Here is a 54,530-nt window from a genome sequence, read left to right as displayed (position 1 = left end):
ACATCGCTGGGATTACTTATTCGGTCCGTCTCCTCGAGGAATACATTTTTCGCGGAGTGTGCGTCGTGTGCGATCGCCCTTTCGAGAACAGGGTTCGGCACGTCCGCACGTGCTCGCGCACGTGCGGTGCGAGAGCGAGCGCCGTCTCCGAGCCGGTTCCCAACTCAGTCTGCCTTGACTGCGGCGTAGAGTGCAGCGGCGGATTGCGTTGTATGGCCTGCCGCAACAGCAATGGCTCATTTCAGGCTCGGTTGCGCACCCTCGGGGTGCTCGGAAACAAACACATTCCCTCCCAGTATCTGCGCGCGAGTGAATCACAGCGGCGCGCTCTTCTCGCCGGATTGCTCGATACCGACGGCACTGTTACAGCAAATGGTTGTGTCCAGTTTGCTGTCACGCATGAACGGCTTGCGCGTGACTTCCGCGAGCTTGCGTTGAGTCTCGGGTACCGCACGGGCTGGTGGGAAAAGCCCGTGAAAGGCCGCAGCGTGGCCTCATCGACCTGCTTCGTCATTACTTTCTCGACTGAAGACACGGTGTTTGGCCTTACCCGGAAGCAGATCCTCCACAAGGAGCGGGACTGCCGGTCTACTCCGAAACGGACTCAGCGGTTCATCACGTCCGTGGAGCCGATTGGGTCGGTTCCGGTCCGGTGCATACAGGTGGCCAACGCTGAACACCTGTATCTGGCAGGCAGGTCCTTCATACCAACACACAACTCGACGTTCGCCCTCGACTGGGCGCGATCGGCCGCCATCAAGCACAACATGACCACCGTTTTCTTCTCCCTGGAAATGGGCCGGAACGAAATTGCTATGCGCCTGTTGTCCGCGGAGGCCACTATCGGCCTGCAGGACCTGCGTAAGGGAACCGTCAAGGACGAGCAGTGGGGGAAGATCGCCACGACGATGGGCCGCATGAATGATGCCCCGCTCTTCATCGACGACAGCCCCAACATGTCCCTGATGGAGATCCGCGCGAAGTGCCGCCGGCTGAAGCAGCGGCACGATCTGAAGCTCGTTGTCCTTGATTACCTGCAGCTGATGTCCTCCGGAAAACGGGTGGAGTCCCGTCAGCAGGAAGTCTCGGAGTTCTCGCGGGCGCTGAAGCTGCTGGCCAAGGAGCTCAACGTCCCCGTTGTCGCCCTGTCGCAGCTCAACCGTGGGTCCGAGCAGCGCACAGACAAGCGCCCGATGGTCTCGGACCTTCGCGAATCGGGTTGTCTCACCGCCGATACCCGGGTGCTTCGCTCGGACACCGGAGCGGAAACCACCATGGGTGAGCTCTTCCGCTCTGGGGCTCGGGATGTGCCGGTCTGGTCGCTGGACGACAGCCTGCGATATGTCGAACGCCACCTGACCCACGTTTTTTCAACGGGAGTCAAAGAGGTCTATCGCCTCACTCTCGCCTCAGGAAAGACCATTCGAGCCACGTCGAACCACCCGTTCTTCACCTATGACGGGTGGCGTGCCCTCGGGCACTTGAAAGTCGGGGACCGACTTGGTGTGCCCCGACACGTCAACGGCCCGTCAGAGCGAACCCATTGGGATGACTCCCAAGTCATTCTTCTGGCCCAAAGCGTGAAGAAGTTCGTGCCGGAGGAAGTTTTTGCGCTACCTAAAGCCCAGATCTCTCTGTTCCTGAAACACCTGTGGGCAACGGATGGTTCCGTGACGGTAAACCGTGCCGGCACGGGCGGCCGCATCTACTGCGCCTCGACTTCCCGCCGCCTGGTCGACGACGTCGCGCGTCTCCTTCTCCGCTTCGGAATCAGTGCACGCGTGAAAACGGCCACCCCGAAGGCCAACTACCGCCCGGGTTACACCCTTGACGTTTCCGGCGGGGATGATCAGCGGCGATTCCTCCAGGAGATCGGTGTTCACGGTGCCCGCTCGGCAGCATGCGGGCGTCTGCTCGAGCTCATCCGTGACAAGGCGGCCAACACCAACGTCGATACCGTTCCACTCCAGGTCTGGGATGACGTGAAATCCATTCTGGCCGAGAAGGATATGACACACCGTCAGTTCCAGGCAGCTCTTGGAACCCAATACTGTGGGTCAACGCTCTACAAGGCGGCTCCCTCCCGGCAGCGGCTGGCTCGCGTTGCCGCGGTCCTGGATTCAGCGGAGCTCGACGTCATGGCCGTCAATGACCTTCTCTGGGACAGCGTTGTCAGCATCGAACCGGACGGCGAGGAAGAGGTATTCGACGCAACAGTGCTCGGAAACCACAACTTCGTCGCCAACGGAATCGCCGTACACAACTCAATCGAACAGGATGCCGATATGGTTATCCTCCTTCACCGGGATGACGTCTATGACAAGGAGTCACCGCGGGCCGGCGAGGCCGACGTCATCGTCGCGAAGCACCGTAACGGTCCCACTAAGACCCTCGTGGTCGGGTTCCAGGGCCACTACTCGCGCTTCAACAACATGGCGGCTGACACCGGCGGGTTCTAGCAGCCGGGCAACCGGTCAGGGCAGCCGGTCGGGTTTCAGCCGATGCGGCTCGCCCGCCCGCACCGGGTCAAGCTCCACCGGGCTCACCAACACACCAGGACCCCGGTGCAGAACCCCGGACGTCAGCGCCTGACACCGCACCCCACCTCGGCCGCGCATGGCCGCATGCGCTCCGGGAGCGAGCATCCGGTCCATCCACGCGCACGGATGCGCCGCCCGCCCGCCCTTCAGAGTCACCCGGCCGTCGCCGGATTCAACCGTGAACTCCTCACCGACGAGCGGCGGCAGGTGGGCACCCCGGAGGATGACATTGCGCCGGGTCAGCATTGGATCGAAAGCGGCGGCGCCAAGCTCGGCGGCTATCGCCTCCAAGGCCTCCACGGAGAACACCGTCACGGCAGCGTCCATGTGGGCCGCTTTCCCGAAGAACCTGTCCCCGACAATCCCCTTACCCGCAACCACCTCAGCCTCTGCGGCATCCACTGTCGCTACTTCCGCTGCTCCATCCCGTGCCCGGCCGAAATAGGCGTGCTGCGGGGACACGAGCAGGTGCAGGATCTCAACGTCATACCGGAACTCGGGCATGAAGCCACGCTACTCCGCCGAGCATGGAGGAAACGCCCCGTGAGGTGCGGCGCGAATTCCTGTGGTGGACACGGGCAAGGTCAGGAATGATGGTTCCCGTGAGCCCGCAGCATCCTGACGCACCAAGCAAAACCGACGACGACGGCGGGAAGAACGAACGTGAGGACGCCGCCGCTGCGCTCACCGCCGTTCTCACGAACCTTTCAGAACAGTTTGTGTCCTGGGACCAGGCAGTCCGGCGGACGCGTCCCGACGCGGTGCACCAGCTGCGGGTCACCTGCCGGTCGCTGCGGGCAGCCCTGAAGGCGGCGTCGCCCCTTCTCGATTCCGGCCGTGCCGATGAGTTGGCCCTTCGGCTCAGGAACCTGGCGCGGGTGCTCGGTGCAGCGCGCGACGCAGAGATCACCGCCGAGCTGCTGCCTGCCCGGGTCGAAACGCTCGGGCAGCCCATTGACGGTGAAACCGTGGAACTGCTGCAACGCAGGGCGGATGACGAGGCGACCACCGCGGCCGCCCGTGCAAAGCAACACCTGAAGACGAAGGAACACCTGAAGCTGGTCACGGATGTCCAGGCCTTTGCCCGGCAGCCGCCCTTCACCGAAAAGGTAGAGGGCAAGTCTTCCCGCTGGCTTGCCAATCGAACGGTCAAGCGCAGCCTCCGCAAGGCCGCACGCGTCGCCGTCGACGCCCCGACCGCCGACGTTCCAAAAGAGCATGCCCCGACCGTTGACGCTCCAACCGGGGTCGCCTCAACCGAGGCCGCCTCGACCGCCGGCGCCGATAACCGGGACAGGGGAGAAGCGATCCTCGAGCATGCCCACGAGGTGCGCAAGGCCGTCAAACAGGTGCGCTATGTGCGTTCGGCGCTGAAGGCAGCCGGTGTGCGCCCGGGTAAGAAGCGTCGCAGGGCCGCCGCGGAGGCCAAGCGATACCAACAGGAGCTCGGGGAGGTCATGGACGCCGTCGTCCTGCGTACATGGCTGGCCCGCGCCGCCCAGGACCTCTCGGGCACCGCGCACGGCTACTCCATCGGGCTCCTGCTCGGCGCGGAAACCGTCCGGGTCAACGAGGGCATTGGACGGTGTGAACAGCTGATCGAGGAGCTTCCGCACCGGTTGCGGGGAAATCAGCCGCCCGCTACGGACTGAATGATCATCACCTCGGAGCCCGGCGATACCGGCGTGGCAAGGCCGTCCGCCCGGCGCACGTCCTCACCGTCCACATAGACATTCACGTAGCGTCGCAGTGCCCCGGTCTCGTCCCGGATCCGGCGCGCGAAGATGGGCCGCCCGTCCGCCACCGTATCCAGGACCGCGGAGACCGGCGCGGGAGCTTCCAGCGGAACCTCTACGGCGGAGCGGTCCCCGACCAGCGGCCGCAGCAGGGTCGGAATGAGAACGGTGACGGGACTCATGGCGAGGCAACGGGCGCTGCAGTACCGACGACGACGGCGGCACGCACGCAGAGCACGTCCGGAAGGTGCGATGCCACTTCAGTGAAGTTTTCACCCTCGTCGGCGCTGGCATAGACGGAACCACCCCGGGTCCCGAAATAGACGCCCACCGGATCAGCGGTGTCCACACCGGCGGCATCGCGCAGTACGGCGTTGTATTCGGTGGGCGGCAGTCCCTTGTCCAGCCGTGTCCAGGTGGCACCGGCGTCGTCGGTGCGGTGGACTGCCAGCCGGGCATCCGGCGGGATCCGCTCGCCGTCCGCCTTCAGGGGGACAACCCAGGCGGTTCCGCTGCGGCGGGGATGCGAGAGCATCACAAAACCAAAGTCCGCCGGCAACCCGTCGGCGATTGATTCCCAGGTCTCGGCGCCGTCATCGGACCGGTAGACGCCGTGGTGGTTCTGCGCGTAGAGGCGCTGGGGGTTCACGGAGTCGCGGGCGATCTTGTGGACGCACTGGCCAAACTCGGGGTTCGGGTCCGGCATGAAATAGGCGGAGATTCCCTTGTTCCTTGGCTCCCAGGATTGCCCGCCATCCGTGGAGCGGTAGACGCCGCCGGTGCTCATGGCAACGTGGACGGTGTCATCGGCAGGGCTGGGAAGCACGCTGTGCGCAGCTGCCCCGCCGAAGCCTGCGCCCCACTCGGAGCGGTGCGGGTGATCCCACAGGCCGCGGTTGAGTTCGAAGTGCTCGCCGCCGTCGGTCGATTTCCAGACCGAGATCGGCTCACAGCCCGCCCACACCACTCCCGGGCGTTCCTCGGAATCCGGCTGCAGCTGCCAGATCCTGCCCAGTGCGGTCTCGTCGGATTCCGCGAACTTGATGGCGCCCTGCTCGGGTTCGGACCAGGTGGCGCCCAGATCGTCGGAGTAGACGACGGTGGGGCCCCAGTGCCAATCCATCATGCCCACGAGGATGCGGGTCCGCCCGCCGCGGGTATCGATCCCCACGCTCGGGATCTCCGTCATGAGGTGGTGGGGCTGCGACAGTGACCAGTTGTGCCGGTCCGTGCTGGTTGCGAGCCACAGGCCCTTCTTGGTTCCAATGGCGAGGAGGGTGGTTTCCATGGGTGCTCGATTCTTCGAAGCGGAATACGCGGGCCGCCCTGGACACACCAACATCAGGCGCACCGCATGTAGACACTGTAAACAATGGCACAGCGGCCGGAGGCTGTACAGGGGTTTTGTGGAAGGCCTTTCCAGGCGGGAAACGCCGGGCCAGTACGCTTGCTTTCATGGCCGTGTACATCGACCCGCCGCTCTGGCCCGCGCATGGCACGGTCTTCTCCCACCTGATTTCGGACACCTCCCTGACCGAGCTCCATGCCTTCGCGGCCGGGGCCGGCATCACCGAACGCGCGTTCGACGTTGACCACTACGACGTTCCCGCGCGGCGGTACCACGAGCTGGTCCGGCTAGGAGCCCGGGAGGTCGACTGCGGCACGCTCGTCCGCCTGCTCATCGCCAGCGGGCTGCGGGTACCCGCGAAGCGGAGGCCGGAGCGAATCCGGAAGTCCCTGCTGCAGCGCTGGAAAAATACTCTCCCCCACGCCCCCGGGCTCGGCCGCGACCTGCTCGACCGGTGGTCCGAGCCGCACCGCCGCTATCACACCGCAGAACACCTGCTGGAGGTGCTGGAGGCGCTGGACCTCCTGTTCACTGAAAATGACGACGCCGGAACCTGCCAGTACGTCAGCCTCGCCGCCTGGTTCCACGATGCGGTCTATGCCGGCCGGGCCGGCGAGGACGAGGAAGCCTCGGCTGCACTCGCCGAATCCGCGCTCACGCCCTTTCTTGACCACCCAGCTGAAGTCCGGCGCCTGGTGCTGCTGACCGCATCGCATACCCCCGGCCGGGGTGACCGGGCGGGGGAGTTGCTGTGCGACGCGGACCTGGCCGTACTGGGCCGCCCGCCCGGTGCGTACCGGCGGTACGTTGCGGCTGTGCGGGAGGAGTACGCCCACGTATCGGACGCCGACTTCGCCCGGGGCAGGTCCGCCGTCGTCGAGCGCTTGCTGAACCTGGACCCGCTCTACCGCACAGCCGAGGGCAGGAGTCTGTGGGCGGCCACCGCTCAACAGAACCTTGAAGGTGAGCTGGCCTCGCTGCGCTGAATTCCGTAGGGCCACAGAGGCACCGGTGGCACACTTGTTTACAGTGTTCACATAAGTCTGGTCGGTAAGGAGGCTCTGGTGGCGCACCGCAAGCGCAGCACCTACCGCCACGGCGACCTCCGGCGGGCCCTCGTGTCCGCTGGAACCGACCTTGCCCGCGAAGGCGGTCCCTCCGCCGTCGTGCTTCGCGAAGTCACCCGCCGGGCCGGCGTGACACCGAACGCCGCCTACCGGCACTTCGAGGACAAGAAGGCGCTGCTGCACGCGGTGTCGCTGGCGGCGCAGGCCGAGCTGGCCCGTTCAATCGAGGCAGAGCAGGCAGCCATTCCTCCCCATGACGACGCCGGCTCGGTTGCCAGGGCGCGCCTGCGCGCGGTCGGCGCCGGTTACCTGCGCTTCGCGCAGACCCAGCCAGGCCTGTTCCGCACCGCGTTCGTGGGACATACGGATCTTCGTGATGCGGCCACCGCCGAATCCGCAGGCCAGAGCGGCCTGACTCCGTTCCAGCTGTTGTCTGCGGCATTGGACGGGCTGGTTGAGTCCGGTGTCCTTCCCGCGGAGCGGCGTCCGGGAGCGGAGTTTCTCGCGTGGTCGTCGGTGCATGGGCTGGCGATGCTGGAGATCGACGGACCGCTGCGGAGCCTGGACAGTCAGCAGCGGGCCTTTGCGGCCGGGCGGCTGCTGGAGATGGTCGAGAAGGGACTGTGACTTTTCAGTCCTCGCGTTGCCCTGCACCGCGAACCCGGGCACGGTGGCGCAACACCTGGCCCCGCGCGAAGAGAGCGATGGCTGCCAAAATCAGCACAGCACCGATGGCGAGCAGTACACCGGAGCCAGGAGGGACGGCCGCACCGCGTGCTGCTGCACCCGCGAAATCGGAGATCCCCTGCGGGATGAAGAGGGTGCTGAGGAACATCAGGATACCGCCGGCGATGAAATGCTTTACCTCAGTTTTCATGGACGTCCCTCTGTAGCGAAAGCGAGTATCAAGCCTAGCAATTCGTTGGGATGGACAGCGCCTCCGGATCGTCAGCGGCGGCGTCTAAGCTGGGTCCCGTGACCACCACCGTTCCTGACCGGCGGCAGCTCGGGCGCTCCATTCTCCGGCTTGCCGTGCCGGCCTTCGGCGCGCTGATCGCCGAGCCGCTGTTCCTCCTGGCGGATTCGGCAATTGTCGGCCATCTCGGCGTCAATGAACTCGCCGGCCTGGGCCTGGCATCCACGGTGCTTCAGACCGCCGTCGGACTGATGGTTTTCCTTGCCTATTCCACTACGCCGGCGGTTGCCCGCTTCCTCGGCGCCGGGCGCCTGCAGGATGCGCTGGCAGCGGGGCGCGACGGCGTGGGGCTGGCTCTGCTGCTCGGGGTTGTGCTGTCGGTGGCCGGCTGGATCTTCGCGCCGGCGCTGGCGGCCGGGATGGGTGCGGAGGGTCAGGTACATCAGTTCGCCGTTGACTACCTCCGGTTCTCCATGCCGGGGCTCACGGCCATGCTCGTTGTCCTCGCGGCAACCGGCGTGCTGCGGGGGCTGCAGGACACCCGCACACCCTTGGTGGTGGCGGCGGCCGGCTTCGGAGCCAACATTGTCCTCAACTATCTGCTCGTGTACGGCGCCGGCCTTTCGGTGGCCGGGTCCGCGCTGGGAACCAGCATTGCGCAGTGGGGAATGGCTGCTGTCTACCTGGCCATCATCTACCGTTCCTCACGCAGCAACGCGGTGGCCCTCCGCCCCACCTGGCGGGGAATCCGCGCAACAGCGCGCGTAGGCTCCTGGCTGATGCTGCGGACCGCCAGCCTCCGCTTCGCGATCCTCGCGACGGTACTGGTCGCGACCTCGCAGGGGGCGGTGTCCCTCGCAGCCCACCAGCTGGTGATGACCGTCTTCACCTTCCTCGCCTTTGCGCTGGACGCGCTGGCCATCGCCGCGCAGGCCCTCATCGGCAAGGAGCTCGGGGCGGGAAACCGGGCGCTCGCGCATGCGCTGACCCGCACCATGATCCGCTGGGGCGTAGCCTTCGGAGTGCTCACCGGCGTCCTGTTGGCGGCCGCCGCGCCGTTCCTCGACTGGATCTTCACCTCGGATCAGGCGGTGCAGGCCGCGTTCACCGCCGGTCTCTGGGTGCTCGCCGCCGCGCAGCCGGTCTGCGGTTACGTGTTTGTGCTCGACGGCGTTCTCATCGGCGCGGGCGACGCGCGGTATCTGGCGATTGCCGGCGTCGTCAACCTTGTTCTCTATCTTCCGCTGCTGGTCCTGGTGTCCACCGCCGGCCTGACCGGGCTGGCGGGCATCGTCTGGCTGTGGGCGGCGTTCGGCGGCGGATACATGGCGGCACGCGGGCTGACCCTCGGCTGGAGGGTCCGGAATGATCGCTGGATGGTGACCGGTGTGGCAGCGGACTAAACTTGCACCGTCCACCAGGCCAATAGAAAGGCAAACCATGGGCGCCGAAGCGGCAGGAACGCCTGCGTTGCCCGGGCTCTGGCGCGCGTTTTTCCTGCATGCCGCCGTGGCCGGCTGTTTTGGGTTGCTGACCGTCTTCTGGCCGGAGCCTTCGGTCCATGTGATGTCTGTCGCCGGCGGGTTGTACTTTCTGGGACTCGCTGCAGCGGTGCATCTCACGGAGCAGAGCCTGCGCAGCCAGGACGCAGTGCCCGCCTGGCTGACACGCACAGCGCCTGTATTCCTGGCGATCGTCGGGCTGCTGAACCTGTGGATCCATACCGACGGTGTGTTCGCGCAGACCGGTGCGCTGGCGCTGGTCCTGATGGGCGTGGTGTACCTGCTTGTCTGGGCCCGCAACCGCGGCGCGCATGTCGCAGCGCGGGACTTCCTCCTGACCGGGAGCGTAGCCGCGTTGACCGGTGTCCTGTTGCCGCTCTTCCAGGATCTTGGAGCGCACGCCCTGCTGGGTGTGGCCGGGGGCGGCGCGGTGATCACCGCCGTCGTACTTGCGCTCGCGGCGCTCAGTTACCGCCATGATGCGGTCGCCACGCACGGTCCGGCCGCCCGTACCAAACCCGTAAACTAGGTTTCTACTATCCGTAGAAAAAATTGAGGAGAAGGAACCGTGTCCAGTCAGGTCAAGGGCGTGAAGGGTCCCCTCATCTTCTCTGCCGTTCTTGCGGCGATTGCCGGTGCCGCAACCATGGTTTTCGCCACGGGGGGCGGCACCCGTGAGCTCCGGATCGACCTCGGACTCACCGCTGCAGGCATCGCTTTCATTGCCTCGCTGGTGATCAGCGCTCTGCTGCTGATGACCGAGAAACCCAACGCCGAACACCTCGGGAAGGGAACCGGCGTCAACCGCTCGTCGGCGAAGATGAAGCGCGGCGCGGCAAACCTGGATGAGCACGGCAACCCCCGCGGCACCGGCCAGGGGACTCCCAGCGAAGACCCCCGCTAAGAGAAGGAGAGCGCCATGGCTGTACCTGAAATCAATGTGCTTGCCGTCATCATCGCCACACTCTCCACCATGCTGGTCGGCACCGTCTGGTACACGCCCCGGGTATTCGGGAACTACTGGATGCGCACCGCGAAGGTGAACCCCAGCGGCGAGGCGAAGGACGCGCTCAAGCCGATCCTCATCACCCTGGTGGTCAGCTTCATCAGCGCCTGGGTGCTGGCGGGAAGCGCCGCGATCGCCCAGGAATTCTACGGCGGCAACTTCCTGGTCAACACCCTCGTCACGGCCGTCATCCTGTGGGCGGGGTTCACGGCCTCCCGGTTTGTCACCCATGACGCATTTGAGGGCCGGCCTGCCGGGCTCACCGTACTCAACAGCGCCCACGAGCTTGTCACCTTTGTTGTCATGGCACTCGTCATCGGTCTCTTCGGCATCAGCGGCGCATAGGCCGCGGCATATTCCGCCGAATCCGGCGCCCTGTGCGGCAGGAGTAGCGTAGGAAGCGGGGCCACCACACAGGTGGGAGACGACAGAAAGCAAGGGGGCGCCATGTCGGTGGATGCAACAGGCTCATCGGCCGCGGACGGCGCTGCCGGCCGCCCCTCGTGGACCATTCTGACCAATCATGGGCACGTGCTGCTGGCAGTGGCCGCGGATCCCAACCTTCTCGTGGAAGAAATTGCGCAGCGTGTAGGCATCACGCGGCGGGCCACGCTCCATATCCTGAAGGACCTTGAGCAAGCCGGTTATATCCACCGCTTCAAGGATGGACGCAGGAACCGGTATGTGGTGGAGGGGAACCGGCCCTTCAGGCACCCTGCCGAATCACACCACGACGTCGGTTCCCTCCTGAAGATCTTCATTGACGAGGACCGGGAGGCCGGCGGTCCGGACACCGCCGCCGGTCGCTAGCATGGACCCATGGCGCCCAACGTAAACATCACCGGCGACAGCGAGGCCGATCAGCTGCTGTCCACGAACCCCCTCGCTCTCCTGATAGGCATGCTGCTTGACCAGCAGGTTGCCATGGAAACGGCTTTTGCCGGACCGGCCAAAATCAGGGAGCGCCTGGGCAGCCTTGACGCTGGCGCCATCGCAGACCACGACGCCGACAGCTTCGTGGAGCTGTGCCGCACCCCTCCGGCGGTGCACCGCTATCCCGGGAACATGGCCGGGCGCACACAGGCGCTGTGCCGCACCGTGGTGGACGAGTGGGACGGCGATGCCTCAGCCATCTGGACACGGGACAGCCCTGATGGCCCTGAGGTGCTTCGACGCCTGAAGGCTCTTCCAGGCTTCGGCGAGCAGAAGGCCAAAATCTTCCTTGCTCTCCTCGGCAAGCGGTACGGCTTCAGCGGACCGGGCTGGCGCGAATCCGCCGGGTCCTACGGGGAGGAAGGCAGTTACCGGTCCGTCGCGGACATCGTTGACCCGGAGTCCCTCGCGAAGGTGCGGGACACCAAGCGTGCAGCGAAGGCCGCCGCGAAGCAGAAGGCCTGAACCCCCCGCGGCCTCGACCGGGCGTCTGCAACGGCGCCCGCCGTAGGGATCCCGCAGCAGCTGGGATGTAATGAGCATAAGCCGTGTTGACCTATAACGAACCCAGGGTCTAACGTCATGACCATAGACCTACTTTGGTTATGACGTCACGAGGAGATCCATGAGAAGCGGAACCGTTACGGGCCTGTGGTTCGCCCTGCTGTCGGCGGCCTCGTTCGGCGTCTCCGGACCCTTCGCGAAGTCGCTGCTGGAGATCGGCTGGAGCCCGGGTGCCGCCGTCGGCGTCAGGATCGGCGGGGCCGCGCTGGTGCTGGCGGTGCCGGTGATCATCGGGCTCCGCGGCCGCTGGGGCACTCTCCGGCGGAACGGCCTGACGCTGATCATCTATGGAGCCACCGCCATTGCGCTGTGCCAGTTCTTCTACTTCAGCGCCGTGCAGCGGATGTCTGTCGGTGTCTCCCTGCTGCTGGAGTACCTCGCGCCCGTGCTCATTGTGGGATGGCTGTGGGTGCGCTCGCGCCGTGCACCGAGCAGGCTGACGGTCAGCGGCTCAGCGGCCGCCATGCTGGGACTGCTCCTGGTCCTCGACCTCACCGGTGACCAACGCCTGGATCCCGTAGGCGTGCTGTTCGGGCTGGGGGCCGCCGTCTGCCTCGCAGTGTTCTTCGTCATGTCGGCAAAGGCCGACGACGACCTGCCGCCGCTGATCATGGCCGGCGGCGGGATGATGGTCGGCGCCCTCACCATCCTGGTTCTCGGACTCGTAGGGGTGATGCCCTTCGCTTTCACATTCCAGGATGTGACGCTCGCCGGGCGGCAGGCCCACTGGCTTGTACCAGTGCTGGTGCTCGTCATCATCGCTACCGTGCTCGCGTACTTCACGGGCATCCTCGCCGCACGCGGCCTCGGCTCGAAGGTGGCGTCCTTCGTAGGACTCACCGAAGTCATGTTCGCGGTCCTCGCCTCCTGGCTGATCCTCCGGGAGCTTCCCTCAGCCATCCAGCTGCTCGGTGGAGCACTCATCGTCGGAGGAGTGATCCTCGTGCGTATCGACGAACTGCGCCGGATGCCGGACGCCGCGGATCCCCTTGACCAGCCGAACGTCGTCGAGCCCGTTCCCACCACCGGAGCCGGCTGACGCGCTGAAGAGTCTGGACACCGCTCCGCACTAACCGACAGACTGAGGATCAGAGCACTCCCACATCCACCCGGGGAGAGGTCCAGTGGAGCACCTCAGCAGGTTCGCAGCCGAACTCCTGAAGTCGCTGGGCAATCTGGTGCCCATTGTGGCCGTGGTGGTCATCTTCCAGGTGTTCGTGTTCCGGGCGGTGCCGGACAATCCCCTCGCACTCCTGGGAGGGCTGGCGATTGTCGCCGTCGGCATTGCGCTGTTCCTGCACGGGCTGGACCTGAGCATCTTTCCGGTGGGCAAGAACCTGGCCAACCAGTTTGTCCGCCGCGGGTCGCTGGGACTGCTGCTGCCTTTCGGTTTTGCCATCGGGTTTGCCGCCAGCATCGCCGAGCCGGCGGTCATTGCGGTCGCCGAACAGGCGCAGCTGGTCAGTGCGGGGCGGATCAACGCGGTTGTGCTCCGCTTTGTCATCGCCGTATCGGTGGGACTGGTGCTTGTGGTGGGAGTACTGCGCGTCCTGCGTGGCTGGGCGATCCACAAGCTCCTGATCGCCGGTTACGCCGCGGCCCTTGGACTGACGTTCATTGCGCCGCCGGAGATAGTCGGCCTGGCGTATGACTCCGGAGGGGTGACCACCAACATTGTGAGCGTCCCCCTCATTGCCGCGATCGGGCTCGGGCTGGCCAACTCCCTCCGCGGGCGCAGCGTGCTGATCGAGCAGGGGGCCCCGGCGCTCATCCTGCTGTTCGCGGTCCTGATCGGTTTCGCGGTCACCATGGCGGAGCCCGCCCTGCTTGCCATCGGCGAACAGGCGGAGGAAGCGGCGCCCGGCCGGGTCAACGCGTTCGCCGTCCGGATGATTGTGGCGTGCGGGGTTGCCCTCGGGATCGGGTTTGGAACCTACCGGATCCTGGTGGGCGGGCCGTTCCACTACTTCATCATGGCCGCGTACGCCGTTGCTCTTCTGCTGGTGTTTCTGGCGCCGAAATACGTTATTCCGCTGGCGTTTGACCTGGGTGGAGTGACGACGTCGGAGGTCACCGTGCCGCTGGTCACTGCCCTGGGCATTGGGCTGGCTACGGCAGTGGAGGGCCGCAACGAACTGATCGACGGATTCGGATTGATTGCCTACGCTTCCATCTTCCCTGTGATCGCCGTCATGGTGTATGCCATGGTGATGGAGCAATTTCCCCGCCTGCGGAAGGAAAAGCCATGAAGTTCACCGCGATTGTTGTCATTGCGCCCGATGACCTGGAAGACAAGGTGATCAGGCACGCCCAGAAGGCCGGGGCCTCGGGGATGACCATCCTGCACGGCAAGGGAATCGGGGGTGAAACCAGGACAACCTTCTTCGGCCTGACCTTTGAGGGGACCCAATCGGTGCTGCTGATGGTGGTCGGGAGCCACCTGACGGCCCGCATCCTGAAGGAGCTCCACGGCATTCTGGTCCGCGGCACAGACTCCCTTGGCCTTGCGTTCGCCATTCCCATTGAGCACCTGACTGGGATTGACCTGCGCCAGGTCGTCAAGTTCGAAGAGCGGCTCCGTCACGATGACAGCTGAAACCGACCGCGCAGTTACGAGGAGGAACGATGCTTACCGTTAACGACGTCATGGTCCCCGAGGTGGTGACCGTTTCGCCTTACAGCACCCTGCGCGAGGCGCTCACCGCCATGAAGGAGCGCCAGGTGAAGAGTCTGGTGGTCGAGCGGCAGCACGCGCACGACGCCTACGGGATGCTGAGCTACCGTGAGCTCCTGCAGACGGTGGTCGCCGAGGAGGGGGACGTTGACCTCCTGAACGTCTACGACGCCGCCACCATCCCCTCCATCACCGTCAACAAGGATCTTTCCGTGCGGCAGGCCGCCGCGCTGATGAGCCGGTATCAGCTCAGCCGCCTGGTGGTGGTGGAGGGGAACCAGCTGGTGGGCCTGCTCGCGATGAATGACATCCTGGCCCGGCTCATGGAGGACCTCACGTAGCCGAGGAGTACCTGCCGAGGCTGCTTGCCGGACCCTACTTGCCGAACCGGCGCAGCCGCAGCGAGTTCGCGACCACCAGCACCGAGCTCGCCGCCATGGCCGCACCAGCGATCATCGGGTTCAGCAGGCCGAGTGCGGCAACGGGGATGCCGATCGTGTTGTAGAAGAACGCCCAGAACAGGTTGGCCTTGATGGTGCCGAGCGTCTTCCGGGACAGTTCGATCGCCTGGGCTACCTGCTCGAGGCTGTTGCCCATCACGGTGAGGTCAGCGGCTTCGATGGCGACGTCGGTGCCCGACCCCATCGCGATGCCGAGGTCCGCTTGGGCCAGCGCTGCGGCGTCATTCACGCCGTCCCCGGCCATCGCCACCGTGGCGCCGCCGGACTGGAGCCGCTTCACGGCGTCGACCTTGCCCTCGGGGAGGACGTCGGCCATGACATCCTCCGGGGCGATGCCCACTTCCGCCGCGATCTTCCGCGCAACGGCGGCGTTGTCGCCGGTGAGCAGCATCGGCCGCAGTCCCAACTCCTTCAGGCGGGCAATGGCGGCAGCCGAGGATTCCTTCACGGTGTCCTGCAGGCTGACCAGCCCAGCGACCTCCCCGTTCACGGCGACCCAGATGGCGGTGGAACCGGCCTCCTGTGCCGCGCTGAGAGCCGAGCGGTGCGCATCGGTGATGACGACGTCGTTCTCCTCCAGCCAGCCGGCACGTCCTGCGAGCACCGTGGAACCCTCCACCGTGCCGCGCACACCGCCGCCGGCGGAGCTTGTGAAGTCGCTGACCCGGGGGTGCCCGGGGCTCGCCGCGGCGATCGCCTGGGCGATCGGGTGCTCACTGGCGGACTCGACGGCGGCAGCAAGGGCCAGCACCTCGTCCCGGCCGTGTGAGCCGAGGACAACGACGTCCGTCACCGCCAGCTTCCCGCTGGTCACGGTGCCGGTCTTGTCCAGGACGATGGTGTCGACCGTCCGGGTATCTTCCAGCACCTGCGGGCCGCGGATCAGGATGCCCAGCTGGGCGCCCCGCCCGGTGCCGGTGAGTAGGGCCGTGGGTGTCGCAAGTCCCAGTGCGCACGGGCAGGCGATGACCAGCACCGCGACGGCGGCGGTGAACGCGGCCTGCACGTCCCCGCTGAACACGATCCACGCCACGAACGTGAGCACGGCGATCACGAGGACCACGGGGACAAACACGGCGCTGATGCGGTCAGCCAGCCGCGCGATCGGCGCTTTGCCGCTCTGCGCCTGGCTGACCAGCCGGCCCATCTGCGCAAGCGTTGTCTCGCTACCCACGCGGGTTGCGCGGACGATCAGGCGTCCGGAGGTGTTGATGGTGGCTCCCGTGACCGTGCTGTCCGGACCCACCTCCACCGGAAGGGATTCACCGGTGATGAGGGAGGTGTCCACCGCGCTGCGCCCGTCCACAACAAAACCGTCGGTGGCGATCTTCTCGCCCGGGCGAACCACGAACTCGTCACCATGGACCAACGACGACGCCGGCACCTTCACTTCAACGCGCTCACCATTGCGCTCGCGGAGCACCGTGGCATCCTTCGCGCCGAGGTTGAGGAGGGACTTCAGCGCGTCACCGGCCCGCTGTTTGGCGTTGGCTTCCAGGTAGCGGCCCAGCAGCAGGAAGGTCACCACGACGGCGGCAACCTCGAAGTAGAGCGCGTGGGCGCTCATGTCCATGCCGACGTGCGCTGTCACCATCGGGTCGGCGAGGAGCTGGCCGAGCGAGAAGAGGTACGCGGCGGTGACGCCGATGGACACCAGGGTGTCCATCGTGGAGGAGTAGTGCCGGGCGTTGATCGCCGCGGCCTTGTGGAAGGACCACGCTGACCACGTGACTACCGGTGTGCTCAGTGCCAGAACCACCCAGCCCCAGTGAGGGAACTGCAGCGCGGGGATCATGGAAATGAGGAACACCGGCACGGTGAGGACGGCGGCTGTGATGAGCCGCGGGCGCAGCTGCGTGGCCGTTCCGCCGTGGGACATGTGTTCGTGTCCACCGGCTTCCAGCCCGTCCGCGGCGGGTTCGCCGTCGGAGGAAGGCCCCGGCGCGTGCTGCGGCTTCTTCAGCTGCGCGGTGTAGCCCGTGGCGTTCACCGTGTTCACGATGTCCTCGTCGGAGATGTGCGCCGGAGCCGTCACTACCGCTGATTCCAGCGGCAGGTTCACACTCGCCTCCACGCCGTCGAGCTTGCCGAGCTTGCGCTCCACCCGTCCCACGCAGGAAGCGCAGGTCATGCCCTGGATATCCAGTTCAACGGTTCTGGTGGTGGCGGCTGCCTCGGCAACATCCGGTTCGGTGGTCATGATGGTCCTTTCAGGCCGGCTGGTGCCGGCGTTGTGTTACGCGTCGTTGGAGACGACCACGTAGCCGGCTTCGGCGACTGCCTCGCCGATCTGCCCGGGGTCGATGTCACCCTCGGAGGTGACCGTTGCGGTGGAGATGCCGCCCTTGTTCAGGTCCACGGTGACGTTCTGGACGCCGTCGATCGCCGAGATCTCCTCGGTGACGGAATCAACGCAGTGGCCGCAGGTCATTCCGGAAATGCTGACGGTGGTGGTGCTCATGATTGTTCTCCTTGTGTGGGGTGTATCAGCGCAGCAGCCGGCTGATCGCCGCTGAGGCTTCCTGCACTTTTTCATTGACTGCCCGGGGGTCACCGGACGCCTGGGATTCGTTCGCAGCACCGACAACACAGTGCGCAATGTGCTCCTCGAGGAGCCCGATGCTAACGGCGTGCAGGGCCTTGTTGACCGCGGAGACCTGGGTGAGGACGTCGATACAGTACTTGTCCTCCTCAACCATCCGCGCGATTCCGCGCACCTGCCCTTCGATGCGCTTGAGCCGACGGAGGTAGGCCTCCTTGTCTGCCGTGTAGCCGTGTTCTGCCTCAGTGGTTGTCTGCGTCATGGTTCCTCCCGGGTTGCTGTTCCAATCTATACCCATGGGGGGTATGGGTCAAGTACCCCCGAGGGGTATGTGTTGGGAACGTTCAGCCGGGTGCCCTACGTTAGATACCGAGACACGAAAGGCAAATCCTCATGACCCTCAACCTTGAGGCGTGGCAGAAACGCGTCCTCCTCATCCTCGGTGTCGTCGCGGTGGCCGGCCTGTTCGCCCTTGCGTTCACTGCGGGGAGGGTGGCGGCGACTCCGCAGAGTCCTGGAAATGACAGTCCCGACGCAGGCTTTGCACGGGACATGCAGGTCCACCATTCCCAGGCCGTTGAGATGTCACGCATCATCCGTGAACAAACGGACGACGTCGTCCTGCGCACCATCGCGTATGACATCGCCATGACCCAACAGCACCAGATCGGCCAGATGTACGCCTGGCTTCAGGACTGGGGGCTGCCGCAGAGCTCGGATGCCGAGCGCATGGCATGGATGGCCGGAAGCGGGCACGCACACGAGGGTGGCGGCACCGTCCCCGCCGACGGCCTCATGCCGGGCATGGCCACGCCCGGGGAAATGCAGGCTCTTTCCGAGGCAACCGGTGAGGACGCAGAGAGGCTCTTCCTTGAGCTCATGATCGAACACCACAAGGCGGGGGTGGACATGGCCGAGGCCGGCGTGGAACTGGCGGCCGAGTCTGAAGTGCGTGAGCTCGCGCGGAAGATGGCGGCATCCCAGGAGCTGGAAATCACCGCCATGGAAGACCTCCTGGCGCAGTTGTAGGTGCATTGCCCGGTAAGTTAGAAACCGAACCCCCTGAGAGAACAGAAGGAATCAGCGCGTTGAACAAGAAGCGAGCCCAGGAGAACGCCGACCGCCAGGCGCGGCTGGCAGCCATCCAGTCCCAGCAGCGGGCCGGTGAGCGCAAGCGGAACACCCTGATTTTCGGCGGAATCGCGCTGGTCATTGTGGCAATCATCGTGGCTGTGACCATCGTGATCGTGCAGCAGGTCCAGGAGAACAACCGGATCGACGAACTCGCGTCCGCGGACATCGAGGGGGTAGAGACCTTCGAGGACCTGGCCGCCAATCACGTTGACGCGCCCGTGGAGTATGAGCAGACTCCTCCGGTGGGCGGCGATCACAGCCCCATCTGGACCAACTGCGGTGTCTATACCGAACCGCTGCCCAATGAGAACACGGTCCACTCGATGGAGCACGGCGCCGTCTGGATCACCTACCAGGCTGATCTGCCGCAGGCCGAGATTGACGCTCTGACCGAACTCGTGGGAGACCGAGCGTACGTGGTCATGAGTCCGTTCGAGGGCCTCGAGTCCCCGATTGTTGCTTCCGCCTGGGGTATTCAACTCAGCCTTGACTCCGCTGACGATGAGCGGCTGCAGGCCTTCCTTGCCAAGTACGTGGAGGGTGAGCAGACGCCGGAGCCGGGAGCGCCCTGCACCGGAGGCATCGACCCGACGGCCTGACCCCCTCCCGTTGAATCGGCAGGACACGCCGCTTATCCCCCGGGGTAAGCGGCGTGTCCTGCTCAATGGACGTTTTAGTTAGAGGGCAGCCGGGCGGCGCAGGCTCCAGTACGCCAGTGCCGCAGCGGCGATCATGAGCCCGGCCCCGATGCCGGAGGTGACAACCACACCGCTGTCGAACGCGTGGAACGCGGAGTCCAGAAGCTGGGAACCGCTGTCGGCGGGCAACCGGGACGCAACGTTGATTGCGCCGCCCAGCGTTTCCCGCGCCGTCGTGCCTTGCTCCGGGCTGAGCCCGGCGGGCAGGGCGAGGTGCTTCTGGTAGGAGGCAAGCAGGATACTCCCCAGGAGCGCCGTGCCGAAGACGGATCCCACCTCATAGGCAGTCTCGGAAATGGCCGATGCCGCGCCCGCCTTGGCCGCAGGGACGCTGGACAGGATGAGGTCGTTGGACACCGTCTCGGACGCACCCACCCCCGCCCCCAGCAGGACGAACGCCGCAAGCAGGGCCCCGATGGACCCGCCCTGGCTGGTCAACGCAACAAACGCGTAGGCGCCGGCCGAGAGCAGCAGCGCAGCGGGCACCACCACATGCGGCGGAACCCGGCGCACCAGCGGGACCACCGCCAGCCCGGCAGCAATCGTCATGAGCAGGCCGGGCACCAGCACCACGCCGGCCTCCAGCGGACTGAGCCCCAGCACCAGCTGCAGGTGCTGGGAGACAAAGTACAGAAAGCCGACCAGAGAAAAAATCGCCAGCAGATTCACCAGTACGGCACCGGTGAACGGCCGCACCGTGAAAAGCCGCATATCGAGCATCGGGTTTTCCCGCGACAGCTGCCGCCGGGTGAAGAGCACCCCCGCGACAATACCGATGACGACGGCGGCAGCGGACACTGCGGCAGGCCCGCCTTTCGCGAAGGTCTTGATCGCAAAAACTATGGGCAGCATGGTGCCCACGGACAGGACAATGCCCGGATAATCCACGCGGCCCGGAAACGGGTCCGCGGATTCGGGGACCAGCAGCGGCGTGACCGCGAGGAGAACCAGCAGGACGGGGACAGCGAGCAGGAAGACCGATCCCCACCAGAAGTGTTCCAGGAGTGCCCCGCCCACCAGCGGACCGAGCGCGGCACCGGCCGAGAACCCGGCAGCCCAGACCGCCACGGCAAGGCGGCGCTGATCGCGGTCGGTGAAAATATTCCGGATCAGCGACAGGGTTGAGGGCATCAGCATGGCGCCGAACACGCCCAGACCCACGCGGGCTGCCACGAGGAGCTCGGCAGAAGGCGCAAAAGCGGCGGCCACGGAGAATGCGGCGAAGCCGGTGGCACCGATCATGAGCATCCTGCGCCGGCCGAACCGGTCACCGAAACTGCCCATCGCTACCAGCAGGCCGGCCAGGACCAGCGGGTAGCTGTCGATGATCCACAGCAGCGTGGTGCCGCTGGTGTTGAAGGCCAGGGAGATCTCCGGCATGGCGAAACTGAGCACCGTGTTGTCCACTGCGACCAGCAGTACGGGCAGCATGAGAGCCGCCAGGGCCCACCACTCGCGGCGGCCGGCGCGGGATGCGGCGGTCGGCAGGGAGGTCCTGGTGCAGATCGGGCTGTACTGGGTCATGGAAACTAAAGTATACCGTCCAGCCGGTATAGTAAAGCCAGTGCGCGTCAGTATGATGAACGTCATGGCCAGTGCCCGCGAACGGATCCTCGACAGTTTTGAAAGCATCCTCATCAGGGATGGTGAGCGGAGTGCCACGATGGAATCAGTCGCTGCGGCGGCGGACGTTTCCAAGGGCGGCCTGCTCTACCACTTCCGTTCCAAGGAGGCGCTGGTTGACGGCCTGGCGGAACGCCTGGAGGCCCTCTCCGCGCGGGACCGCGAGCTGATGGCCGCGGACCCGGAGGGGCCCGCACGGTACTACGTACGCACTTCCATGTATGAAAACAGCCCGCTGGACCGGGCGCTTGTTGCGATGGCCCGATTGGCGCAGCAGGGCCACCCAAAAGCGCAGGCCACCTTCGTCCTCATTCAGGAGCAGTGGCTGGGTGCCCTTGAAGCGGAGCTCGGGAGCCGGGCGGTGGCGCGCGCCGTCAAGCTCCTGGGGGACGGGTTGTATTACGACGCCGCGTTCTTCGCCGGAGCGGGATCCGAGCGCCAGAGCAGCGACGAGCTGCAGGACCTCCTCGCCATCGTGGACCTTATTGTGCGTGAGGGTGCGCGGGCTACCGGCTAACGCTTCCATATCAATGTGCCGTCATGCCGCAACGATCGTGTGCCCGGGTCTAGGGTTTCGGTATGCAATGGGGCTCCTGGAGGGCAGCGGTCATCCTGGGCTGCACTTTCTTTCTCACGGCTTGTGAGCCGGTGGGCGGCGGCCAAGCCTGCGCCTCGTGGGTCAGGTATGAGACGCCGCAGGATATGTACAACGAAGCCGGACTTGTGCTCGTCGGGGAGGTCACCGGGCGGGACGGGGAAGTCGAGGTTCCGCCGGGCGGTCCAACTGCAACGGCTCGCGCCTACAGCTTCGACGTTGAGGATGTCCTGAAGTCGACCCCCGACCGCGACATTGCGCCTGGTGACACTGTCCGGATCGCTGCCATGGCCGACGGCTGCTCTCCCGACGTCGAATTCGACGACGGGGACCAGCTGGAGGTCGATGGGCGGGTCATTTTCTTCGGCAGGGAGCAGCACGGTACCTGGATGACCCTCACTCCATTTCAGGGAGTGCTTGCCTTCCCCGATGGATCACAGTTGCCGTTCGAGGCCACTGCGTCTCCCTGGAAAAGCCACCGCGGGTCTACGATGCTCCCATGGCTGAGCGGCAGTGGTCCGGGCATGTGTTCATCGGGATGAGCGTCGATGGCATGATTGCCCGGGCTGACGATGGTCTGGACTGGCTGACAGGCGATGCTGCGGCAGGGGCGGACCCTCCGGAGGATATGGGCTTCGATGACTTCATGGCCTCGGTGGATCACCTGGTGATGGGCAGAAGCACCTACGACGTCGTCCGGGCGATGGGCGAGTGGTTCTACGGTGACACCCCGGTGTTCGTGCTGAGCAGTACGCTGCAGGCGGATGACCCGCGCATCCGGATTGCCTCCTCATTCGAGGACGTCTGCGCCATGCTTGACGACGACGGCGCCCGCAGCGTGTACGTCGACGGCGGCAGAACGGTACGCACCTTCCTTGCGGCCGGCCGGATCCGGACACTCACCCTGACCCGGGTGCCCATTCTGATCGGTGAGGGCAAGCCGCTGTTCGGTGCCCTCCCGGCAGATATCCGTTTGCAGCTCGATGACGTAAAGACTTTCACGGGCGGCGCGGTGCAGACCCGCTACACCGTCCTCTAGCTATCCCGGCCAAAACCCTTGACGCGGGTATCGGGAGAGGAATAATCTACAACCAAATGGTTGTAGATCAGCTTTCGGAATCCGAAGTGGACCGGTTGTTCCACGCTCTCGCGGACAGCACGCGGCGCAGCATCGTTGTCCGCGCCATCAGCGGGGAGCATTCGGTGTCCTCCCTGGCTGCTTCCTACGCCATGAGTTTCGCGGCGGTGCAAAAGCATGTAGCGGTGCTGGAGCAGGCATCGCTCGTCACCAAGGAGAAGCGCGGAAGGGAGCAGATCGTGCGGGCCAACCGGGAAACGGTCAGGAAAGCGCGGCAGCTTCTTGACGAGTACGAGAAGATCTGGCGGCAGCGTGCCGACCGGATCGCGGACATCCTCGCCGAGGATTCCGAGGACTGAAAACCGAGATCAGGAAGGCAGCACGATGGCTGTAATCAGGACCGAAAAGGACCCGGAGGCACTAAGCCTCACGGTCATCGCGGAGTTTGACGCCGGCGTCGAACGCGTGTGGCAGATCTGGGAGGATCCGCGCCAGCTCGAGCGCTGGTGGGGTCCGCCCACATGGCCGGCCACATTCGACACGCATGAATTCCGTGAAGGCGGTTCGGCCGGGTACTACATGACGGGACCGGACGGCGAGAAGAGCCGCGGCTGGTGGAAGTTCACCTCCATCGACGCGCCCCATCGCCTGGAGTTCGACGACGGGTTCGCCGACGAGAGTGGAGGGCACGTGGAGGCGATGGGGGAGACCCACGCCGTCGTCACCCTGGAGGAGGCCGGAGACGGCAGGACGCGGATGACCGTCGTATCCCGGTTCGAGAGTGCCGAACAACTCCAGCAGATGCTCGAGATGGGCATGGAGGAAGGGCTGAAGCAGGCAATGGGTCAGATCGACGGGATCCTGGCGGAGCGGGCGAGCGTCTGACCGCCCATTTCCCGCAAGGACGGGAAAGGCCCCCGGCATATCCGTCAGGACACGCCGGGGGCCTCGTCTCAGATGAGGTCACATCTGGGGTCAGGCTTTCACCGCCAGCACGTTGCAGCGCGCACCGAGCAGGATCGACTGGGCCGTTGAGCCCATGATCAACTTGCCCACCGGCGTCCGGTGGCGCAGCCCGATGACAATCAGCTCCGCGGAGTTGCGTTCCGCGGCGTCGAGGACATCCTCGGCAGCGGTGTCCCTGGAGGTTCCGTGATGGACCGTGAAGTCCACCCCGGTGCCCTGCAGTGTTTCCTGCAGGCGGGACATATCGTCGTCGTCGGCGTAGGCCGGGTCCACCAGACGGTCCGCACGGGTGGTGTTGACCACCACGAGTGACGCTCCGCGCCGGTGGGCCTCATCGACCGCGGCCTTCGCCGCGGCGTCGCCCAGCGCGTTGGGCACGTAGCCCAGTACAACAGCACTCACGTTCAGCCTTCTTTCCGGTCAGCAACGGCCAGGGGTGCTTCTTCGACAACCTCTGACTCCATGGCCTGCTGGCGCTTCTTCAGCCAGAAGGAGAGGACGAAGATGACGATGAGGATCACGTAGATCGTCGCGGCGATCGGTGTGCTCACCAGGGCCACCGGGTCGCCCTGGGAAATGGCGAGCGAGCGGCGCAGCTGGTCCTCGAAGATCGGCCCGAGGATGAGCCCCACCACCATCGGCGCAATCGGGTAACCGTAGCGGCGCATGAAGAACCCGAGCACGCCCACCACCAGCAGAACGAAGACGTCCACGGGGGTGAAGTTCACCGAGAACGCACCCATGGCGGCGAAGACCAGGATCCCGGAGTACAGGTAGGGGCGCGGGATCTGCAGGATCTTCACCCAGATACCCACGAGGGGCAGGTTCAGGACGAGCAGCATCAGGTTGCCGACGTACAGGCTGGCGATGAGCGCCCACACCAACGCACCCTCGACCTCGAACAGCAGGGGTCCGGGCTGGATGTTGTAGCGCTGGAACGCGACGAGCATCATCGCTGCGGTGGCCGTCGTCGGGATACCGAGGGTCAGCAGTGGGACCAGGACGCCGGCTGCGGCCGCATTGTTGGCCGATTCGGGGCCTGCGACGCCTTCGATGGCGCCCTTGCCAAACTGCTTCTTCCGCTCACCCTTGGCGAGTTTCCGCTCCGAGGCGTAGGACAGGAAGGTTGCGACGTCGGCGCCGCCGGCGGGGATGGTGCCCACCGGGAAGCCGATGAAGGTTCCGCGGAGCCAGGGCTTCCAGGAACGCTTCCAGTCCTCCTTGCGCATCCAGCTGGTCCAGCGGCCGGCCACGGGGATCACCTTGACAGGGCCGTGGCGCAGTCGGGATGCAACGTAGAGCGCCTCACCCACCGCGAACAGGGCCACCGCAACCAGCACGACGTCGATACCGTCCGCCAGGAACGGATTGCCGAAGGTGTACCGCTGCTGGGCGGTGAGCGCGTCGACGCCGATCAGCGCGATGAACAGACCCAGCGCGAGCGAGGCCAGCCCGCGCAGCACCGACGCTCCGAGCAGGGCGCCGACGGTCAGGAACGCAACGATCATCAGCGCCACGTATTCCGTGGGCCCGATCTGCACCGCGAACTCGGCAACAAAGGGGGCAACGAAGCTCAGCAGCACGGTGGCCACGGTACCGGCGATGAACGAGCCGATCGCCGCCGTCGCAAGCGCAGCTGCGCCCCGGCCGGCCTTCGCCATCTTGTTGCCCTCAAGGGCGGTGACAATGGAGGCGGATTCACCGGGGGTGTTCAGGAGGATCGAGGTTGTGGAGCCGCCGTACATGCCGCCGTAGTAGATGCCCGCGAAGACGATGATCGCCGCCGTCGGGTCGAGGCTGTACGTGATCGGCATCAGCAGCGCCACGGTCATGGCGGGGCCGATGCCGGGCAGCACTCCCACCGCGGTGCCCACCAGTACGCCGCCGAGGGCGTACAGCAGGTACATGGGCTGCATCGCAACGCTGAAACCTTCGAGCAGAGCCAGGAAGTTATCCATTGAAGATCTCCACCCCTTCCAGGAGGAACCCAGGCGGCAGCGAGACTCCGAGGAGCCCGGCGAACACGAATTGGAGGATCAGGGCGAGCACGACGGCGATGATCGCGTTCCGCCACCACGGCTTGGCACCGAGGGACCAGGCGGAACCGAAGAACAGGACGGCGGCCGCCACCGGCCAGCCGAGGGGAACAATGAGCGCGATGTGGATTGCGAGGAAACCCACGAGCTTGCCGACGGTCAGCCAGTCGGTCTTCACGCTAGGGTCAATGTCCTCGCCCTCCTCGGCTGCTCCGGTGTGCCCGCGCAGCAGCTGGATGAGGAGTCCGATGCCGATGGCCACCATGATGCCCGAGACGAGGAAGGGGAACACGCGTGGGCCCACGACGCCCGCTGAGGGCGGGATGGGGATCCCGGCTCCGGCGACGAATCCGACGACGCCGATGCACACGATCATTCCCGCAAAGATCATTTCTCCGAGGGGCCGGGCGGGAGCGGCAGTACCGCTCCCGCCCGGCGCCCCGTTGATTGAGGAGCTCATCGCCGTTACAGCAGACCGATCTCGGTCAGCGTGGTCTTGACGGCGGCGATGTCTTCCTGCAGGAAGGCATCGAATTCCTCGCCGGCAAGGAAGGCATCCGACCAGGCATTGGTTTCGAGGGTGGTCTTCCAGGACTCCGTCTCGGCCATTTCGGTCACAAGCTCGGTGAGCTCGGCGGCCTTGGCCTCGTCGATGTTGCCCGGTGCAACAACACCGCGCCAGTTGGTGAGCACCAGGTCGATGCCCTCGTCGGTCAGGGTCGGTACGTCGGGCAGCTGCGCGGCGGGTTCCTCGCCGGAGACGGCCAGAGCGCGTACCTTGCCGGCCTTCACCTGTTCGGCGTACTCACCGACGCCGGAGATTCCTGCGGACACCTTGTTGCCGAGCAGCGCTGCGAGGGACTCGCCGCCGCCGGAGTAGGGGATGTAGTTGAGGCTTTCGGGGCTGATGCCGGCTTCCTTGAGCATCTGGCCGGCGAGGATGTGGTCCGCACCGCCGGCGGAGCCGCCGGTGATGGAGACGCCCTGGCCCTCGGACTCGATCGCGGAGAGCAGGTCATCGATGGTCTGGTACGGCGAATCCGCCGGTACGACGACGATGAGCGGCTCTTCGGTGAGCCGTGCAATCGGGGTGGTGTCCTCGATGCGGTTCTCGGCGGCGTTGGTCTCCACGGCACCGACCATCACGTAGCCCATGACCATGAGGGTGTCGGGGTTCTGTTCGGTGGCGAGCTGGGCGAGGCCGTTGGTGCCGCCGGCGCCGCCGACGTTGACCACGGACGCGTTGCCCACGAGATCGTTCTCCTGGAGGTCCTTCTGCATGGCGCGGCCGGTCTGGTCCCAGCCGCCGCCCGGGTCGGCGGGGACGATGATGTTGAGCCGGTCGATCCCGGCTTCCGCTTCGTTTCCGCCGGATGTGCTTCCGCCGCCGCAGGCGGACAGGGCGAAGACAGATGCGACGCCGATGGCACCGACAGCCGACAAGCGCTTCATTGTGCTTTCGAGCTTCATGGGGTTTTCCTTCCTTGAGTGTGATGCGCCTCACCACACGTTCCGGTCCAGCGTAGGAAGGGAAAATCCCGGTGGGAACCATACGGTCACAACGTGCGTAGTGGTCTTTATGGTCATGCACCGAAGCCCTGCTCCTACACCCGATCGTGCGAGAATAAAAGGATGATCCGGACAATGTCGCTTAGATCACAGCTGTTCTTCTTACAGCTCCTGATCGTGCTGGTCATTGTCCTGGTGGCAGGTACCGTCGCCGTCCGGATGCAGGAGCAGCAGATCCGGGATGCGTACCAGAGCCGCATGGTCGGCGTAGCCCGGTCGGTCGCCCAGCTGCCGTCCGTCGTGGACGCGTTCGACGACGAAGATCCCAGCGCTGTCATCCAGCCCATCGCCGAGCTCACCAGGCAGGCCACCGGCGTTACGTACGTGGTGGTCACCGACGAGACCGGCATCCGCTACTCGCACCCCAACCCGGACCTGATCGGCCGGATGGTGTCCACCGATCCCTCGGTGCCGCTGTCAGGGGAGACGTTCGTCGGAACCCAGACGGGAACCCTGGGCGAGTCGTGGCGGGTGAAGGTGCCGATCTGGAGTGCGGACGGCTCCATCATCGGCACGGCGTCGGTGGGGACACTGGAGTCCACGCTGGCTGCCGACCTGCAGGAAGACCTGCCCGTACTCCTCGCCTGGCTGGTTGCGGCGGCCCTTGCCGGTACCGCCGGTTCCATCTGGATTTCGAGGCTGATCTGGCGGCGCATCTACCGGCTGGAACCGGAGGAGATCGCCGCGCTGCTCGAGACCCGCGACGCAATGCTTCACGGCATCGGCGAAGGCGTGGTGGCCATCGACGAGCGCGGCCGTGTTGCCGTTCTCAATGATGAGGCCAAGCGGCTGCTCGACCTCAGCGACGAGGTCAAGGGGCAACCTGCAACGGCTGTTCTGGAACCGTCGCTGGCGCGGATGTTCGGTTCCGCGGGAGACGCCGATGAGACGGTCCTTGTCGGCGAACGGGTGCTTCTCGCCCGCTCAAGTGACGCCGTCGTCGACGGCCGGCGGGTAGGCAGTGTGCTGGTCCTGCGCGACCGTACGGAACTGCACCAGCTGCTGCTTGACCTCGACGGCGCCCGGGACGTCACCCAGGCCCTCCGGAGCCAGGCGCACGAGTTTGCGAACAAGATGCACGTCATCTCGGGCCTGCTGGAACTGGGCCAGACCGCCAAGGCCGTCGATTTCATCTCCCGGTCCGGGCACGGCGGTTCCGTTGTGTCCGGGGACGTTTCCCCCGGCGTGACCGATCCGGACACCGCGAGCCTCCTGATGGCGAAAACCACCATCTGCGCGGAGAAGGGGATCAGCCTGATCGTCGATGAGTCGTCCACCTTCGAGGCGGACGGAACCACGGATCCGGTCACGGTGCTGGGAAACCTGGTGGACAACGCCGTGGACGCCGTGGGCTCCAACGGGACCATCCATGTGCAGCTGACCTCGGATGCGTCCGGATGTTCCATTGCGGTCTCCGATGACGGCCCGGGAATCCCCGAGGATGTGCGCGAGAGGGTATTCACCTCGGGGTTCTCGACCAAGGATGCGGCAGGCGGCGGGTCCCGCGGATTCGGCCTTGCGCTGGTGCAGCGGGTCGCGGAGCGCCGTTCCGGATCGGTCACGGTCAGCGAGTCCGTGCTGGGCGGTGCGCATATCGAGGTAACGCTGGGTCCAGCCCCGGCGCCGTCGTCATCAGGGCGGTCCGCGCTGGCAGCCCATTCCGCTGGCGCAGGCGGGGTGCTGACTCCGTGAACCTGATCCGAACGCTGGTCGTCGACGACGATCAGGAGATCGCGGGTGTCCACTCCGGGTTCCTGCTTGCGCACGGAGGGTTCGCCGTCGTCGGCGTGGCGAACTCGGGCAGTGAGGCACTGGAGAAGGTGCGTGAACTGAAGCCCGAGCTGATGCTGCTCGACATCCATCTGCCGGACATGTCCGGGATCGAGGTGCTTCGCGCGGCGCGAAACATCCCGGGTGATCCGGTGGACATCATCGCGATTACTGCCGCGCGTGAGCTCGAGACGGTCCGTGCCGCCATGGCCGGCGGGGTGCTGCACTACCTCGTCAAGCCCTTCAACTCCAGGGTGCTGATGCAGCGGCTGGACGACTACGTGCGGCACCGGGCCAGCATCGTGGCGCACAGCTCCGTCTCCGCAGGGCCGCTGGACCAGGAACGCATCGACCGACTGCTCGCAGCCGGACCGGGGAAAGCCGCTCCTCCGGCATCGCCGGCTTTCACCGGGTCGCTGCCGAAAGGGCTCTCCCAGCCAACCCTCGAATCGGTCATCGGTGCGCTCCGGTCCTCAGGCACGGGGTCCTCAGCCTCCGAGGTGGCAGCGCAGCTGGGACTGGCGCGGGTCAGCGCGCGCAGATACCTCGAATACCTCGTCACGAAGGGCAACGCGCGGATTGTACCGAAGTACGGTGCGGCGGGCAGGCCGGAAAAGTTCTACGTCTGGACGGCCGGCTAGCAGCAGCAACGGGTTCCCATGTTCCCGGTATGCGGTTAGGCTCAGTTCCGTCAGGTCAGGCGGGTAGAGGGCGCCGGGCAGAACCGAATAACTGCAAGGAAATCCTCCATGTCTGAAAACACCTCTACCAACGCCTCCGCCGCCGGCAGCCACAACATCCGCGACTGGGCGGACCTCGCCGAGGAAATGTGGTCCTACCTGACCGGCAAGGGTGCGGCGGTCAACTACAGCTTCATCGACATGACCGTCGAGGTCCCGCGGGATATCGGCCCGGATGCGCCCCGCGCCACCTGGAAGCTCAACGGAACCCTGCGTGTCACCACCAGCGACAACGACGCCGCGGGTTCCGACAAGCACCGGAGCTAACCAGTGTCACAAACGCCGCAGCGGGTACGCCTGGACATAGACCTCGCCTTCTCGCTGTCGGATGACGACGACGGCGGCACACCCAGGGCGACGAGCGGAACCATCAGCGCTGCCGGCACAGAGGTAACCATCTGGTGTGATGATCCGTCTTCGGCCGGCTTTGGTGGTCTTCCCTCGCTGGAGAGCGTGCGTGAACTTGCGGCGACCATCGCCGACAAGGGGCTGACGGTGACACTTGCCGGGCCGGCCGGGACGCTCGTCAGTATCGGGAAGGTGTCCAGCTCGGTGGCGCAGCGGCTGGTGACGCGGTCCCCGCACATCCGGGCAGGTTCGATTGCCGCCCTTGCTCCCCTGATCCGCAGCGGAAGCCGGCGGCCGGGACCGGGGCTACTGCCGCCGTCGACCCCGTTCCCGCTGGTCCCGACCGTGAACCGGCGCATCCGGCGTCAGGTCACCACCACGCACCACACCCCGGGCAGCGGCCGGCCCCGGCTGATTTTCGTCCAGGACTCGGAAACCTGGAACGGGCAGATTCCGCGCGAGGTGAATCTGGTCGGCGAGAAAATGGTGATCGGCAGCTCGCCGGAGGCCGACCTGGTGCTCGACGGACTGCTCCCGGTCCACGCCACGGTGGAGCATAACGCTGACGACGAATATGTGCTGATACCGCACGGACCCGTCCGGGGCAGCGTCCAGCCGGACGCCCCGTCCGTCCTGCGGACCGGTGCGCGGGTGCAGCTGGGGAACTGGCGCCTGGCGTATTTCCGCGAGGAGTACGCGGATCACGGACGGCCTTTCGGCGGTCGGAGCGGCGGGGAGCTGGCGTATCAGCGGCCGCAGTATGATCCGCGGTCGGGCACGGTGGAGGAGGACGGCTCCTTCGGCGTGGGGGACTACCGGCAGAACCCGCGCTGAGCATGGACAGTGTGGAGCTCCTCCTCGACGCATCCGCGGAGGAGCTCCTGCGCCGGGATTGGGAGTTCCTCAGGCGGGCCGGTCTTCCCTCGCAGGCCAGGCACGCCGCCGCCTCGAACCGGCCCCACATCACGCTTCTGGCTGCGCCCCGCATCCCGGACGGGATGGACGGGGCGCTCGCGGCGCTCGCTGGAGCGCTGCCGCTGCCCATCCACGTCGCGGGTCTGGTTGTTTTCCGGACCGGGCGCGGGCACGTGCTGGCGCGCCTCGGCGTCGTCAGTCAGGCGCTCCTTGAGCTTCACAGAGGGGTACACCGGGTGCTCTGCGAGGTCCCGGACGTTGCCGTCAATTGCGTCCCTGACCGCTGGGTGCCGCACATTACGCTCGCCCGCGGCCTGACCCCGGCGCAGGTTGCCCAGGCAACCGAGCTCCTGCCGCCGGACCACGGACTGGTTCCGCTGCCCGCCCTGCGGCGGTGGAACAGCCGTGAGAAGACGACGACGGCGCTCACTTCAGACGGGGAGCACGGTTAGTTCACGCCGGAAGCGCCGGTCTCGCCCGGAAGCGCCGCCAGCCTTGCCCGGATACGCAATGAGCTTCGGCCGGTGAGGGCGGTCAGCGGAGGTGGTCGACCAGGCTGTCTGCAATGCCCGTGTAGGTCGCCGGCGTCAGCGCAAGCAGTCGCTCCTGCGCCTCCGCGGAGAGTCCCAGTCCGAGGACAAACTCACGCATCCTCGCGGCGTCAACGCGGTGCCCGCGGGTAAGGTCCTTGAGCCGCTCATACGGGTCTTCCATGCCCGGTGTCCCGGCGATCGCTTCGGCGCGCATCACCATCTGGATGGCCTCGCCGAGGACTTCCCAGTTGGTATCAAGGTCCGCAGCCAGGACGGCTTCCGCGACATCGAGCCGTTCAAGGCCTTTGGCGACGTTCGAGATCGCCAGCAGCGAGTGCCCGAACGCCACTCCGATGTTGCGCTGGGAGGAGGAATCGGTGAGGTCGCGCTGCCACCGCGAGGTGACCAGGGTGGAGGCGAGGACGTCCAGCAGGGAGCAGGAAATCTCGAGGTTGGCCTCCGCATTCTCGAACCGAATGGGGTTCACCTTGTGCGGCATGGTGGAGGAGCCGGTGGCCCCCGCAACCGGTACCTGGGCGAAGTAGCCGATCGAGATGTAACTCCACACGTCGGTGCAGAAGTTGTGCAGGATCCGGTTGAAGCGGGCTACATCCGCATACAGCTCGGCCTGCCAGTCATGGGACTCGATCTGGGTGGTCAGCGGGTTCCACGTCAGCCCCAGGTCCTCGACGAACTTCCGTGCAATTCCCTGCCAGTCGGCGCCGGGAACGGAGGCTACGTGCGCCGCGAAGGTGCCGGTGGCCCCGTTGATCTTGCCGAGGTACTCCGTACGGCGGATGCGCTGGAGCTGGCGGTCCAGGCGGTGCGCGACGACGGCGAGCTCCTTGCCCAGGGTGGTGGGGGTGGCGGGCTGGCCGTGGGTCCGCGAGAGCATCGGGACCGCGCGGGACTCTTCGGCCATCGCCTTCACCTGGTCCACGAGGCCGGACGCCGCAGGCAGCCAGATGTCCTCCACGGCACCCTTCACGCCGAGAGCGTAAGAGAGGTTGTTGATGTCCTCGGACGTGCAGCCGAAGTGCACAAGGGGCTTCAGGCGGCTGATTTCGATGCTCTCGAGGCGGCTGCCGATGAAGTACTCGACGGCCTTCACGTCATGGACGGTGACCCGCTCGATCTCCGCGAGTTCGCTGACGGCGCTGCCGTCGAAGGAGGTGACGATTTCCCGCAGCGACGCTTCCTGCTCCTGGGTGAGCGGGCCCGCTCCGGGGAGGACACTGTTCCGCGTCAGGTGAATCAGCCACTCCACTTCCACATGAACGCGGTCCCGGTTCAGCGCCGCCTCGGAGAGGTAGTCGACCAATGGGGCAACCGCAGGGCGGTACCTGCCGTCGAGGGGTCCCAGCGCGATCGGGACCTGGCTGTCACCCTGGTGGATTGATACGGACGCAAGGGTGACCCGGGAGGAAGGAGTATGCGGCATGTCTCCAATCATTCCATGACCGGCCGCATACTCCCTTGCGTGACGGTGCCCGGCTTTCCGCTCTGGACGTGTTTTCCGCCTTAGACGTAGCGGGCGGCGTCCCGCAGCAACTCCAGGCGGAGGGACCGTGCCGTTTCCATATGCCTGCGTGCGATCGCCCGCGCATCATCCGGGCGCTGGTCTGCGATGGCCCGGACCAGCGCTTCGTGCTCGTCCAGGGCATCGTTCCATCTGTTGCCGACGGAGAGTGTTGATCTGGGGGTGTGAATGAGGTGCATCGACAAACGGTCGAGCAGGTCCTGCAGAACCCGGTTGTGCGCGGCGGATCCAACAGCCGCATGAAATTCCAGGTTGCACCGCACAAGGGTGGAGTCATCCGGCGCATCGAGTTCACGGTCCCGCTGCACAAGACCCTCGAGCCGCAGCACATCGGCCATGCCGCGGCTGCGGGCCGCCTGGCCCGCAGCTTCTTCCTCGAGCATGACCCGAAGGTCATAGATCTGGATGACCTCCTGCGGGTCGATCTGGGGGACCTGCAGCCCCCTTGCCGCCCGCTCGAGAAGACGCTCATGCTGCAGCCGGCTCAGCGCCTCCCGGATGGGTGTCCGGGAGACGCCGAACCGCTCGGAAAGTCCCACCTCGCGCAGTGCGGTTCCCGGCGGGTGCACGCCCGCCAGGATTTCGCTGCGCAGGATGCCGAAGATTGCCTCACCATCGACGCGAGCCGGCGGGTCGGTCAGGTCGGACACAGTTGAACTCCTCCGTAGAGCTGTGGGCATGGCGTTACCAGCCTAGTTCCCTGCGGCCCTAGGCCAGGTGCGCGGCGGGTCACCCCGGACTCCGCCGCGTGCGGAGCTGACCACTACAAGGGGACATGACCGGAGAGGTTACCTGGACGCGATCTGTCGCAGCACGTATTGGAGGATTCCGCCGTTGCGGTAGTAGGCCGCCTCACCGGGTGTGTCGATCCGGAGGACTGCGTCGAAGGAAATTTCCTCACCGCCGTCGGCCGGGGTTGCCGTGACGGTCACCGTCCGTGGCGAGGCGCCGTCATTCAGTGCGGTGACGCCGGATACCGCAAAGGTTTCCGTCCCGGTCAGTCCCAGTGATTCGGCATTTTCACCGGTTGGGAACTGGAGCGGCAATACGCCCATGCCGATGAGGTTGGAGCGGTGGATGCGCTCGTAGCTCTCGGCAAGAACGGCCTTGACGCCCAGCAGGGCGGTTCCCTTCGCTGCCCAGTCGCGGGAGGAACCGGACCCGTACTCCTTACCGGCGAGAATCACCAGCGGTGTGCCTTCTGCCTGGTAATTCATGGCGGCGTCGTACACCGTTTCCTGGGGACCATCCGGCTGGCTGAAATCGCGGGTGAACCCGCCCTCAACGCCTTCGAGCAGCTGGTTGCGGATGCGGATATTCGCAAAGGTTCCGCGAATCATCACCTCGTGATTGCCACGGCGGGAGCCGTAGGAGTTGAAGTCCTTCCGGTCCACACCATGCTCCAGCAGGTACCGGCCGGCGGGAGTATCGGATTTGAACGACCCGGCGGGGGAAATGTGGTCCGTGGTGACGGAGTCCCCGAGCTTCAGCAGCACCCGGGCACCGGTGATGTCCTCGACCGGTGCCGGCTCCGTCTGCATGCCGTCGAAGTATGGTGGTTTGCGTACGTAGGTCGATTCCGGGTCCCACTCGAACGTTGCACCTTCAGGGGTGGGCAGCGACCGCCAGCGTTCGTCGCCGTCGAAAATGGTCTCGTAGCTGGCCCTGAACATCTCCTTGTCGATGGAGGCGTCGATGATCTGCTGAACCTCCGTCGGGTTGGGCCAGATGTCGCGGAGGAACACATCATTGTCCCGCTCATCCTGGCCCAACGGATCGTTCTCGAAGTCGAAATCCATGGATCCCGCCAGTGCATAGGCGACCACCAGCGGCGGGGAAGCCAGGTAGTTCATCTTGATGTCCGGGTTGATGCGGCCTTCGAAGTTGCGGTTGCCGGACAGGACTGCCGCCACGGCGAGGTCGGCATCATGGATCGCCTGCGAGATCTCCTCCTCGAGCGGTCCCGAGTTGCCGATACAGGTGGTACAGCCATAACCGACGATGTAGAAACCGAGCTTCTCCAGGTAGGGGACGAGCCCGGACTTCTCGTAGTAGTCGGTCACGATCTTGGACCCGGGAGCGACAGACGTCTTGACCCAGGGCTTTGACGCCAAACCCTTCTCAACCGCGTTACGGGCCAGGACCGCGGCCGCCATCATGACGGACGGGTTGGACGTGTTGGTGCAGGAGGTGATCGATGCGATGGTCACGGCGCCATGGTCCAGCTCGAAGGAGCGACCGTCAGCCATGACGACGTCGACCGGGCTGCTGGCGCGGTCCGAATCAGGCTCCGTTCCGGTGATGGTGTGGTGCTCAGCGTCTTTGGTGTGCGTATCGGTTTCGGAGTAGGCGGGCGGGTCCGATGCGGGGAACGACTCCTCAAGGGCTTCGTTTACGGTTGCGCCTTCTTCCTCGAGGCTCTTGTGAACGTAGTCTTCGAGGTCGGCCCGGAACTGCCGCTTGGCGCTGGTGAGGTCCACGCGGTCCTGGGGGCGCTTGGGGCCGGCGATCGAGGGCACCACCGTGGACAGGTCGAGTTCCAGATACTCGGAGTAGGTGACTTCCTCTGAGGGGTCGTGCCACAGCCCCTGTTCCTTGGCATACTGCTCCACCAGCGCTACCGATTCCTCCGGACGTCCCGTGAGGCGCAGGTATTCGAGCGTGACCTCATCGATCGGGAAGATCGCGGCGGTCGATCCGAATTCGGGGCTCATGTTGCCGATGGTGGCGCGGTTCGCCAGCGGAACTTCAGCGACGCCCTCTCCGTAGAATTCGACGAACTTCCCGACCACGCCGTGCTTGCGCAGCATCTCGGTGATGGTCAGGACCACGTCGGTTGCGGTGGCGCCGGCCGGGATTCCGCCGGTCAGCCTGAAGCCCACAACCCGCGGGATCAGCATGGATACGGGCTGGCCCAGCATGGCCGCCTCGGCTTCGATGCCGCCGACGCCCCAGCCCAGCACGCCCAGGCCGTTGACCATGGTGGTGTGGGAGTCCGTGCCGACGCAGGTGTCCGGGTAGGCGCGGAGCACGCGTGCTCCATCAGCTTCAACTTCGCGGGTCATCACCGTACGCGCCAGGTGCTCAATGTTGACCTGGTGCACGATGCCCATGCCGGGCGGAACCACCTTGAAGTCATCGAACGCCGTCTGGCCCCAGCGCAGGAACTGGTAGCGCTCGCCGTTGCGCTGGTACTCAATCTCGATGTTTCGTTCCAGTGCGCCGGAATTCCCGAAGAAATCGATCTGGACGGAATGGTCGATTACAAGCTCAGCCGGTGCCAGCGGGTTGACCAGGGTCGGATCGCCGCCGAGTTCCCTGACGGCCTCCCTCATGGTGGCGAGGTCCACCACGCAGGGCACCCCGGTGAAATCCTGCATGAGGACCCGCGCCGGCGTGAACTGAATTTCGGTGCTGGGTTCGGAATCCGCTTCCCACTGCGCCAGGGCGCGGATGTGGTCGGCGGTGATGTTTGCACCGTCCTCGGTGCGCAGGAGGTTCTCCAACAAAATCTTGAGGCTGTAGGGCAGGCGCGCGGAGCCCTCCACAGCGTCGAGCCGGAAGATCTCGTACTTGTTTCCGGCGACATCAAGCGTGCTCTTGGCGCCGAACGTATCCACGGTACTCATCGGTATCCCTTCGATTTTTTCTTGCTATCACTTTGATTCTAGAGAACCGGGCAGTGATTGTATACACTCGTACACAGCACCGGTAAGCCACTGAACCCTCACCACGGAGTCGCAATGTCCACTGCACCAGCGTCCACCCCCGCCGGGTCCACCGGTAGTACCCCGGCCTCTGAAATGCTGCGGCTCTGCGTCATGCCGGGTGACGGCATCGGGCCGGAACTGGTGAACAGCGCGCTCGCGGTCCTGCAGGAGGCGTGCCGCGTGGTAGGCGGGCACCGAGCGCTGACGTCCCAGCACCGCTACTCCACACGCGCGGCTTCGCGGCGACATATCAACATAGAAGCTCCCGCTCACCTCACAACACAGCTCCGCGCCTACCGTTTTGGGCAGGCACTGAGAGCGGAGTGAGGAGGGCGCCAATGCACCCCAGTACGACGACGGCGCTATCGCCCGCAGAGGCGTCCACTGATGAGGTGAGGGAACTTGCGAGGCGGCTCCGGCTTGAAGCGGAAGCGGTGGAAGCGGTGCGCGAACGTCTCCGCGGCGCGATGGAAATCGACTGGGAGTCGCCTGCGGGCCGGAACTTCCGCTCGTACCTTGCCGAGCGGGCCGAGGCTGTCGGCGTTACGGCCTTCGGCCTCCGCGATGCGGCCGTTTCGCTTGACGCCTACGGTGCAGCGCTGTCCGCAGCAGACGCGGGGGGAATCTGCGGATGAGCGTCGATCCGGATCTGCGGCCGGTTGTTCTGCCTGCGGACGCTGAGGGAATCTCACAGGTCATCGGCGGTGTGGGTGGAATCCGCTTCCAGTGGGAGGAGTTGGACAACGGAGTCCGGACGCTCGGCGCTGCCGCCGCTGAGCTTCACCGGGTGTGGGCGAGCGTCAGCGGTATCGAGATGCGGCTTTCGGCGGTTCGGGGAGACACAGGTCTTATTTCCGCGGCCAGCGCAACCACGGCGGGCTGGGCGGCTGCCCAGAGTATCCAGGCCGGTATCCAACGGCTCTCCGAGGACGGTTCCAGCCTGACGGACACGGCTGACCGGATCACGATCAGCCGGGGGCGGTATGAGCTGGCTGAGCTCCTCACCACTAACCACGTAGGCCGTCTTGTTGCCGATCTCTTGCCCTCGGTAGCACAGACCTCCGGGCCGCTTGTGCTGGTGCAGACCAAGAGCCATTCAATCCCGTTTGAGGGCACAGTGGACAGCCTCCTGTCCCGGGTGAGGCACGCCCAGGAAGAGCCCGGGTCATCGTTCGAGGTGCTCGAGGTTGAAGGCCGATCGGGGCCGGCTTATGTGGTGGTGATCCCCGGGACGGAGTGGTCCCGCGCCAAACTGCCCTTCAGTGGAGACGGGATCCTGGAGGCAAAGTTCGAGGACAGCGCGCACGTCAATGTTGCGGTGGCCGGAGCGCTCGCGGAAGTGGGTGCCCCGCGCGGTGCAAGCGTCCTGCTCGTCGGGCATAGCCAGGGCGGTATGCATGCGGTGAATCTGGCGAACAGCGGACCGGTGAGTGAGAACTACTCGGTGGATGTAGTGGTGACTGCCGGCTCACCCGTCACCGAGGAGGCGGCTCCGAAGAAAACCAGCTTCCTTCACCTCGCCCACGAGAAGGACTGGGTCCCGGTGCTGAATCTGGTTCCTCCTCCTGACCGACCCAATCAGGTGTTCGTGACGCTCGATCACCAAGTGACGGACCCGCCCGGTGGTGACTCTGACCCCCACAACATCGAGGAGTACCGGCAAGGTGCCCGGGCGGTGGACCTGAGCTCACACCCCTCGATCGCACCGGTGACGGCCGCTGTGGGTGCCGCTGTTGCAGGATCGACCGCGAGGCGCCATGTGTTTCAGGTCAGTCACTATCCGCTGCAGGCGCCCGGACCTGTCGGCGAACGGAGGGCGACGGCGGCCTCAGCGCCTGGCGCCGGTAATCGTGCCCGCGACAAGTGACACAAGGCTGATGATGATGGCTCCCAGAATGGCGGTCCAGAAGAAGTCATCGACAATGAAGCCGATCGGAGTGAACGAGGTGAGCCAGGACGTGAGCATCAGCATGCCCGCGTTGATCACAATGGTGAAGAGGCCGAGCGTGAGAATGGTCAACGGAAGCGAGAGCAGGGACACCACCGGCTTCACGAGCGCGTTCACTATGCCGAAGATCAGACCGACGAACAGGTAGGAGGCAATATTCCCCACCGTGTCATTGCCGGATGCCTCAACGGCGGCCTCCGAGCCCAGGTCGATGCCGGGCAGCAGCCAGGCCGCCACCCACAGGGCAAGCGCATTGATCAGAACCCTCGCGATGAACTTCAGCATGTAAGTATGCTGTCACACGCGGGCCAACAATCCCCTCGTCGGACAGGGAAATCCCGGGGATCGCCTGCGCCCGCCGGAGAGAGCGGGACCAGTACGCTTGTGGACATGAGTGCACCCGAACACCACACCGATGTTGCTGCGGACGAGGTCACCCGCATCCACCCGCGCAGCGTGCTTGGCCGGCTGCCGCGCTATGCCGCGGGCAAACCCCCGGAGGCAATCGAAGGACTCGCAAGCTTCAAGCTCTCGTCGAATGAGAACCCGCTGCCGCCGCTACCCGCCGTGCTTGAAGCCATCGCCGGGCAGACAGCCGTCAACCGGTACCCGGACCCCATGACCACCACTCTCCGCGCCGAACTCGGTGCATTTCTGGCGGTTCCGTCCGAGGACATCGTGACCGGCGCCGGCAGCCTCGGCGCGCTCAACCAGATCCTCGCTGCCTTTGCCGGGCAAAACGATTTCGACGCCCCTGACGAGGTCATCTATCCCTGGCGCTCCTTCGAGGCGTACCCCATCTGCGTGGGACTGGCAGGCGCCATGAGCGTGCAGGTTCCGCTGCTGCCGGACTCGGCACACGACCTCGATGCCATGGCCGCTGCAATCACCGACCGCACCCGGGTAATCCTGCTCTGCACGCCCAACAATCCCACAGGCCCGGCGCTGACGGAGCCTGAGGTGCGGAACTTCATCGACCGCGTGCCGCGCAACGTGGTGATCGTGCTGGACGAGGCCTACGTGGAGTTCGTCAGGAAGCCTGATGCAGTGGAGGGGCTTCAGCTCTACCGCGACTACCACAATGTGATCGTCCTCCGGACCTTCTCGAAGGCGCACGGTCTCGCGGGGCTGCGCGTCGGATACTCAATCTCGCAACCGGTTCTGACGCAGCACCTTCGCGTCAGCGCAACACCCTTCGCGGTATCCCAGATAGCCGAACACGCAGCGGTGACGTCACTCCGCCATATCGATGAGGTGCGGGAACGCGTACAGAGCATCGTGGATGAGCGCACCCGGGTGGTGAGCGGGCTCAGGAAACTGGGCTGGAGGATCCCGGAAGCCGAAGGAAACTTCATCTGGCTCGCCCTGGGGGAGGACACGCCGGAGTTCGCCGCGCTCGCCGAACAGCAGGCACTCTCCGTCAGGGCATTCGGCGTCGAGGGCATCCGGGTGAGTATCGGCGAACCCGAGGCGAATTCCCGTTTCCTTGAACTGTGTGCGGGCTACACAAAGGGGCCCGGCACTTCCTGACGCTTCACAAATAGGTGGCGGGCGCCGCCGTCGTTACTCTAGTAAGACTGCCCATGCACCCTAGTGCATGAACAGGCCCTACATATACTGCCAACGGAATATTACCTGCGAGGAACCACAGTATGGCAACACCCCGCCTGCCCGCAGCCGAGTTCGATGCAGAGGAACAACTCGACGCGCACCACCTGCCGGAATTCCCGCGCGATCCTTCCGGGATGGTGCAGATGCTGACCCCGGAGGGTGAGCTGAGCGGCTCGGACTTCCGGGGCTACGCTGCCGCCGAAGAGGAGTTGCCGGCGCTTTACCGGGACATGTACCTGATCAGGCGTTTCGACCAGGAATCCACCGCGCTGCAGCGGCAGGGTGAACTTGCGCTCTGGGTGCCCATGCGCGGCCAGGAAGCGGCCCAGATTGGTTCTGCACGCGCCATGCTGGCGCAGGATTATGCATTTCCCACCTACCGCGAGCACGGCGTTGCCGTTGCCCGGGGCGTGGCCCCGGCGGACCTGCTCAAGCTGTTCCGGGGTGTCACCAACGGCGGCTGGAATCCGAAGGATTCAAACTTCCACCTCTACACCCTGGTACTCGCCGCTCAGTGCCTGCACGCCGTCGGATACGCGATGGGCATGCAGCGTGACCAGCTCGCGGAGCAGTCCCTGCCCAAGGCGGCCACCATGGCCTACTTCGGCGACGGCGCAAGCTCTGAGGGCGACGTACACGAGGCCATGGTGTTCGCCGCCTCCTTCAACGCACCGGCCGTCTTCTTCTGCCAGAACAACCACTGGGCCATTTCGGTGCCGACGGAGGTCCAGTCGCGGGTTCCGCTCGCCCACCGCGCCCACGGCTACGGATTCCCGGGCATCCGGGTGGACGGCAATGACGTGCTGGCGGTGCAGGCAGTCACGCGGTGGGCGCTTGACCGTGCGCGTAACGGTGGCGGGCCCGTGCTGATCGAGGCTTTCACCTACCGGATGAGCGCCCACACCACGGCAGACGACCCCACCAAGTACCGCCTCGCCGCGGAGGAGGAGCAGTGGGTGTCGCGTGACCCCCTGACCAGGGTTGAACACCGCCTGCGCGCCACCGGAACCGGCGACGACTTCTTCCGGCAGCTGGAGGAGGAATCAGTGCAGCTGGCCGCCGACCTGCGGGCGTCCGTCCTCTCCATGGAAGCACCCGGGCTCGAGCACCGGTTCGCCACCGCCTACGCGGAGGCCCACCCGCTCATCCAGGAGGAGCTGCAGGCCTGGCGGGACTATGAAGCCGGATTCGACGTCGAGGGAGGTGCCCGCTGATGGCGGTGATGACCATAGCCAAGGCAATCAACGAGGGTCTTCGGGCCGCGCTGAACACCCACCCAACCGCGCTGCTCATGGGCGAGGACATCGGTGACCTCGGCGGCGTGTACCGCGTCACCGAGGGCCTCAAGGCGCAGTTCGGGCCCGATCGCGTTGTCGATACCCCGCTCGCCGAGTCCGGCATCATCGGCACCGCCATCGGACTCGCGCTGCGGGGCTACCGGCCCATCTGCGAAATCCAGTTCGACGGGTTCGTGTTCCCCGCCTTCAACCAGATCACCACGCAGCTGGCAAAGATCCACACCCGCAGCGACGGGCTCCTGACCGCGCCGGTGGTCATCCGGATTCCCTATGGCGGCGGGATCGGGAGCGTGGAGCACCACTCGGAGTCGCCGGAGGCATTGTTCGCCCACACCGCGGGCCTGCGGATCATCACTCCGTCCAACGCCCATGACGCCTACTGGATGATCCAGCAGGCCGTCACCTGCGCGGACCCGGTGATCGTCTTCGAGCCGAAGCGCCGCTACTGGCTCAAGGGCGAGGTGGACGTCTCTGCGGTCCCATCCAGCCCGTTCCAGGCAGAGGTGCTGCGTGAAGGCACCGACGCCACCATCGTGGCCTACGGTCCGCTGGTGCCCGTTGCTCTCGCCGCCGCCAACGCCGCCGCGGAAGACGGCTCCAGCGTCGAGGTCATCGATCTGCGGTCCATCTCGCCCATCGACTTCGACACGGTCACCACTTCCGTACTCAAGACCGGCCGCCTGCTGGTTGCCCACGAGGCGCCCACCTTCGGAGGCATCGGCGGGGAGATCGCCGCGCGGATCACGGAGCGCGCCTTCCTGTCCCTCGAAGCGCCGGTAACGCGGGTAGGCGGGTTCCATCTGCCGTACCCCACCGCGCGCACCGAGGAGCACTACCTGCCGGACCTCGACCGCATCCTGCACTCGCTCGACACGGTGCTCGCCTACTAGAAGGACTCCCATGACGCTGAATACCTTCAACCTCCCCGACGTGGGCGAGGGACTCACGGAGGCCGAGATTGTCCGGTGGCAGGTTCAACCCGGGGCGACCGTTGCCGTGAATGATGTCATCGTCGAGATCGAGACGGCCAAGTCGCTCGTCGAACTCCCGTCACCCTACGCAGGCGTGGTCGCCGAGCTGCTGGTTCAGGAAGGCGAAACCGTGGAGGTCGGAACACCGATCATCTCGGTCTCGGACACCCCCCTCGAGGATTCAGGCACTCCGGTGGAGAACCCGCCGGCTGCCGCGCACGTGCCCGGCGAGCTCGTGACGCCGCCGCCGCCTGCACCGGCATCCTCCGACGCCGGCGCGCCGCTCGTGGGCACCGGGCCCAAGGCCGATTCCTCCCGTCGCAGGCCACGCACCGGCCGCCCCTCCGGCACCGCACCGGCACAACCCACGACGACGACGGCGCCTGCCCCCGCAACCGCGCACGTCACCGACGTGCCGTCCGCCCGGACTCCCGCAGCAGCGTCCGGCGCCTCGCGACGCGCGCTGGCGAAGCCACCGGTCCGCAAGGCGGCTCGCGACCTCGGAATCGATCTGGCCGACGTCCCGGCAACCGGGGGCTCCGGGGAGGTCACCAAACAGGACCTGATGAGCTATCAGGCGCAGCGGGACGCGGAGCAGGACCACGCGCCGTCGTTCTGGGGTGCGGCAACGCGGCCGCAGGACGAGCGGATCGAGCGCATCCCGGTGAAGGGGGTCCGCAAGGCCACCGCGCGGGCCATGGTTGAGAGCGCCTTCTCCGCGCCGCACGTCAGCATCTTCGTGGACGTCGACGCCTCCCGGACCATGGAATTCGTGAAGCGGCTGAAAGCTTCCCGGGATTTCGAGGGCATCAGGGTGTCGCCGCTGCTGATCCTCGCAAAGGCGGTGATCTGGGCGGCGGCGCGCAACCCTTCGGTCAATGCCACCTGGACGGACCAGGAAATCCTGGTCAAGCACTTCATGAACCTCGGCATTGCGGCTGCGACCCCGCGCGGGCTCATGGTCCCGAACATCAAGGACGCCCAGGATCTCTCCCTCAAGGAGCTTGCGCTGGCGCTGAATGATCTGGCGTCGCGCGCGCGGGCGGGCAAAACCCAGCCCGCTGAGATGCAGGGAGGCACCCTCACCGTCACCAACATCGGCGCCCTCGGGATCGACACCGGAACCCCGATCATCAATCCGGGCGAGGTGGCCATCGTTGCCTTCGGGACCATCAAGCAGAAGCCCTGGGTGCTCGACGGCGAGGTGATTCCCCGCTGGATCACCACGCTCGGCGGCTCATTCGACCACCGCGTGGTCGACGGGGATCTGAGCGCGCGGTTCATGGCCGACGTCGCGTCGATCCTCGAGGAGCCGGCCCTGCTGCTCGACTGAGCCGGCGCGCCGGCCCGGCCCCGCGCCGTCGTCGTCGGTCAGGCGCTCTCGGCGATGGCGGTCTTCAGGATGGGCGCCAGGCGGCGGATGCCCTCTTCGATGTCTTCCGGTGAGACGGCGCTGAAAGCCAGGCGCAGCTTGTTGGACGGCTCGTCCGACGGGGTGAAGGCGGCTCCCGGAATGAACACGACGCCGGCATCAATGGCCTGGTAGAGCAGCGGGTAGGTGTCCACGCCGTCCGGCAATGTAACCCAGACAAAGAAGCCGCCGTCCGGCGTGGTCCAGGAGGCGCCCTCGGGCAGGTGCTCGGCGAGGGCGCCCAGCATGGTGGAACAGCGTTCGCTGTACTGTGCGCGGGTGTTGGCGAGGTGGCCCTTCCAGTCGTACTCGCTGAGGTAGGCGGAGACCAGCATCTGCGTGAGCGGCGACGGGCAGAGCACTACCGCTTCGCAGGCGAGGTAGAAGCGGCGGTGGAGATGGCGGGGGACCAGTGCCCAGCCCAGCCGGACACCCGGCGCGAAGATTTTCGAGAACGAGCCGAGGTAGATCACGTCGTCCGGGTTGTCTGCGCGCATCGGCGGCAGCGGGTGTCCGTCGAAGCGCAGCAGGCCGTACGGGTTGTCCTCCAGGACCAGGATGTTGTGGGCGCGGCAGATCTCCACGATCCGCTGGCGCCGGTCCGCCACCATCGTGATGCCGCTGGGGTTGTTGAAGCTGGGAATCGTGTACAGCAGCTTGATCCGCCGGCCCTCGGCGAGCAGCTCCGCGATGCGCTGCTCAAGCTTTTCCGGTACCAGTCCCTGCTCGTCCATCTCGATGGCCTGAACGTCCACCTGGTAGGCCTCGAAGGTGTTCAGGGCACCGACGTAGGTCGGGTCTTCGCAGAGGATGACGTCACCGGGATCGCAGAACACCTTGGCGGCGACGTCCTGCGCCGACTGCGAGCCGGTGGTGATGACGATGTCCGCCGGATCCGCGTCCATGATCCCTTCGGCGGCCATCACCTCGCAGATCTGCCGGCGGAGCTGTTCCATTCCCTGGCCGCCGCCGTACTGGAGGGCCTCCAGTCCATGCTCGGCGATGATTTTCCCGGCAGTGACTCCCAGTTCCTGCAGGGGCAGCGACTTCAGGTACGGACTCCCGCCGGCCAGCGAAACCAGCCCGGGCCTGATGGAGATGTCAAAAACGTCGCGGACGGCGGACTGCTTGATATTCGCGGCCCGTTCCGAGAACAGGAGCTCGTGGCGGTGAGCTGATTCCGCGGCCCGCTCAAGGGCAACTTCGGTTTCGGCGGGCAGAAGCGTCGAGTTCAGTTCATCCTGGGAAGTCACGCGACGAGTCTAGAGGACCCGTTCACTGATAGGCAACAGAAGTTTCCTAAATCCAACCGGCCTGGTGGGCTTTGATGCCGGCCTGGAACCGGCTGTCGGCGTGCAGGGTCTCGAGCATCCAGGCAATATGACGCCGGCAGGTCCGCACATTGATATCCAGGCGCCGCGCGATCACCTCGTCCGAATAGCCGGCCGCGAGTCCCTTGAGAATGGCCTGCTGCGTACTGTTGAGCGGGGAAGGACTGGGCTCATCGACCAGGAACGGCTCACTGAGTTCCCAGGCGAATTCAAAAAGCTGCGTGAAGATGTGGATCAGGTGCGGATCCCGCACCACCAGCGCCGCCTTGTCATCATGCCGCAGCTGACGGGCAACCAGGGCGAGCTTCCGGTCGAAGATCAGCATGCGGAGCGGCACACGAGGAAGGGCACCGAACCGGCCCCCGCCGGCGGTGATCGCGGCCACAGCCTTCCGCGTGGGCACATGGTCGCGGGTGCTGATGTCATACAGGGTTTTACGCTCAACGCCCTGGCTCAACAGCTCCAGGTCCTTGCGGACATTCTCTTCCTGCACGTCCGCGGTGGAACCCTGGCCCGGCTGTGCAATAAGCACCTTCTCGGTGACGTCCCTGCCGTAGTCGATGAGCACCCGATGGATCAGGTGCGGGTCCTCCAGCGTCTCCACGGAGGAACTCGTGATGACACTCTTCCGCGCCTCAAGGTAGGTCGGCACAAGGGTGGAGAGCTCCCGCCGTCGTGCACTGATCCGGGCCCGCAGGTCCTGTACCGCGCGCTCGTCCGCATCAACAAGGTCGGCCAGCGCCACGTCGGGTGAAACGGCGACGTACGCGTGGGCGGAAGCGTCCTGTTCGCTCAGCAATCTGCGCTCCACGAGCACTTCCATCGCCGCGTTGATCTCCCGTAGGGTGTATCCAAGCGCCTCGGAGGCCTCGGACGTTGTCCATCCCGGGTTGCCAACGGCATAGCGGTAGAGCTCAATCGATATGCCGTCGAGCATCCGGAGTCCTTTCCGCTGGCCGCGCTTTCTATGGGTAGCCTACAGACCCGGTGCCCGGCTTAGCTCTGCGGGCCGTCGTCCGCCCCCAAATGACCGAAAATTGCGCCTGTAAAAACATGACATGTCAGCTTAATGACATCGGCCCGGAGGCGCGCCTCCATGCCCTGAAGCGGTCTCGAATTCCGCGGGAATACCGGACATCCAGGGTGCTGGTCCGGCACCCCTGAAGGGCTGCCGAGCGTGCCCTTGTCCTTATCAGGTCATGTCCTGAATAGGGCGTCCCCTCAGCTGGACAAGCGCGAGACGGTCCGCACATGCTGGACTCACCGGCTCGACGGCGAGCGGGATCGCGTCACACGCAACCTGAGGGAAGGGAACGTCCAGTGAAGAAGATCATCGGCGCAGCCGCAGGCCTCCTGGTCGCAGCAGCAGCTCTGGCACCGGCAACCCCGGCAGTTGGAGCAGCGAGCTGGGACTGGCCGAAGACCGTGACGGCAAGCTGGGACTGGCCCAAGTAAGACCCACCTTCATAGCGATTCAGGCTTCGTCGTCGAAATCTGGAACACATAAAGACTCGCCCCAGCGGCGGTAACCATGAGCCCGAAGGAGGATGCCATGAGTCAGCTGACAGCAGTTCGAACCGCCTCACGAACAGCACTCAGCGCTCAATGGTGGCATCTCTCCACTCATGCAGGCGGCTCCGATGTAGCGGACGGCATCATTAGGAGACCTGGTTACCCCGCTGGCGGCGCAGGCTCAGGTACTGCGGGCCGGAAGATGGTTCTACACGCGGAGTGTGGAGCCATCTTCTTCCGTGCAGGTACGCCTGCACATCCTGGCACCGCCCACCACCATCGAACGGCTGCAGACGGTCCATCAGGTTCTGCTGAAGCGTTCCGGCGGCACGCTGTCCGCTCTGCCTTCCCGCCAATCGGTTTCCACGCCCGTAGCCAGCGGCTATTACCTGCGCGGCATCGAGGAGGCTGATCCCCAGCTGGAAGCCGAGCTGTTCAAGTACGGGGGAGTGGAAGGCCTGCAGCTCGCAGAGGAAGTCTTTGAACTCTCCTCCGAGCTGGCCGCCTGGGGAACGCAGCGCTTCGCCAGGATGCACAGCCGGTCCGCGTTCGCCGCTCTTGTCCTGTTTGATTCCGCACGGAGCATGATGAAGGGCTCACGGTCAGCCAGCTGGGCTGACCGGCGCCGCATCTCCTGGGACTACTACTGGGACAGCCACCTGAAGACCTGCACCCCGGATCTTGGGCCGCGCGGGGCCGCCGTCCGCGAAGCCATGACCAACCAGGTCAACGCGAAGGTGCCGGCATTCCAGGGCCTGATGGCGGCAACGGCAGCGGAATCGGCCGTCCACAACTGGAGGCGCCGCTGGTGCCGCTCCATTGACACCTATCTGTACCGCGCCGACAAGGCGCGCGTGAGCCGCAGCGCCCAGCACCTCACCGTGCATCAGGCACACATGACATTGAACCGCCTCGGTTTCAGCGCCCGCGAGGAAGCCGTACTCGGTTTGTACGCCCGCACATGGAGCGTTGACCGCGAACGCGCCCTGTTCAACCGAAACTGACTACGTCCCGCTCGATCGTCGCCACCCAGGACGAGGAAAGGAAAGTGCAGCATGGCCCACAACAAAGATGTCATCCTTGCCGCTGACGCATTCGATTTGAGCGTTGCCCTGGGCTGTTCCCCGGACACCGTGGAGGACCTCCGGGGGATGGGGGTGCTCGCCTCGCAGGGAGAGCTTTGGGAAGTGGGGGCCGCCCGGGACTACCTTCGGGACGCCGCCTGGGCTGACAGTCTCTGGCACTAACCTCAACCCCGCGCAAAAACAGGAGTTGCAAAGCCCGGACCGTGACCGGTCCGGGCTTTCGCGTTCAGATGAAGGGGTGCCAGCTCTGCCGGCACGGGACTCCGGGACTACTTCGGATCCAGGACCCCGCCATCACGAAGCCGGTTGATGAGGGAGCTCAGTTCCATCCGAAGCGTGGTGCTCTTTTCGGCGAAGAGTTCATCCTCAAGCGCCCGGGCGTCGGTAAGAGCCCTGCTGCCGTCGGCCGAGATGGTGTGCCTGCCGTTCTCCGCCACCACATAGCCCAGCTGCGCCAATTCGGCAAGGGAGCGCTCAACGGTGGACTCGGACAGGAGGCACTGCGCTGCAACGTCGGAAACCGCGGCACCGGGGTGTTCGGCGAGCCCGCTCAGGACAGACAGGTCGAGGGGAGTCAACCCCAGCTCCGCTAACTCGGAGTGCAGGTGCTGCTGAACAAAGTGCGCCGCAGTGGTGAGCATCAGTCGGGTGGAGTGGGTATCCACCGGTGCACCGGCGTCGTCATTCATTCCGGAAGCAGCGGGGGAGAGGTTCGGTGCGGGCAGGTCAACGCCCGATTCAGGGGTCGATTGCGCAGTGTTGTCTTGGGCAGCGGCCATGTCAGGGTCCCTTGGGTGCGAGGAATTCGTGGCCGCTGCTTGACCGATCAAGAATTATAGTATGGCGGCGTCCCGTCGAAATTTCGACAATTCAGCCCACGGCTGACACCTCCGCATCGGTCGCGGTCCTAGGGTTGGAGCATGGAGCACATCAGGACAGCCGTCGTCGGATTTGGGTTGGGCGGGCGCGTCTTCCACGCGCCGTTCATCAGTGCCAACCCGCGGTATGCCCTGGAGGTTGTGGTGACCGCCAATGATGACCGCATTGCGCAGGTGGAGGCACAGTATCCCGAGGCGCGGATCGTCCGAAGCGCCGATGAGCTGGAGCAGCAGCTGGACCGGCTGGACCTCGTGGTGGTCAGCACGCCGCCGGCTACCCACGCGCCGCTGGCCGAGCGGGCTCTCAGGGGAGGTGCCGCCGTCGTCGTTGACAAGCCGTTCGTGGTGGATTCAGCGGACGGGGAGAGGCTGATCGGCATCGCCCGCGAAGAGGGTCAGCTGCTGACCGTCTTCCAGAACAGGCGCTGGGACGGCGATTTCCTGACGGTGCGCAAACTCCTCGCGGAGGGCACGCTCGGCACCGTGCGCCGGTTCGAGTCCCGCATGGAAAGCTACAAGCCCCTGGTCACCAAGCCGTGGAAGGCCACCAGTAACGCGGATGAAGGCGGCGGAATCCTCTACGACCTCGGTCCGCACCTGATCGACCAGGCACTGCAACTCTTCGGGGACGCTGAACTCGTCCACGTGGAGCGCGCTGCTCACCGGGAAACCGGAGGGCCCGACGACGACGTCTTCCTCGCCCTGCGGCATGCTTCCGGAGTGATCAGCCACCTGTGGATGAATGCGCTGGCCCCGCAGGCAGCGCCGCGGTTCCGGGTGACGGGATCGGAGTCGGCCTACACAAAGTGGGGAGCCGATGTGCAGGAGGCCGCGGTTGACGCCGGCATGCTTCCTACGGATCCCGGTTACGGCGTCGAGGACAAGCTCGCCTGGGGTCTGCTCGGGTTTGATCAGGAGTCAACGCGGCTGCCCACGGAGAACGGCAGTTACCCCGCCTTCTATGAGCTCCTGGCAGCGGCGATCCAGAACGGGGCACCCGTGCCGGTTGACCCGGCGGACAGCCTCCGCGCCCACCGGATCATCGAGGCCGCGCTCGCCTTCTAGACGAGCCGGCGCCAGTCCTCGGTAAGTTCCAGGTTGTGAGCCTCGGACACGGAGTGGTGGGCAACCGCGCCGTCTGCAATGTTGAGGCCGTGAGCCAGCGCAGGGATCGCCTCGAACGCGCCGCGCACACCCAGGTCCGCCAGCGCCACTGCGTAGCGCAGGGTGACGTTGGTCAGTGCATAGGTGGAGGTGTTCGGTACGGCACCGGGCATGTTGCCCACGCAGTAGAACAGCGACTGGTGGACGGTGAACGTGGGGTCCTCGTGCGTGGTGACGTGTGAGTCCTCGAAGCAGCCGCCCTGGTCCACCGCAATGTCCACCAGCACACTGCCGGGTTTCATGCGGGCAACCATCTCATTGGTGACGAGCTTTGGCGCCTTGGCGCCCGGGATCAGGACCGAGCCGATAACCAGGTCGGCGTCCAGCACTGCCCGCTCGATTTCGAAGGCATTGGATGCGATGGTCCGGATCCGCCCCGCGTACTGGGCGTCCAGTTCACGCAGCCGTGCGATGTTGATATCGAGAACGGTGACGTCGGCGCCGGTTCCGACCGCCATGGCCGTGGCGTTTGTGCCGGCAACGCCCGCACCGAGCACCACAACCTTCGCCGGACGGACACCGGGGACGCCGCCGAGGAGCAGCCCCGGGCCCCCGGCCGGCGCGGTCATGACCTGCGCACCGACCTGGACGGACAGCCGCCCCGCCACCTCGGACATCGGAGCCAGCAGGGGAAGCGCCCGCCCATCCTGCACGGTCTCGTAGGCGATGGCGGTGACGCCGGACTCCATCAGGGCATGCGTCAGCTTCGGTTCAGCGGCGAGGTGCAGATAGGTGAAGAGGATCAAACCGGCGCGGAAGCGGTGGTACTCCTCCGCGATGGGTTCCTTCACCTTCATGACCATGTCGGCGCGCGCCCAGACGTCGTCGGCGTCGTCCACGATCTCCGCACCGGCCGCTACGTACTCTTCGTCGGTGATGTTCGACCCGACGCCTGCCGAGCGCTCCACGAGGACGGTATGACCGTGGGTGCGGAACTCATGCACGCCGGAGGCCGTGATGGCCACGCGGAACTCGTTGTTCTTCACTTCTTTGGGGACGCCGATGATCACGGGATTCTCCGTTTGCTCTCAGGTTGGCTCAGGACGGCCGGTGGGGTTTGTGGCCTGTGTTCCTCAAGGATACGAGCGCTTCATCCGCCCGGACAGGGCCGAAAATTTCTGCTCCAGAAAGGCGGAACGACGACGGCGGGTGGCCTCGTCGTCGTTTCCGCTGCGTTCCGCGTGGGCAAGAGCCGGAACCGAGGATGTGACTGGCATCACTAGCACGGATGGCCCCCAGGAGCCAGTCGACATTTGTCGAGTGGTGGGACGCCAAATGTCGTCGCTACGGTCCTAGGATGAGGTGGTGCAGACAACCCAGGTGGAGCGTGAAGTCGAGCGGATTGCTGCACGGCTGGGGCGCGGGCTCTCGCTGGAGGATCTTGACGGCATGCTCCTCGCCTACAGCAGCCACCAGTCGTCTGCCGACCGCGTGCGCGTCAACTTCCTGCTGAGCAAGAAGGTCCCGGCGGATGTGAGCGCCTGGCAGCTTCAGCATGGAATCGCGACGGCGGTGCGGCCCGTTGCGGTCCCGGCCAATGCAGACCTTGGAATGTTGGGGCGGGTGTGTGTGCCGCTGTTGGTGCGCGGTTTCCGGGTGGGGTACCTCTGGGTGCAGCAGGATTCCGGTGAAGATACCGCCGCGCACATTCTGGAGCAGCTTCCCGGGGTGCGTGCGGATATTGACAGGCTGGCGGCGCTGCTCCTGGAAGACAACACCGCTGGATCAGAACACCGCACCCGGCGGGAGGCAGCCTTCCTCGCCGCGGCGGGAGGCGACCGCCGGGCACTGGAGGAGTGCGCCGGGTGGCCGGAGCTGGACGGCACCGCGCCGTGGCACTGCCAGGTGCTGTTCGACCGCCCGGTTCCGGGTCGGCCTGCTGCCGTCGGGGACGGCACGTTGGCCCGCCGCACCGCAGCCCTCCAGGCAACGGTGGGGGCCGACGCCGTCGTCTTCAGTGCCGGCGAATCGACGCACTCCGTCCTGCTGGTGCGCCACCATGCAGGGCAGGCTGAGCTGGCGGTGATCCGGCGTCGTTATGGTGAACGACTGGCTGCGGTGACAGGCGCGGCGGATGTGCCGCTCATCTGCGGTGCCAGTGAACCCTTCGCCGCGCCGGAGGGGTTGGAGGGCGCGTACGTACAGGCGCGGGCGGCGGTGCAGGCAGCCGCCGTTGATCCGCAGTTCGGTGACGCTGTGGAATACAGGTCGATCGGGGCGTACCAGTTTCTGGCGGGCGCCGGCTGGCAGGCATCTTCGCCTCGTTCGGTCTTCTTCACAGAGCTTCTGGAGTATGACCGGAGCAATGAACTGCTGCCGGTCCTGGAGCTATTGTTCGACAAGAACGGTTCGGTCCAGGACGTGGCGCAGCAGCTCCACCTGCACCGCAGCAGCGTCTACAACCGGTTGGCCAGGGTCCGGTCGGTGATCGGGGCCGATCCGCTGAGCGGTGCGGTCCGGCTCGAACTGCACCTGGCGCTCAAGGCGCGGCGCTGGTCACACCGTCCCCGCATCTGACCTCTTCTGGGCGGCAAGCCAGGCGTCGATGGCGTCCTTCCGGATGCGCCGATGGGTCCCGCGGTATTCGACGGGAATCACACCGGCGTCGGTCAGGTTCCGGAGATAGGTGTGGGAGATTCCCGCCGCCTCGGCGGCCTGCGAGGTGGTCAGGGTCTCCGCAACGGAGGACACCGTGACGGCATCACCTGCGGCAAGGCGCCGTAGAAGGTCGACGACGGCGTCCCTCGCCTCATCGGGGAGCTTCACCGCAGTGCCGTCAACAAAGACGGTGATATCGCGGTTTTCGGCGAGGGTGCGTGCGAGGGGCCGGCGCTCACTTTCGGGGAGCGTCTGGGAGATCCGGGAGCGCGGTTGGGTCATGCCACCATTCTGCCAATGCGGTTGCTTTTCGTTACTAGTAGCTTCCCTAATTAGCATTCAAACGGTATTGTTATTAAACCTTAACTAAGCGCGCTTAGTAGTTACCCCTGAGTAGTTTATTGCGGTTGGACGGTGACAGACCAATGACGATTATCAATCCGGACCATCGAAGTTCCACGCTGCCCTCGACGGGGCAACTGGCAGAGCGGGATGGCGCTCTGCCCTGGTGTGAACGGTGCAACACCGACGAGTTCCTGATCTACGAGGACTTCGTTCCAGCCCGCGTCTCTTCTGAAGCGCGGGATCTCCTTGCTGCCAGCGTCAGCTACTCCTGCTCTGTCTGCGGATCATTCAACGGACACCAGGTGCCGCCCATGTGGAGCCCTCCGCACTGGTTCTGGTACAGCTGAGAGACACGGCACAAGAGGCCCCTCGTTCCAGGAACGAGGGGCCTCTTCCATGTGGGGACCTAGCCGCGGCCGATGAAGGGCATGCCGCTGGCTGTCATCACCACGGTGCCGATGCTGGCCGACGCCGGCAGCTGGGCCATGTGCAGAACCGTCCGCGCTGCTTCCTCCACGGGGAAGGTCGGCTCCACCCGGCGTGTGCCGTCCGCCTGCAGTGCTCCGGCATCCACGCCGAGCGTGTCCATGAGGGCTGTGGAGGTATTGCCGATGTCGATCTGGCCGCAGGTGATGCCGTAGGGCCGGCCGTCGAGTTCAATCGACTTGGTCAGGCCGGTGATGGCGTGCTTGGTTGCTGTGTATGCCACCGAGCGGGGCCGCGGGGAATGCGCCGCGATTGAGCCGTTGTTGATGATCCGGCCGCCCTGCGGATCCTGATGCCGCATCATGCGGAAGCCCTCCGCCGCGCACAGGAATGAGCCCGTGAGATTGGTTGCCACGGTGGCGGACCAGTCCTCCGGGCTGATCTCGTCGACGGCGCCCGCCGGGCCGTAGGTGCCGGCGTTGTTGAACAGCAGATCAAGCCTGCCCCAGCGCTCGCGGACCTGATCGAAGAGGTGGACGACGTCGTCGTGCACGCTGATGTCCGCGGCCACTGAGTGGGCCAGCCCCCATCCACCGGCGGTGTTCTCCAGCGGTTCCAGGCGGCGCCCGGTAAGGGTAACTGCCCACCCAGCCTCCAGGAGCTGCTGTGCTACCGCCTGTCCGATACCGGAGCCGGCTCCCGTGACGACGGCGACACGGGGTTGAAGTGGGGACTGGTTCATGACGTTTTGCACATACCTCTCTGGTCGGTTTTCCCATTCTGGCAGTTTTCCCCGGTATAGTAATGGAATAATAGTTCCGCATGGCGAAATCTGCCGTGAAATATGACCATTCACCGCCGTGACAGCGCGAGGGAGCACTACCGGCGAATCATGAATCGGGCGGACACGATCCGCTCACGGAAAGAGGTTTGGCATGGTTGCTGATCAGGGGATTGTGGGTGCGGGTTCTGTGGATTCGGATCCGGAGGAGACGGCTGAGTGGGTTGAGTCGTTTGATCAGCTGGTTGATGTGCGTGGTTCTGAGCGTGCCCGTGAGGTGTTGGGTCGTTTGTTGGCGCGTGCCGGTGGCCGGTCGGTGGGTCTTCCCAGTGTTGTGACGACTGATTATGTGAATACCATCCCGGTTGATGAGGAGCCCGAGTTCCCGGGGGATGAGGAGATCGAGCGGAAGTTCCGGGCGTGGATGCGGTGGAACGCGGCGGTGATGGTGCATCGTTCGCAGCGGCCGGAGATTGGTGTGGGCGGTCATATTTCCACGTATGCGGGGGCGGCGACCCTGTATGAGGTGGGGTTCAATCATTTCTTCAAGGGTAAGGATCACCCCAGTGGTGGGGATCAGGTGTTTTTCCAGGGTCACGCGTCGCCGGGGATGTATGCGCGGGCGTT

The 54,530-nt window shown here is 65.5% G+C and carries 61 protein-coding genes and 1 pseudogene (1 of these 62 running past the window's edge); 40 read left to right on the top strand and 22 right to left on the bottom strand.

Translation table 11 applies throughout. The annotated features are described in order from the left end of the window. Positions 1-2,459, top strand: partial view of a replicative DNA helicase gene (dnaB, locus tag BLS52_RS13350; protein WP_090587372.1) — the 3' portion only. Its footprint begins 1,201 nt before the window's first position; the window shows 2,459 of its 3,660 coding nt (coding positions 1,202-3,660); its start codon lies off the left edge, out of view; the stop codon is at positions 2,457-2,459. A gap of 15 nt (positions 2,460-2,474) precedes the next feature. Here dnaB and BLS52_RS13345 read toward each other — a convergent pair whose 3' ends face one another. After that, positions 2,475-3,044: an MOSC domain-containing protein gene (locus BLS52_RS13345; protein ID WP_090587371.1), complete on the bottom strand. Its 570-nt coding sequence runs from the start codon at positions 3,042-3,044 to the stop codon at positions 2,475-2,477. A gap of 98 nt (positions 3,045-3,142) precedes the next feature. On the opposite strand from BLS52_RS13345, the gene BLS52_RS13340 reads away from it, so the two are divergent. Next, a complete protein-coding gene (locus tag BLS52_RS13340; RefSeq protein ID WP_175460171.1) occupies positions 3,143-4,192 on the top strand; it encodes a CHAD domain-containing protein in 1,050 nt (349 codons plus the stop codon). On the opposite strand, the gene BLS52_RS13335 is transcribed toward BLS52_RS13340, so the two are convergent. Continuing rightward, complete coding sequence (locus BLS52_RS13335; RefSeq protein ID WP_090587367.1) at positions 4,171-4,458, bottom strand: MoaD/ThiS family protein; 288 nt, start codon at positions 4,456-4,458, stop codon at positions 4,171-4,173. The two genes, BLS52_RS13340 and BLS52_RS13335, sit on opposite strands and share 22 nt — an antisense overlap. Then, positions 4,455-5,564, bottom strand: a complete 1,110-nt coding sequence (locus BLS52_RS13330) for a WD40/YVTN/BNR-like repeat-containing protein (RefSeq protein ID WP_090587366.1) — start codon at positions 5,562-5,564, stop codon at positions 4,455-4,457. Before BLS52_RS13330 ends, BLS52_RS13335 begins: the two co-directional genes overlap by 4 nt. A 167-nt stretch (positions 5,565-5,731) precedes the next feature. On the opposite strand from BLS52_RS13330, the gene BLS52_RS13325 reads away from it, so the two are divergent. Together BLS52_RS13325 and BLS52_RS13320 are read left to right on the top strand one after the other, a co-directional pair. Next, positions 5,732-6,610, top strand: coding sequence for a DUF4031 domain-containing protein (locus tag BLS52_RS13325; protein ID WP_090587364.1), 879 nt, complete (start codon positions 5,732-5,734; stop codon positions 6,608-6,610). Between the two features lie 78 nt (positions 6,611-6,688). Next, positions 6,689-7,318 (top strand): TetR/AcrR family transcriptional regulator, encoded by a 630-nt coding sequence (locus BLS52_RS13320; protein ID WP_245702866.1) that lies wholly within the window; start codon positions 6,689-6,691, stop codon positions 7,316-7,318. A gap of 4 nt (positions 7,319-7,322) precedes the next feature. Here BLS52_RS13320 and BLS52_RS13315 read toward each other — a convergent pair whose 3' ends face one another. Further along, positions 7,323-7,568, bottom strand: a complete 246-nt coding sequence (locus BLS52_RS13315; protein ID WP_090587361.1) for a hypothetical protein — start codon at positions 7,566-7,568, stop codon at positions 7,323-7,325. Positions 7,569-7,618: 50 nt separating this feature from the next. On the opposite strand from BLS52_RS13315, the gene BLS52_RS13310 reads away from it, so the two are divergent. From BLS52_RS13310 to BLS52_RS13265, 10 genes are all read left to right on the top strand, one after another. Beyond that, entirely contained in the window at positions 7,619-9,010 is a 1,392-nt protein-coding gene (locus BLS52_RS13310; RefSeq protein ID WP_090587359.1) for an MATE family efflux transporter, read from the top strand. Between the two features lie 37 nt (positions 9,011-9,047). Continuing rightward, positions 9,048-9,638: a hypothetical protein gene (locus tag BLS52_RS13305; RefSeq protein ID WP_090587358.1), complete on the top strand. Its 591-nt coding sequence runs from the start codon at positions 9,048-9,050 to the stop codon at positions 9,636-9,638. A gap of 39 nt (positions 9,639-9,677) precedes the next feature. Next, positions 9,678-10,013, top strand: coding sequence for a hypothetical protein (locus tag BLS52_RS13300; RefSeq protein ID WP_090587356.1), 336 nt, complete (start codon positions 9,678-9,680; stop codon positions 10,011-10,013). Between the two features lie 15 nt (positions 10,014-10,028). After that, the gene (locus tag BLS52_RS13295; RefSeq protein WP_090587355.1) at positions 10,029-10,460 is read left to right on the top strand and encodes a DUF1761 domain-containing protein; all 432 of its coding nucleotides are present in this window, start codon (positions 10,029-10,031) and stop codon (positions 10,458-10,460) included. Positions 10,461-10,562: 102 nt separating this feature from the next. Beyond that, entirely contained in the window at positions 10,563-10,925 is a 363-nt protein-coding gene (locus BLS52_RS13290) for a helix-turn-helix transcriptional regulator (protein ID WP_090587353.1), read from the top strand. A gap of 9 nt (positions 10,926-10,934) precedes the next feature. Continuing rightward, on the top strand, positions 10,935-11,513 hold the full coding sequence (locus tag BLS52_RS13285; RefSeq protein ID WP_090587351.1) for an HhH-GPD-type base excision DNA repair protein: 579 nt from the start codon (positions 10,935-10,937) through the stop codon (positions 11,511-11,513). A 160-nt stretch (positions 11,514-11,673) separates the two neighbouring features. Continuing rightward, positions 11,674-12,651, top strand: coding sequence for an EamA family transporter (locus tag BLS52_RS13280; RefSeq protein ID WP_090587350.1), 978 nt, complete (start codon positions 11,674-11,676; stop codon positions 12,649-12,651). A gap of 85 nt (positions 12,652-12,736) precedes the next feature. Continuing rightward, the gene (locus tag BLS52_RS13275) at positions 12,737-13,861 is read left to right on the top strand and encodes a DUF1538 domain-containing protein (protein ID WP_090587348.1); all 1,125 of its coding nucleotides are present in this window, start codon (positions 12,737-12,739) and stop codon (positions 13,859-13,861) included. Then, positions 13,858-14,208: a P-II family nitrogen regulator gene (locus tag BLS52_RS13270; RefSeq protein ID WP_090587347.1), complete on the top strand. Its 351-nt coding sequence runs from the start codon at positions 13,858-13,860 to the stop codon at positions 14,206-14,208. Before BLS52_RS13275 ends, BLS52_RS13270 begins: the two co-directional genes overlap by 4 nt. A 29-nt stretch (positions 14,209-14,237) precedes the next feature. Next, positions 14,238-14,627, top strand: coding sequence for a CBS domain-containing protein (locus BLS52_RS13265; protein WP_090587345.1), 390 nt, complete (start codon positions 14,238-14,240; stop codon positions 14,625-14,627). 34 nt (positions 14,628-14,661) lie between these two features. Here the strand turns inward: BLS52_RS13265 and BLS52_RS13260 are convergent, their stop codons facing one another. Genes BLS52_RS13260 through BLS52_RS13250 form a run of 3 tightly spaced genes read right to left on the bottom strand, consistent with a single transcriptional unit; the run spans position 14,662 to position 17,551 of the window. Beyond that, positions 14,662-16,947 (bottom strand): heavy metal translocating P-type ATPase, encoded by a 2,286-nt coding sequence (locus BLS52_RS13260; protein ID WP_090587343.1) that lies wholly within the window; start codon positions 16,945-16,947, stop codon positions 14,662-14,664. 36 nt (positions 16,948-16,983) lie between these two features. Continuing rightward, on the bottom strand, positions 16,984-17,208 hold the full coding sequence (locus BLS52_RS13255) for a heavy-metal-associated domain-containing protein (RefSeq protein ID WP_026543932.1): 225 nt from the start codon (positions 17,206-17,208) through the stop codon (positions 16,984-16,986). Positions 17,209-17,233: 25 nt separating this feature from the next. Next, positions 17,234-17,551 carry a metal-sensitive transcriptional regulator gene (locus BLS52_RS13250; RefSeq protein ID WP_035777656.1) on the bottom strand — a complete coding sequence of 106 codons (318 nt, stop codon included), beginning with the start codon at positions 17,549-17,551 and terminating at the stop codon, positions 17,234-17,236. 131 nt (positions 17,552-17,682) lie between these two features. On the opposite strand from BLS52_RS13250, the gene BLS52_RS13245 reads away from it, so the two are divergent. Both BLS52_RS13245 and BLS52_RS13240 read left to right on the top strand, forming a co-directional pair. Further along, complete coding sequence (locus BLS52_RS13245; protein WP_090587340.1) at positions 17,683-18,318, top strand: DUF305 domain-containing protein; 636 nt, start codon at positions 17,683-17,685, stop codon at positions 18,316-18,318. Between the two features lie 59 nt (positions 18,319-18,377). Continuing rightward, positions 18,378-19,022 (top strand): thioredoxin-like domain-containing protein, encoded by a 645-nt coding sequence (locus BLS52_RS13240; protein WP_090587339.1) that lies wholly within the window; start codon positions 18,378-18,380, stop codon positions 19,020-19,022. A gap of 78 nt (positions 19,023-19,100) precedes the next feature. Here the strand turns inward: BLS52_RS13240 and BLS52_RS13235 are convergent, their stop codons facing one another. After that, positions 19,101-20,645, bottom strand: coding sequence for an MFS transporter (locus BLS52_RS13235; RefSeq protein ID WP_090587338.1), 1,545 nt, complete (start codon positions 20,643-20,645; stop codon positions 19,101-19,103). A gap of 40 nt (positions 20,646-20,685) precedes the next feature. Here BLS52_RS13235 and BLS52_RS13230 point away from each other — a divergent pair, with 40 nt between their 5' ends. The 5 genes from BLS52_RS13230 to BLS52_RS13210 all read left to right on the top strand — a co-directional run bounded on the left by BLS52_RS13230 (position 20,686) and on the right by BLS52_RS13210 (position 23,302). Next, entirely contained in the window at positions 20,686-21,261 is a 576-nt protein-coding gene (locus tag BLS52_RS13230) for a TetR/AcrR family transcriptional regulator (RefSeq protein ID WP_245702865.1), read from the top strand. 185 nt (positions 21,262-21,446) lie between these two features. Next, entirely contained in the window at positions 21,447-21,881 is a 435-nt protein-coding gene (locus BLS52_RS13225) for a hypothetical protein (protein ID WP_175460170.1), read from the top strand. Continuing rightward, positions 21,839-22,378 (top strand): dihydrofolate reductase family protein, encoded by a 540-nt coding sequence (locus tag BLS52_RS13220; protein WP_090587334.1) that lies wholly within the window; start codon positions 21,839-21,841, stop codon positions 22,376-22,378. The genes BLS52_RS13225 and BLS52_RS13220 overlap by 43 nt, the downstream gene beginning before the upstream one ends. 56 nt (positions 22,379-22,434) lie before the next feature. After that, entirely contained in the window at positions 22,435-22,776 is a 342-nt protein-coding gene (locus BLS52_RS13215; protein WP_090587332.1) for an ArsR/SmtB family transcription factor, read from the top strand. Between the two features lie 25 nt (positions 22,777-22,801). Continuing rightward, on the top strand, positions 22,802-23,302 hold the full coding sequence (locus tag BLS52_RS13210; RefSeq protein ID WP_090587331.1) for an SRPBCC family protein: 501 nt from the start codon (positions 22,802-22,804) through the stop codon (positions 23,300-23,302). 90 nt (positions 23,303-23,392) lie between these two features. Here BLS52_RS13210 and BLS52_RS13205 read toward each other — a convergent pair whose 3' ends face one another. Genes BLS52_RS13205 through BLS52_RS13190 form a run of 4 tightly spaced genes read right to left on the bottom strand, consistent with a single transcriptional unit; the run spans position 23,393 to position 26,889 of the window. Beyond that, entirely contained in the window at positions 23,393-23,785 is a 393-nt protein-coding gene (locus BLS52_RS13205; RefSeq protein ID WP_090587330.1) for a universal stress protein, read from the bottom strand. Positions 23,786-23,787: 2 nt separating this feature from the next. Next, complete coding sequence (locus BLS52_RS13200; protein WP_090587328.1) at positions 23,788-25,341, bottom strand: tripartite tricarboxylate transporter permease; 1,554 nt, start codon at positions 25,339-25,341, stop codon at positions 23,788-23,790. Continuing rightward, entirely contained in the window at positions 25,334-25,879 is a 546-nt protein-coding gene (locus BLS52_RS13195) for a tripartite tricarboxylate transporter TctB family protein (protein WP_090587327.1), read from the bottom strand. Before BLS52_RS13195 ends, BLS52_RS13200 begins: the two co-directional genes overlap by 8 nt. Before the next feature lie 5 nt (positions 25,880-25,884). Further along, complete coding sequence (locus BLS52_RS13190) at positions 25,885-26,889, bottom strand: Bug family tripartite tricarboxylate transporter substrate binding protein (RefSeq protein WP_090587325.1); 1,005 nt, start codon at positions 26,887-26,889, stop codon at positions 25,885-25,887. Between the two features lie 174 nt (positions 26,890-27,063). Here BLS52_RS13190 and BLS52_RS13185 point away from each other — a divergent pair, with 174 nt between their 5' ends. The 5 genes from BLS52_RS13185 to BLS52_RS13165 all read left to right on the top strand — a co-directional run bounded on the left by BLS52_RS13185 (position 27,064) and on the right by BLS52_RS13165 (position 31,213). Further along, on the top strand, positions 27,064-28,680 hold the full coding sequence (locus tag BLS52_RS13185) for an ATP-binding protein (protein ID WP_245702864.1): 1,617 nt from the start codon (positions 27,064-27,066) through the stop codon (positions 28,678-28,680). After that, complete coding sequence (locus BLS52_RS13180; RefSeq protein ID WP_217636759.1) at positions 28,677-29,399, top strand: response regulator; 723 nt, start codon at positions 28,677-28,679, stop codon at positions 29,397-29,399. Before BLS52_RS13185 ends, BLS52_RS13180 begins: the two co-directional genes overlap by 4 nt. A gap of 108 nt (positions 29,400-29,507) precedes the next feature. Then, on the top strand, positions 29,508-29,765 hold the full coding sequence (locus BLS52_RS13175) for a hypothetical protein (protein WP_090587321.1): 258 nt from the start codon (positions 29,508-29,510) through the stop codon (positions 29,763-29,765). Positions 29,766-29,768: 3 nt separating this feature from the next. Then, positions 29,769-30,680: an FHA domain-containing protein gene (locus BLS52_RS13170; protein ID WP_090587319.1), complete on the top strand. Its 912-nt coding sequence runs from the start codon at positions 29,769-29,771 to the stop codon at positions 30,678-30,680. Between the two features lie 2 nt (positions 30,681-30,682). Further along, positions 30,683-31,213 carry a 2'-5' RNA ligase family protein gene (locus tag BLS52_RS13165; protein WP_090587317.1) on the top strand — a complete coding sequence of 177 codons (531 nt, stop codon included), beginning with the start codon at positions 30,683-30,685 and terminating at the stop codon, positions 31,211-31,213. 82 nt (positions 31,214-31,295) lie between these two features. Here BLS52_RS13165 and purB read toward each other — a convergent pair whose 3' ends face one another. The 3 genes from purB to BLS52_RS13150 all read right to left on the bottom strand — a co-directional run bounded on the left by purB (position 31,296) and on the right by BLS52_RS13150 (position 36,463). Then, positions 31,296-32,735, bottom strand: a complete 1,440-nt coding sequence (gene purB, locus BLS52_RS13160) for an adenylosuccinate lyase (protein WP_090587316.1) — start codon at positions 32,733-32,735, stop codon at positions 31,296-31,298. Between the two features lie 80 nt (positions 32,736-32,815). Next, the gene (locus BLS52_RS13155; RefSeq protein WP_026543948.1) at positions 32,816-33,484 is read right to left on the bottom strand and encodes a GntR family transcriptional regulator; all 669 of its coding nucleotides are present in this window, start codon (positions 33,482-33,484) and stop codon (positions 32,816-32,818) included. Between the two features lie 138 nt (positions 33,485-33,622). Continuing rightward, positions 33,623-36,463 carry an aconitate hydratase gene (locus BLS52_RS13150; protein ID WP_090587312.1) on the bottom strand — a complete coding sequence of 947 codons (2,841 nt, stop codon included), beginning with the start codon at positions 36,461-36,463 and terminating at the stop codon, positions 33,623-33,625. A 114-nt stretch (positions 36,464-36,577) separates the two neighbouring features. Here BLS52_RS13150 and BLS52_RS13145 point away from each other — a divergent pair, with 114 nt between their 5' ends. The 3 genes from BLS52_RS13145 to BLS52_RS13135 are packed head-to-tail and all read left to right on the top strand — an operon-like array spanning position 36,578 to position 38,411. Then, on the top strand, positions 36,578-36,871 hold the full coding sequence (locus BLS52_RS13145; protein ID WP_026543949.1) for a hypothetical protein: 294 nt from the start codon (positions 36,578-36,580) through the stop codon (positions 36,869-36,871). Between the two features lie 11 nt (positions 36,872-36,882). After that, on the top strand, positions 36,883-37,179 hold the full coding sequence (locus BLS52_RS13140; protein WP_026543950.1) for a hypothetical protein: 297 nt from the start codon (positions 36,883-36,885) through the stop codon (positions 37,177-37,179). Then, positions 37,176-38,411 carry a hypothetical protein gene (locus BLS52_RS13135; protein WP_051470390.1) on the top strand — a complete coding sequence of 412 codons (1,236 nt, stop codon included), beginning with the start codon at positions 37,176-37,178 and terminating at the stop codon, positions 38,409-38,411. Before BLS52_RS13140 ends, BLS52_RS13135 begins: the two co-directional genes overlap by 4 nt. Here the strand turns inward: BLS52_RS13135 and BLS52_RS13130 are convergent. Next, the gene (locus BLS52_RS13130; RefSeq protein WP_026543951.1) at positions 38,373-38,777 is read right to left on the bottom strand and encodes a phage holin family protein; all 405 of its coding nucleotides are present in this window, start codon (positions 38,775-38,777) and stop codon (positions 38,373-38,375) included. The two genes, BLS52_RS13135 and BLS52_RS13130, sit on opposite strands and share 39 nt — an antisense overlap. A 105-nt stretch (positions 38,778-38,882) precedes the next feature. On the opposite strand from BLS52_RS13130, the gene BLS52_RS13125 reads away from it, so the two are divergent. The 4 genes from BLS52_RS13125 (at position 38,883) to BLS52_RS13110 (ending at position 43,705) form a co-directional block, all read left to right on the top strand. Beyond that, positions 38,883-40,022 carry a histidinol-phosphate transaminase gene (locus BLS52_RS13125; RefSeq protein WP_090587310.1) on the top strand — a complete coding sequence of 380 codons (1,140 nt, stop codon included), beginning with the start codon at positions 38,883-38,885 and terminating at the stop codon, positions 40,020-40,022. 122 nt (positions 40,023-40,144) lie between these two features. Further along, on the top strand, positions 40,145-41,317 hold the full coding sequence (locus tag BLS52_RS13120; RefSeq protein ID WP_090587308.1) for a thiamine pyrophosphate-dependent dehydrogenase E1 component subunit alpha: 1,173 nt from the start codon (positions 40,145-40,147) through the stop codon (positions 41,315-41,317). Further along, positions 41,317-42,291 (top strand): alpha-ketoacid dehydrogenase subunit beta, encoded by a 975-nt coding sequence (locus tag BLS52_RS13115; RefSeq protein WP_090587306.1) that lies wholly within the window; start codon positions 41,317-41,319, stop codon positions 42,289-42,291. Before BLS52_RS13120 ends, BLS52_RS13115 begins: the two co-directional genes overlap by 1 nt. Positions 42,292-42,301: 10 nt before the next feature. Continuing rightward, on the top strand, positions 42,302-43,705 hold the full coding sequence (locus tag BLS52_RS13110) for a dihydrolipoamide acetyltransferase family protein (protein ID WP_026543955.1): 1,404 nt from the start codon (positions 42,302-42,304) through the stop codon (positions 43,703-43,705). 38 nt (positions 43,706-43,743) lie between these two features. Here BLS52_RS13110 and BLS52_RS13105 read toward each other — a convergent pair whose 3' ends face one another. Continuing rightward, positions 43,744-45,036 carry an aminotransferase-like domain-containing protein gene (locus BLS52_RS13105; protein WP_245702863.1) on the bottom strand — a complete coding sequence of 431 codons (1,293 nt, stop codon included), beginning with the start codon at positions 45,034-45,036 and terminating at the stop codon, positions 43,744-43,746. A gap of 46 nt (positions 45,037-45,082) precedes the next feature. Next, positions 45,083-46,051 (bottom strand): helix-turn-helix transcriptional regulator, encoded by a 969-nt coding sequence (locus BLS52_RS13100; protein ID WP_026543957.1) that lies wholly within the window; start codon positions 46,049-46,051, stop codon positions 45,083-45,085. Positions 46,052-46,434: 383 nt separating this feature from the next. Here BLS52_RS13100 and BLS52_RS19000 point away from each other — a divergent pair, with 383 nt between their 5' ends. The 3 genes from BLS52_RS19000 (at position 46,435) to BLS52_RS13090 (ending at position 47,873) form a co-directional block, all read left to right on the top strand. Continuing rightward, positions 46,435-46,569: a hypothetical protein gene (locus tag BLS52_RS19000; RefSeq protein ID WP_275450934.1), complete on the top strand. Its 135-nt coding sequence runs from the start codon at positions 46,435-46,437 to the stop codon at positions 46,567-46,569. 212 nt (positions 46,570-46,781) lie between these two features. Further along, positions 46,782-47,630 (top strand): lantibiotic dehydratase C-terminal domain-containing protein, encoded by an 849-nt coding sequence (locus tag BLS52_RS13095; protein WP_090587305.1) that lies wholly within the window; start codon positions 46,782-46,784, stop codon positions 47,628-47,630. 51 nt (positions 47,631-47,681) lie between these two features. Further along, positions 47,682-47,873 (top strand): hypothetical protein, encoded by a 192-nt coding sequence (locus tag BLS52_RS13090; RefSeq protein WP_026543959.1) that lies wholly within the window; start codon positions 47,682-47,684, stop codon positions 47,871-47,873. A gap of 107 nt (positions 47,874-47,980) precedes the next feature. Here BLS52_RS13090 and BLS52_RS13085 read toward each other — a convergent pair whose 3' ends face one another. Continuing rightward, the gene (locus BLS52_RS13085) at positions 47,981-48,490 is read right to left on the bottom strand and encodes a MarR family winged helix-turn-helix transcriptional regulator (protein ID WP_090587303.1); all 510 of its coding nucleotides are present in this window, start codon (positions 48,488-48,490) and stop codon (positions 47,981-47,983) included. A gap of 141 nt (positions 48,491-48,631) precedes the next feature. On the opposite strand from BLS52_RS13085, the gene BLS52_RS13080 reads away from it, so the two are divergent. After that, complete coding sequence (locus tag BLS52_RS13080) at positions 48,632-49,654, top strand: Gfo/Idh/MocA family protein (protein WP_090587301.1); 1,023 nt, start codon at positions 48,632-48,634, stop codon at positions 49,652-49,654. Here BLS52_RS13080 and ald read toward each other — a convergent pair. Beyond that, positions 49,651-50,763: an alanine dehydrogenase gene (gene ald, locus BLS52_RS13075; RefSeq protein ID WP_026543962.1), complete on the bottom strand. Its 1,113-nt coding sequence runs from the start codon at positions 50,761-50,763 to the stop codon at positions 49,651-49,653. The genes BLS52_RS13080 and ald overlap by 4 nt on opposite strands. Positions 50,764-51,058: 295 nt before the next feature. On the opposite strand from ald, the gene BLS52_RS13070 reads away from it, so the two are divergent. Next, the gene (locus BLS52_RS13070; RefSeq protein ID WP_090587432.1) at positions 51,059-52,270 is read left to right on the top strand and encodes a PucR family transcriptional regulator; all 1,212 of its coding nucleotides are present in this window, start codon (positions 51,059-51,061) and stop codon (positions 52,268-52,270) included. On the opposite strand, the gene BLS52_RS13065 is transcribed toward BLS52_RS13070, so the two are convergent. After that, positions 52,250-52,633, bottom strand: a complete 384-nt coding sequence (locus BLS52_RS13065) for a helix-turn-helix domain-containing protein (protein WP_090587299.1) — start codon at positions 52,631-52,633, stop codon at positions 52,250-52,252. The genes BLS52_RS13070 and BLS52_RS13065 overlap by 21 nt on opposite strands. A 143-nt stretch (positions 52,634-52,776) precedes the next feature. On the opposite strand from BLS52_RS13065, the gene BLS52_RS13060 reads away from it, so the two are divergent. Further along, positions 52,777-53,043 (top strand): hypothetical protein, encoded by a 267-nt coding sequence (locus BLS52_RS13060; RefSeq protein WP_090587297.1) that lies wholly within the window; start codon positions 52,777-52,779, stop codon positions 53,041-53,043. 59 nt (positions 53,044-53,102) lie between these two features. Here the strand turns inward: BLS52_RS13060 and BLS52_RS13055 are convergent, their stop codons facing one another. Next, a complete protein-coding gene (locus BLS52_RS13055) occupies positions 53,103-53,864 on the bottom strand; it encodes an SDR family oxidoreductase (protein ID WP_090587296.1) in 762 nt (253 codons plus the stop codon). 193 nt (positions 53,865-54,057) lie between these two features. On the opposite strand from BLS52_RS13055, the pseudogene BLS52_RS13050 reads away from it, so the two are divergent. Further along, positions 54,058-54,530, top strand: a pseudogene (locus BLS52_RS13050) (pyruvate dehydrogenase (acetyl-transferring), homodimeric type); the annotation flags it as partial.

It is taken from the genome of Arthrobacter subterraneus (assembly GCF_900099735.1).
In the GTDB taxonomy this organism is placed as follows: domain Bacteria; phylum Actinomycetota; class Actinomycetes; order Actinomycetales; family Micrococcaceae; genus Arthrobacter_D; species Arthrobacter_D subterraneus.
Note: the sequence above shows the minus strand (reverse complement) of the source record. Positions and strands in the feature narration are given on the sequence as shown.

Coding starts and splice junctions, on each gene's coding strand:
- BLS52_RS13345 (WP_090587371.1), bottom strand. CDS start 3,044: ATGCCCGAGTTCCGGTATGACGTTGAGATCCTGCACCTGCTCGTGTCC.
- BLS52_RS13335 (WP_090587367.1), bottom strand. CDS start 4,458: ATGAGTCCCGTCACCGTTCTCATTCCGACCCTGCTGCGGCCGCTGGTC.
- BLS52_RS13330 (WP_090587366.1), bottom strand. CDS start 5,564: ATGGAAACCACCCTCCTCGCCATTGGAACCAAGAAGGGCCTGTGGCTC.
- BLS52_RS13325 (WP_090587364.1), top strand. CDS start 5,732: ATGGCCGTGTACATCGACCCGCCGCTCTGGCCCGCGCATGGCACGGTC.
- BLS52_RS13315 (WP_090587361.1), bottom strand. CDS start 7,568: ATGAAAACTGAGGTAAAGCATTTCATCGCCGGCGGTATCCTGATGTTC.
- BLS52_RS13310 (WP_090587359.1), top strand. CDS start 7,619: ATGGACAGCGCCTCCGGATCGTCAGCGGCGGCGTCTAAGCTGGGTCCC.
- BLS52_RS13305 (WP_090587358.1), top strand. CDS start 9,048: ATGGGCGCCGAAGCGGCAGGAACGCCTGCGTTGCCCGGGCTCTGGCGC.
- BLS52_RS13295 (WP_090587355.1), top strand. CDS start 10,029: ATGGCTGTACCTGAAATCAATGTGCTTGCCGTCATCATCGCCACACTC.
- BLS52_RS13290 (WP_090587353.1), top strand. CDS start 10,563: ATGTCGGTGGATGCAACAGGCTCATCGGCCGCGGACGGCGCTGCCGGC.
- BLS52_RS13285 (WP_090587351.1), top strand. CDS start 10,935: ATGGCGCCCAACGTAAACATCACCGGCGACAGCGAGGCCGATCAGCTG.
- BLS52_RS13280 (WP_090587350.1), top strand. CDS start 11,674: ATGAGAAGCGGAACCGTTACGGGCCTGTGGTTCGCCCTGCTGTCGGCG.
- BLS52_RS13270 (WP_090587347.1), top strand. CDS start 13,858: ATGAAGTTCACCGCGATTGTTGTCATTGCGCCCGATGACCTGGAAGAC.
- BLS52_RS13265 (WP_090587345.1), top strand. CDS start 14,238: ATGCTTACCGTTAACGACGTCATGGTCCCCGAGGTGGTGACCGTTTCG.
- BLS52_RS13260 (WP_090587343.1), bottom strand. CDS start 16,947: ATGACCACCGAACCGGATGTTGCCGAGGCAGCCGCCACCACCAGAACC.
- BLS52_RS13255 (WP_026543932.1), bottom strand. CDS start 17,208: ATGAGCACCACCACCGTCAGCATTTCCGGAATGACCTGCGGCCACTGC.
- BLS52_RS13250 (WP_035777656.1), bottom strand. CDS start 17,551: ATGACGCAGACAACCACTGAGGCAGAACACGGCTACACGGCAGACAAG.
- BLS52_RS13245 (WP_090587340.1), top strand. CDS start 17,683: ATGACCCTCAACCTTGAGGCGTGGCAGAAACGCGTCCTCCTCATCCTC.
- BLS52_RS13235 (WP_090587338.1), bottom strand. CDS start 20,645: ATGACCCAGTACAGCCCGATCTGCACCAGGACCTCCCTGCCGACCGCC.
- BLS52_RS13225 (WP_175460170.1), top strand. CDS start 21,447: ATGTACAACGAAGCCGGACTTGTGCTCGTCGGGGAGGTCACCGGGCGG.
- BLS52_RS13220 (WP_090587334.1), top strand. CDS start 21,839: ATGGCTGAGCGGCAGTGGTCCGGGCATGTGTTCATCGGGATGAGCGTC.
- BLS52_RS13215 (WP_090587332.1), top strand. CDS start 22,435: ATGGTTGTAGATCAGCTTTCGGAATCCGAAGTGGACCGGTTGTTCCAC.
- BLS52_RS13210 (WP_090587331.1), top strand. CDS start 22,802: ATGGCTGTAATCAGGACCGAAAAGGACCCGGAGGCACTAAGCCTCACG.
- BLS52_RS13200 (WP_090587328.1), bottom strand. CDS start 25,341: ATGGATAACTTCCTGGCTCTGCTCGAAGGTTTCAGCGTTGCGATGCAG.
- BLS52_RS13195 (WP_090587327.1), bottom strand. CDS start 25,879: ATGAGCTCCTCAATCAACGGGGCGCCGGGCGGGAGCGGTACTGCCGCT.
- BLS52_RS13190 (WP_090587325.1), bottom strand. CDS start 26,889: ATGAAGCTCGAAAGCACAATGAAGCGCTTGTCGGCTGTCGGTGCCATC.
- BLS52_RS13185 (WP_245702864.1), top strand. CDS start 27,064: ATGTCGCTTAGATCACAGCTGTTCTTCTTACAGCTCCTGATCGTGCTG.
- BLS52_RS13175 (WP_090587321.1), top strand. CDS start 29,508: ATGTCTGAAAACACCTCTACCAACGCCTCCGCCGCCGGCAGCCACAAC.
- BLS52_RS13165 (WP_090587317.1), top strand. CDS start 30,683: ATGGACAGTGTGGAGCTCCTCCTCGACGCATCCGCGGAGGAGCTCCTG.
- purB (WP_090587316.1), bottom strand. CDS start 32,735: ATGCCGCATACTCCTTCCTCCCGGGTCACCCTTGCGTCCGTATCAATC.
- BLS52_RS13150 (WP_090587312.1), bottom strand. CDS start 36,463: ATGAGTACCGTGGATACGTTCGGCGCCAAGAGCACGCTTGATGTCGCC.
- BLS52_RS13145 (WP_026543949.1), top strand. CDS start 36,578: ATGTCCACTGCACCAGCGTCCACCCCCGCCGGGTCCACCGGTAGTACC.
- BLS52_RS13140 (WP_026543950.1), top strand. CDS start 36,883: ATGCACCCCAGTACGACGACGGCGCTATCGCCCGCAGAGGCGTCCACT.
- BLS52_RS13135 (WP_051470390.1), top strand. CDS start 37,176: ATGAGCGTCGATCCGGATCTGCGGCCGGTTGTTCTGCCTGCGGACGCT.
- BLS52_RS13130 (WP_026543951.1), bottom strand. CDS start 38,777: ATGCTGAAGTTCATCGCGAGGGTTCTGATCAATGCGCTTGCCCTGTGG.
- BLS52_RS13125 (WP_090587310.1), top strand. CDS start 38,883: ATGAGTGCACCCGAACACCACACCGATGTTGCTGCGGACGAGGTCACC.
- BLS52_RS13120 (WP_090587308.1), top strand. CDS start 40,145: ATGGCAACACCCCGCCTGCCCGCAGCCGAGTTCGATGCAGAGGAACAA.
- BLS52_RS13115 (WP_090587306.1), top strand. CDS start 41,317: ATGGCGGTGATGACCATAGCCAAGGCAATCAACGAGGGTCTTCGGGCC.
- BLS52_RS13110 (WP_026543955.1), top strand. CDS start 42,302: ATGACGCTGAATACCTTCAACCTCCCCGACGTGGGCGAGGGACTCACG.
- BLS52_RS13100 (WP_026543957.1), bottom strand. CDS start 46,051: ATGCTCGACGGCATATCGATTGAGCTCTACCGCTATGCCGTTGGCAAC.
- BLS52_RS13090 (WP_026543959.1), top strand. CDS start 47,682: ATGGCCCACAACAAAGATGTCATCCTTGCCGCTGACGCATTCGATTTG.
- BLS52_RS13085 (WP_090587303.1), bottom strand. CDS start 48,490: ATGGCCGCTGCCCAAGACAACACTGCGCAATCGACCCCTGAATCGGGC.
- BLS52_RS13080 (WP_090587301.1), top strand. CDS start 48,632: ATGGAGCACATCAGGACAGCCGTCGTCGGATTTGGGTTGGGCGGGCGC.
- BLS52_RS13065 (WP_090587299.1), bottom strand. CDS start 52,633: ATGACCCAACCGCGCTCCCGGATCTCCCAGACGCTCCCCGAAAGTGAG.
- BLS52_RS13060 (WP_090587297.1), top strand. CDS start 52,777: ATGACGATTATCAATCCGGACCATCGAAGTTCCACGCTGCCCTCGACG.
- BLS52_RS13055 (WP_090587296.1), bottom strand. CDS start 53,864: ATGAACCAGTCCCCACTTCAACCCCGTGTCGCCGTCGTCACGGGAGCC.